This window comes from Mycobacterium gordonae, from assembly GCF_002101675.1.
GTDB lineage: Bacteria > Actinomycetota > Actinomycetes > Mycobacteriales > Mycobacteriaceae > Mycobacterium > Mycobacterium gordonae.
The window spans coordinates 1-57,671 of sequence record NZ_LQOY01000241.1 but is presented as its reverse complement, the minus strand read 5'-3'; the positions used below and the strand labels follow the sequence as shown (position 1 = coordinate 57,671).

Genomic DNA, 57,671 nt, shown 5'->3' with positions numbered 1-57,671 from the left:
GTCCGTCCTGAAACTCTGGCTCCGGCAGAGCTTTTCGGTCCAGCTTGCCCGAGGACGTCAGCGGGAACTCGTCGAGCACCACGATCTGCGCCGGCACCATGTACGCGGGCAGTCGCGCGCTCATCTGTTGGCGCACCACGCTGATCGTGCTGTTGGTCCGCGGCTCGTTGGCGTAGGTGGTGCGAGAGTGGGTCTGCCCGGCGGGGCGATAGACGTCGGTCAGGGGTGCGCGGTCGGTGAGGAAAATGGCGTCCACCGTGCCGGGTTGGGCACCCCAGGTGACCGCGACGCGGTATCCCGTCGCCGCGCCGAGGCGGTGCAATTGTTCGGGGGTGACGCTTTCGACCGAGGGCGCGGTCAGCGCGTCGGGCAGCGGGCGCCCGGCGGCCAGGGCGCGCTCGGCGTGGACGTCGCTGATCAGTCCGGCGCGCGGAATGGCGGTGACGCGAACGGCGGCAGGGCGATCGGACTTCAACCGGGCGCCCAGCCGCACCGCATCGCTCCACGACCACGTCGGCGTCGCAGCCAGTGACCGCACCGGTGCCGGAGTCTTGTGGACGACGACGTCGTAGCGGAACCGGTTGAGTTCGTTGTCGGCCGTCCCACGTTTCACCTGGACGTCGAGCCCGGCCACCTCGTCCTGGCTGGCCGCCCAGCCTACAAAAAAGTCTGGGGCCAAAAGCAATTCGGATTCGCTGACGATGGCGCGGCGGACCCGGCGGCGAACCTCGTCAGCATCGGATGCGGTATCCCAGAGCGCGACCGACGTCTGAAACGCCGCCTGCAGCGTGTAATTGCGGACGTCGCCGATGAACAGGGCGCCACCCGGCGCCAGCAGGTCCATTGCACTGTCGATGACGTCCGCCAGATATCCCGCGTTCGGGAAGTACTGAATGATCGAGTTGAGAATGATGGTGTCGAAGTGGTTGTGCGCCAGTCCCGACGTCACGTGGGCGGGTTGGGCCAGCACCCGGACGCGGTTACGCCAGGGGAACTGCCCCCGCTCCAGCGCGCGGGCCAGGTTGCCGATCGCGACCGCCGAAATGTCCGTGGCGACGTATTCTTCGCAGTGCGGTGCGATCTGGGACACCACCAGGCCCGAACCGGCGCCGATCTCCAGCACGCGTCGCGGCTGCAGGGCCAGGACCCGGTCCACCGTCGCCGATCGCCACTCCTGCATCTGCTCCACGGGAATCGGATCACCGGTGTAACTGCTGTTCCAGCCCCGGAAATCCATGCCGAAATCCGGCTGTGCGGCCTCGCTGCCGTACAAGTCGTCATAGAGGTGTTGCCACTGTTCGACGATGTCGGCGTCTTGCCCGGCGTCCCGATCGGCTCCCCGAGTGGGCGCCAGCGTGATGTAGGCAACCAGTTGCGTGCCCCCGGAGGCGTGCTGCCGGGTGGTGGCAAGGGCCTGCTCGACCTGCGGGCAGCCCAGCAATGCGTTCTGAATCTCACCGAGTTCGATGCGATAGCCGCGAACCTTGACCTGCTCGTCGGCCCGTCCCACATACCGAAGCTGACCCTCAGTGCCCCAGGAAACCAGGTCCCCGGTTCGGTACATCCGGGTCCCGGCGGGCCCGAACGGACACGCCACGAACCGCACCGCCGTCAGCGGCGCACGGCACCAATATCCAACTCCCACAGCGCTTCCGGCAACATATAACTCTCCCACCAGCCCTGGTGGCACCGGACGCAGCCAACCGTCCAGAACCAGAAAGGCCAGATGACTCAACGGCACACCGATGGGACTGACTGCCTTCTCGAGATCGGCGGCGACGATCTGCCGCACGGACGCGTGCACCGTCGTCTCGGTCGTGCCGTACAGATTCAGTAGGCGCGGTGAGACCGGGTGAGCCTTCAGCCAGGCCCGAAGACGCTGGGGTTCCAGCGCTTCCCCAGCGAACAGCACGGTCTCGAGCCGCGGTGACTGTCCGTGGCCGTCGACGGCCTGCAGCGCGTAGAACGCCGACGGGGTCTGACTCAGCACGCTGACCTGCTCGGCGATCAACAGCGCGTGGAATTCTTCGGGTGCGCGACTCACCGACTCGGGCACCACCACCAGGTGACCGCCGGACAACAGCGCACCGAAGATTTCGCACACCGAGACGTCGAAGGCCAGTGAATGCCACTGCGACCAAACCTGGCCCGCCGGCTCGAAGTGGTGATTCAGCGAAGCGAGCAGCTGGGTGACGTTGCGATGGCTTACGGCAACGCCTTTCGGAACCCCGGTAGTGCCCGATGTGTAGATCAGGTAAGCGATGTCATCCGCTGCCGCCGCGGGTGGCGCGGAGTATGGTCCGGCACTGGTGGACGCACTGACATCGATGACCGGCAGGTCACGCCCCTCGAGGCGGCCGGCCAGTGCAGTGGTGGTCACCGCCGCGACCGGGGCGGCGTCATCGAGCATGAACGCGATGCGCGCCTGCGGTAGTGCCGGGTCGATCGGTAGATAAGCCGCCCCGGTTTTCAGTGCGGCCAGAATGGCCGCGACGGCCTGCGCGGATCGCGGAAGCAGCAGTGCCACAAAAGTTCCCGGTCCCGCGCCTACGCCGGCCAACCGCTGCGCGAGCCGGTTGGCGGTGTCGTCGAGTTCCCGGTAGCTCATCGAGTCACCTTGGAAGCGCACCGCCACCGCATCGGTCGTGCGGGCAACCTGAGCAGCCCACAACACCGGGATCGACTCCGCCGCGCGCCCGGCCCGACTCAATACCGCCCGGTTACCCCACCGCTCGAGCCGCCGATGTTCGCCGACGTCCAGGAGATCCAGCGACGACAGCGGTGCTTCCGGGTCGGCGGTCATGCCCAGCAGAATTCGCTCGAGGCGCCCGATCAGCCCGTCGATGGCGGCCGTGTCGAACACGTCGCTGTCGAACTCGACGCGCAGACCCAGTTCAGGGCCCGGAAGGGCCTGGACGGTGAGCGGGTAGTGGTTGTAGTCGTGTCTGGACATCTCGGTGATGTCCAGCCCGCCCGAGCCCGACAGCGCGGCGATATCGATCGGAAAGTTCTGGTACACGAACAGCGTGTCAAAGAGTATGTCGTGCCCGGTGATTCGGTGGATCTCGCTGAGCGCCAGATGCTGATGCTCGAGGGTGTCGTGGTGGGTGCGGTGCAGCCGGCCGAGCAGCTCCGCGGTGGTGGTGGCCGGCGTGAGGGTGGCGCGCACCGGCACCGTGTTGATGAACAGCCCGACCATCGACTCGGCACCGGGCACCTCGGCCGGCCGCCCCGAGACGGTGGTGCCGAAGGCGACGTCGTGGTGACCGGTCAGGCACCTCAGCAGTTGCGAAAAAGCCGCCTGCAGAACGATGTTGACGGTGGTGTGGCAGGAACGCGCCAACTCGTTGAGAGCCCGCGTGGTGGTGCCGGATACCCGGAACAGAGTCGCGCGCCTGGGGCTGGGGCCCGAGTGGGCTGCCGTACCGACCAAGGTGGGGGTGTCGAAGCCCCGCAGTGCGTGCCGCCAGGCTTCCTGGGCGGCCACACGGTCTCGGTCAGCAAGCCAGGTTACAAACCGCCGATAGGGCGCGGCCGCGGGTAGCCGATGCCCCTGATAGGCGGCGAAGATCTCCCGCAACACGATCGGCATCGACCAGCCGTCGACGACGACGTGGTGGTTGGTCAACACGAGCCGGTGCCGGTGCTCGCCGGTGCGGATCAACGCCGCCCGGAAGGCCGGCGGAGTGGCCAAGTCGCACACCGCGATCCGTTCGGCGGCACATATCTGCTGGATCTGCTCCTCGGTGTCGAGTTGCAGGTATTGCCATGGCAACGTGGGATCAGCCGGGATGAGCTGCACCGGCTCGTGGTCGCAGAACCTGGCCGCCAGATTCGGGTGGCGGGTGAGAACGGTCCGCACGGCGGCATGCAGCCGCTGCGGGTCGAGAACACCGGCGATCGCGAAATCCAGTTGCACCGCGTATACGTCGCCTCCGGTGGCGGCGGCGTGAAAGAGCAGACCCTGCTGAATGGGTGTCAGCGGCAACACATCGGCGATGTTGTACCGCGACTGCAGTTCGTCGATCTGCTGCTGCGTCAACCGGGCCGGCACGATGTCCGACGGCGTCAACCCACCTCCGCCGCGGCGCACCTGGGCACAGATGCCGGCCAGTGCCTCAAACCACAACCGGCTCAACCGGTTTACCTGTCCCCCGTCGAGGACCGACGGCGCCCACGTCCAGTCCGCATGCAGCTGTGGGCCGGACTCGGTCTCGACGGTGACGGCGTTGACTTCGACGGTGTGCATCAGCGCCATCGGCAGCCCCGCGTTACTGTCGGCAATCCGGGGGCCGATGGACCAGGCCTGGCCGCCCGACTTAACGGGTGCACCCAGGCGGCCGAGGTAGTTGAAACCGATGACCGGCTCGGCGCCGGACAGCTCGACATCACTGTTGAGGTAACGCAACAGCCCGTAGGTCAGTGGATGTGGCACGCTGCGCAGTTGTTCTTTGAGGTCCTTGATCGCCGAACCGAGCGTCGCGTCACCCGCCACCACCTCCGACCAGTCCGGTCCCCCGACGCTCATGGCGACCGGGTATCGGGTGGTGAACCAGCCCACCGTGTGGGACAGGTCCACCCTGGGCGCAATGTCGTCGTGTCGCCCGTGCCCCTCGACGTCGATCAGAATCGGCGCACCGCCGGCGCCGAGGAACTCGGCCCACGCGAAGGCGAATCCGATCAACAGAATGTCTTGCACCCCAGCGTGAAACGCGGCGGGCACTGCCCCGAGCAACATTCGGGTGGTGTCGGCGTCCAGAGTTACCGAGAGCCGCCCGGCGGTACCCAGCGTGTCCGCCTCGGGTCGCACCGGCGGCAGCGGGTTGGCCGCGGTCAGCACCTGCCGCCATGCGGCGGCCGTGTCGATCACCGACCGAGCATGGGCGTGCTCGTTCAGCAACGACGACCACCGCTGAAACGAGGTGCCCGCTGCAGGCAGCGCCACCTGTCGGCCATCGCGCAGTTGGCCCCAAGCGGTGTTGATGTCGTGGAGCAGAATCCGCCACGACACCCCATCGACGGCCAGGTGGTGAATGACCAAGGCCAGCTGACCGGCTGGCGCGCACCACTGCGCGCACAGCATCCGGCCGGCCACTGGATCCAGTCGGGATCGAGCCTGCGCCAGCGTCTTTGGCGTCAATTCGGTCACCTCTTGCAGGCAGCCGGCGGCATCGGCACCCGCTTCTGGCACCCACCAGCGCTCACCGTCGCCCCGCAGGCGCAGCGTCGCGTGCCGGTCGATCAGGGCCTGCAGGATCACCCGGACGTCGGCTTCGGTGGTTCCGGCCGGCGCCTGCAGCACCATCGTCTGGTTGAACTGCTCCACCGCGCCGGTGTGACATTGCCACCAGCACATGATCGGGGTGGGCACCAGCTCTCCGGTGCCTTCGTCGATTGAATCGGCCTCACCGTCGGCCGCAGCGGCGACGCGGGCCACCCCGGCGACGGTCTGTTCGACGAAAACGTCTCGCGGGCGGCACATCACGCCCGCGGCCCGGGCCCGCGCCACCACCTGCATGGCCAGAATACTGTCGCCGCCGAGGTCGAAGAACGGTTCGTCGACACCGACGCGATCCAGTCCGAGGACCTCGGCGTAGATCACGGCCAGGGTCTCCTCGACGGCGCCCTCCGGTGGCCGGTAACGGTCCACTTCCTGGTATTCCGGTGCCGGCAGGGCACGGGTGTCGAGCTTGCCGTTGACCGTGAGCGGCAACGCATCCAGCGCGATTACGGCGGCCGGCACCATGTACGACGGCAGTCGCTGGGCCAGGATGGCACGGATGCCCGTCACATCGCCCGTTCCGGTGACATAACCCACTAACCGCTTGTCGCCGGGCCGGTCCTCGCGCGCGACCACCACCGCCTGTCCGACGCCGTCGATCGCGGCAAGTTCGGTCCGCACCTCACCCAACTCGATACGGTAGCCACGGATTTTGACCTGCTCGTCGGCGCGGCCGAGGTAGTCCAGCTGCCCATCATCACGCCAGCGCACCAGGTCCCCGGTGCGGTACATGCGTGATCCCGGTCCTCCGAACGGGCACGCCACGAAACGGGCCGCCGTCAAGCCGCTCCGACGCCAGTACCCGACCCCCAGTCCCCGGCCCGCGACGTACAGTTCGCCCACCACACCGGCCGGCACCTGGCGTAACCACCGGTCCAAGACGAACAGCGCCGCTCCCGACACGGGAGACCCGATCGGTGGCGCGCCCGAATCCGGCCGCAGCGGTGGGCTCATCGCCGCATACACGGTGGTCTCGGTGGGCCCGTAGGCGTTGATGACCACCCGGCCAGGCGCCCACCGATCCACCAGCTCAGGCGGGCAGGCTTCGCCGCCCACCACCAGCGCGGTCGATTCCAGCCCCGTAACGTCCAACATGCCCACCGCCGAGGGGGTCTGAGTGAGCACGTCGATGCGCTCGGCGGTCAACAGGTCGTGAAAATCGCTGGGCGAGGCCGCCACGTCCTCCGGCACGATGACCAACCGGCCGCCGCGCAGCAGTGCGCCCCAGATCTCCCACACCGAGACGTCGAACGAATAAGAATGCCACTGAGTCGCCGCGAATCTCGTTGCGGCCGAGAGATTCTGGTCGCCGCTACCGAAGAACCCGGTGATTCTCAGAAGTTGCGTGACGTTGTGATGGGTGATGGCCACGCCTTTGGGAACACCGGTAGTGCCCGAGGTGTAGATCAGGTAAGCGAGATGGTCGGGAGGCGGCATCGGCCGCGGCGTGGCCGGGCAGGCGTGAATGGCCGGGGCACCGACGTCAATCACCGGCACGCCGTGCACCTCGAGGCGGTCGATGAGTGCGCTAGTGGTGATCACGGCGACCGGCCCGGCGTCGGCGAGCATGAAACCGATCCGCGCTTGCGGTAACGCCGGATCCACCGGAAGGTAGCCGGCACTGGATTTGAGCACTGCCAGCATCGCGATGATTGCTTCGGCGGAACGCGAAAACACCAGCGCGACCAGTGTTCCGCTGTGAACACCGCGAGCGGACAGGTGATGTGCCAACCGGTTCGAGGCCTGGTCGAGTTCGCGGTACGTCCACGAGCGCGGTCCGCACGTCAGCGCCACTGCGGTCGGGGTGCGCGCCAATTGTGCCGCCCATGCTTCCGGAATCGATACGGCCGGTGGTGCGGGTTGGGTCAGGACTGCGCGGTTTCCCCACCTGTTCAGCAGGTACCGCTCCTCGCCCGCGACGAGATCTACCGACGACAACCGTCGTTTCGGGTGGGTGGTGACGGCGATCAGCACCGTCTGCAGCCATCCGGTCAGTGCCTTGATAGTCGCCGCGTCGAACACGTCGGTGCGATACTCCACCGTCCCGCTGATGCCCGCGGGCTCGCCACCGCCGGCGTACCGCTCGGCCAGCGAAAACGCCAGATCCATTCGCGCGGTGTCAGTTTCGACTGGTATGGGAGCGACGTCCAGATCGCCCAGAGCGAGGCTGGGGGCGATGTTGTTCTGCCAGGCCAGCATCACCTGGATCAGTGGATGATGGGTCAGTGAGCGGGCCGGGTTGAGACGCTCGACCAGTACCTCGAACGGCACGTCGCGGTTCTCGTAGGCGGCCAGGCTGCGCTCTCTCACCTGGGCCAGCAGGTCAGCGAAGGTCGGATTTCCGCTTAAGTCGACCCGCAGCACCAAGGTGTTGACGAAGAAACCCACCACCTTGTCCAGAGCCGGGTCACCGCGGCCCGCGATCGGAAATCCCACCGCCACATCACGACTGCCGCTGAGCTTGGATAGCAACACCGCGAGCGCGGCCTGCACCACCATGAAGCTGGTGGCGCCGTAGGCACCGGCGACATCGCGAACCCGACGTGCTACCGCCGCCGGCCATTCGAGGACGACTTTGCCACCACGGTGCTCGGCCACCGGCGGATACGGCCGATCAGTGGGCAACTGCACGTGCGGCGGCAGCCCCGCGAGCGCCTGTTCCCAATACCTCAGCTGCCCAGCCATCGGGCTGTCCGCATCGGCCAGATCACCCAGGGTCTGGCGTTGCCAGAGCGTGTAATCGACATATTGCAGCGGCAATGGTGCCCAGTTCGGAGCCTGTCCGGTCGACCGGGCCAGATATGCGGTGCCCAGGTCGGCCGACAGCACGCCCAATGACCATCCATCCCCGGCGATGTGGTGCACCACCACCACCAGGATGTGTTCCTGCTCTGAAAGCTTGAAAAGCGTGGCGCGCAGCGGAATTTCGGTCGCCAGGTCGAAGTGGTGGCACGCCGCAGCGGCGACCGCGTCGGCGAGCCGGTTCGCCGGCCACGCCGTCGCATCCACGGCCTGCCATCCGAAGTCCGCCCGCTGCAACGGAATTACCGTCTGGCTGGGCACTCCCCGCACCGGGGAGAACAGGGTGCGCAGGCTTTCGTGGCGGCCTACCACGTCGGTCAGGGCGACGCCCAGTGCCTCGACATGCAGCGGCCCACGCAACCGTAAGGCCGCGGGAATGTTGTAAATCGCGGACGGCCCTTGGAATTGGTCGATGATCCACAGCCGGTTCTGCGCGAACGACAACGGAATGACCGCGGGCCGCGGAACGGCCGCGAGCGGCGTCAACCGAGCGACGCCCACGCCGATACGAGGCGCCAGCTGGGCAACCGACGGTGCATCGAAGAGAGTGCGGACAGCAAGACCCGCATCCAGGGCACTGTTTATCGCCGCCACTACCCGCATGGCCAGCAGCGAGTCGCCACCAAGGTCGAAGAACGACTCGTCGACACCGACCCGCTCGAGGCCGAGCACATGGGCGAAGATGCCGGAGATGATCTCTTCGACCGGCGTCCCCGGAGCCCGGTAGTGATCGTCGTCGACATAGGTCGGCGCGGGCAAGGCCTTCGTATCGAGCTTGCCGTTGATGGTCAGTGGCAGCGCCTCGAGAGCGATTACCGCGGTGGGCACCATGTAGGACGGCAACCGCTCCGCCGCTGCCGCACGTACCCCGGGCAGGTCCAGGCTTCCGGCGACCGACTCGGTGACGTAACCCACCAGCCGTTTGTCGCCTGGACGATCCTCCCGGACCGTCACTACCGCCTGTTCCACCCCATCGACCTCGGCCAGCGCGGCGGCCACCTCACCACACTCGATGCGATAGCCGCGGATCTTGACCTGCTCGTCAGAACGCCCCACGTAGATCAGGTGGCCATCGGCGCCCCAGCGCACCAGGTCTCCGGTGCGGTACATGCGTGTTCCTGGCGCTCCCGTGCCGGCGAACGGACAGGCCACAAACCGCGACGCCGTCAACCGCATCCGGCCCACATAGCCGACCCCGACGCCGCGGCCGGCCACGTACAACTCGCCTACCACCCCGACGGCCACCGGACGCAACCACCGGTCCAGGACGAACAGGGCAATGTCGGCCAGCGGCAGCCCGATCGGGCTGACAATGCAGTCGGCGTCGGCCTCGAGTATCTCTCGCGCCGTGACATGCACGGTCGTCTCCGTGATCCCGTAGAGGTTCAGCAAGCGAGGTGACCTTGGGTGGTCGCGCAGCCAGGTCCGAAGGCGCTGCGGCTGCAGCGCTTCACCCCCGAAGATCACAGCCTGCAGCTCAAGCTGCTCTTTGACGTCGCGTTGCTGCGCGTCGACGGTCGCCAGTGCATAAAAGGCCGACGGAGTCTGACAGAGAACGTTTACCTGTTCGGCCACCAGCAGGGATCGGAAGTCGTGGGGTGAACGCAACACCTCATCGGGTACCACCACCAGCCGACCGCCGTGCAGCAGCGCACCCCAGATCTCCCAGACCGAGAAGTCGAAAACCAGGGAGTGGCACTGCGTCCACGCCTGTCCCGGCACCAGTTCCAGGTCCAACGACCCCATCAGCCGAGTGACGTTGTGGTGGGTGATGGCTACCCCTTTGGGTACACCGGTGGTTCCGGAGGTGTACATGAGGTAGGCGACGTCCCCGGGAACCGGTCCGGACCCGACCGGACCTGAAAAGGACTGCATCTCAACGGGATCAAGGTGGTCGACATCGATGGTCGGCAATCCGTGCCTGCTCAGTGTGAGGGCCGTCCCGGCGTCGGTGACGGCCGCACAAGGCGCGGCATCGTCAATCATGAAATCCAGCCGCGAGCCAGGCATCCCAGGGTCCAGCGGCAGGTAGGCAGCGCCGGTCTTGAGCACCGCCAGGATGGCCGTCACGGCCTGCGCGGAGCGTTCCATCAGCAACGCCACGACCGCGCCGGGAGCTGCCCCATAGCCGGTTAGCAGATGCGCCAACCGGTTCGATGTCTCGTCCACCTCACGATAGGTCCACGACCGGTCGCGGTAGGTCAGTGCGACCGCGTCGGGTGTGCGTGCCGCCTGTGCGGCCCACGCCGACGAAATCGACGTCGCGGCAGGCAATGGCCGCGTCAGCGCCGCGTAATTGCCCCACCTGGCCAGGCGCGCATGCTCACCGCGATCCATCAGGTCCAGCGCCGACAGCCGTCGTCCCGGGTGGGTGGTTACCGCCGCCAGCACGGTTTCCAGCCGCGCGATCAAGGTCTCGATCGTGGCCGCTTCGAACACATCGGTGCGAAACTCCACCCGTCCACCGATGCCGTCGAGTTCTCCGTCCTCCGCGACCCGGTCGATCAGGAAGAAGGCAAGATCCATTCGGGCGGTGTGGGTGTCGACCGGCACCGGGGTGATTTGCAGGTCACCCGCCACGAGACCGACGGTAGGGTCGTTGTTCTGCCAGTTCAGAATGACCTGGATCAGCGGGTGATGGGTCCGCGAGCGGGGCGGGTTGAGTCGATCCACCAGCACCTCGAACGGCACGTCCTGGTGTTCGTAGGCGGCCAGGCTGCGCTGGCGCGTTTGGGCAAGCAGCTCAGCGAAAGTCGGGTCGCCGTCGAGGTTGACCCGCAGCACCAGGGTGTTGACGAAGAACCCCACCAGCGCGTCGAGCGCGGGATCACCTCGGCCGGCAATCGGAAAGCCCACCGCGACATCGGAAGTGGAGCCCAGCCCGGATAGCAGCACGGCGAGAGCTGCCTGCACCACCATGAAACTGGTGGCGTTGTGCTCGCGGGCGAGCTCGTGTATCTGCCGCTGCAGAAAGGCCGGCCAGTCGACGCGGACCTGATCGCCCCGGTGGTCCGCGACGGGCGGATAGGGGCGATCGGTGGGCAGTTCCAGCCGGTGCGGCATCCCGGCCAGGGTTTCTTCCCAGAAGCCCACCTGAGCCGCCAGCGGGCTCTCCCGATCGGTCAGATCACCGAGATTGTCCCGCTGCCACAGCGTGTAATCGATGTACTGGACCGGCAATTCGGACCAGCCGGGGGGCTGCCCGGCACACCGGCTGATGTAGGCCGCGATCAGGTCGCTTGCCAGCACGCTGATCGACCAGCCGTCACCGGCGATGTGATGGACCACGACCACCACCACGTGATCCTGCTCGTCAACCCTGAAAAGCTTTGCCCACAGCGGAATTTCGGTGGCGAGATGGAAAGGGTGACGTGCCGTTTCCGTGATGGCCGCTTCGAGCCGGTCGGGCGGCCACCCGGTTGCGTCCACCACCTGCCATCCAGTGTCGGCACGCGCGGCCGGCACCACGACCTGTCTGGGTATACCGTCGACCGCCGGAAACACCGTACGCAGGGCTTCGTGCCGGCGCACCAGATCGCTCAAGCCGATGCCCAACGCCTGCTCGTCGAGCTGACCGCGCAGCCGCAACGCCACCGCCCGGTTGTATACGGGTGAGGCGCCCTGCAATTGGTCGATGAACCACAATCGGCTCTGCGCATACGACAGCGGCACCACCGCGGGTCGCGGGACGGCCCGCAAGGGTGTGAGGCGTCCCGAATCGCCGGCGATGCGCGAGGCGAGTTGAGCTATCGTCGGCGCGTCGAACAGCGCACCCACCCGCAGATCGGCGTTCAGGGCGGCGTTGACGGCGACGATTACCCGCATCGCCGAGAGCGAATCCCCACCGAGATCGAAGAACGATTCGTCGACGCCCACGCGCTCCACACCCAGCACCTGGCTGTAGATATCGATCAGAACCTGTTCGACCGAGGGGCCATCGGAATTGCTGCGCTGTAATTCGCCCTCGAGTGTCGTCATGCTGCCGCCAATTCCTTAGACGGCCGTTGAGTCAGCGGCCCGCGTCCTGCGCCAGCCGTTCGCGCAGGCTTTTCGGCCGGATGTCGGGCCAGTTCTGCTCGATGCACTCCAGGCTTGCGGCTCGGTCCGACGGCCCGTGCAGCACGCGCCAACCGGCGGGCACATCGGCGAATTCCGGCCAAAGGCTGTGCTGCTCCTCGTCGTTGACCAGTACGAAGAAGCGACCATTGTCGTCGTCGAATGGGTTGGCACTCACTCGTACTACTCCTCACTACCGAGCGCAAATGGATCACGGTCAAGACCGACAGCGTCGTCAACATAGCACCAGCAACCTTCATGTCGGGGCCAGACGGAGCTGCGATATTCCGCCCGGGACAGCTCCCCGTGCGGGTGCATCATGGGGCTTGCCTCCGAGTACTCAGGTCCGCGCCGGCAACGTCGGGTTGGCATCCGTGGCGCCGCTACCGATCCCGAGTTCGGCTCGCACGGGACGGACATCACTCATGGTGCGCCACAACGCTTGCCACAACATCGCGAAGTTCTTGCGGAATTCTTGTGCCGAAATCGGGTGACCGGTGAGCCGAATGGACGGTGTCGGTGCGTGGCGTCGGGCATGCGGAGGTAGCGTTCCAGCCGTGCATGTTGACGCGATGACCATTCCGCAGCCGCTTGCGCTGATCGGCGACACCGCCAAACGCACACAGGCAGCCGGATTCTCCGGTCTGTTATTCACCGAAACCGGACGCACCGCCTATTTGAACGCCGCCGTGGCGTCCCAGGCCGCCCCCGGTCTTGAGCTGTCGACCGGCGTAGCCGTCGCTTTCCCGCGCAGCCCGTTCGTCACTGCGGCGACGGCGTGGGAACTGCAGGAGGCGACCAACGGCAACTTCCGGCTCGGGCTCGGCACCCAGGTCCGCACGCACGTGGTGCGGCGCTACGGGATGCCGTTCGAACGGCCCGGACCGCGTCTGCGCGACTATGTGCGGGCCGTCAAAGCGTGCTTCAGCGCGTTTCGCACCGGAAGACTCGACCATCACGGCGAGTTCTACGAGCTCGATTTCATCACCCCGCAGTGGAGTGCCGGACCCATCGATGCGGCCGATCCCAAGGTCGACATTGCAGCGGTCAATCCCTGGATGCTGCGCATGGCCGGCGAAGTCGCCGACGGCGTCCACGTCCATCCGCTCGGCGAACCGGGGTATCTCGCGCGCCACGTCGCGCCCAACGTCGCCGCCGGGGCCCAGAAGTCAGGCCGCGACACGTCCGACATCGCGGTGATCGTGCCGGTGATGACGATCGTCGGCGACACCGACGAAGAGCGGCACAACGAGCGGGAACTCGTGCGAGCCAGTCTCAGCTTCTATGCCAGTACGCCCAACTACGCCTTCATCCTGGACGAAGCCGGATTCGAGGGCACTACGGCCCGCATCCGGGAAAAGCAGAAGGCCGGTGACTTCAAGGGAATGGCCGCCCAGATCACCGACGATCTCATCGCGGTGTTCGCCACCGAGTCGACATGGGACGGATTGGCCGAAGCGCTCGTCGGCAAATACGAAACAACCGCCACTCGCCTCGTTCTCTACAACGCATTGAGTGATCCCGAACGGTTCGAACGCTACGGAGAGATCGCGCAACGGATTTCGGCTCGCTGACATCGCGGCTCTGACCAGCGCGGAGGGCCACCTTGTCCGCACCGATAGGCTGAGGTCACAGATACCCCGCGTTCTTCGAGAGGTAGCGATATGCCCGCACCGTCAGCCGAGGTCTTCGACCGCCTACGTCAGCTTGCCGCGATCAAGGACGTCAACGAACGTCCGACCAAGACGATCGACGAAGTCTTCACCGGCAAGCCCCTGACCACCATCCCGGTCGGCACTGCCGAGGATGTCGCTGCCGCCTTCGCACAGGCCCGTGCGGCGCAGGTCGAGTGGGCCAAGCGGCCCGTCAGCGAGCGCATCGACATCATCCGCCGCTACCGCGACCTGGTGATCGAGAACCGCGAGTTCCTGATGGACCTGTTGCAGGCCGAAGCCGGCAAGGCCCGGTGGGCGGCCCAGGAGGAGATCGTCGACCTGATGGCGAACGCCAACTACTACGTGCGCGTCACCGCCAAGCTGCTCAAGCCGCAAAAGGTGCAGGCGCTGCTGCCCGCGATCGGCAAGACCACGGTCGGCTATCAGCCCAAAGGCGTGGTCGGGGTGATCTCACCGTGGAACTACCCGATGACCCTGACCGCGTCTGACTCGGTGCCCGCCCTTCTTGCCGGCAATGCCGTGGTGCTCAAGCCCGACAGCCAGACCCCGTATTGCGCGCTGGCCTGCGCGGAGTTGCTGTACCAGGCCGGCCTGCCGCGCGCGCTGTATGCGATCGTCCCTGGCCCCGGCTCCGTGGTGGGGACGGCTATCACCGAGAACTGTGACTATCTGATGTTCACCGGGTCGTCTCAGACCGGCAGCCATCTCGCCGAGCAGGCCGGGCGCCGGCTCATCGGGTTCTCCGCCGAGTTGGGCGGCAAGAACGCCATGATCGTCACCCGCGGCGCCAACCTGGACAAAGCGGCGAAGGCGGCGACCCGCGCGTGTTTCTCCAACGCGGGCCAGCTGTGCATCTCGATTGAGCGGATCTACGTCGAGAAGGACATCGCCGAGGAGTTCACCCGCAAGTTCGGCGACGCCGTCCGCAACATGAAGCTGGGGACCGCCTACGACTTCTCCGTCGACATGGGCAGCCTGATCTCCGAAGGCCAACTCAAGACCGTGTTAGACCACGTCGACGACGCAACGTCCAAGGGCGCCACCGTGATCGCGGGCGGCAAGGCCCGGCCCGACGTCGGTCCCCTGTTCTATGAGCCGACCGTGCTCACCGACGTCACACCGGAAATGGAATGCGCCGCCAACGAGACGTTTGGGCCGCTGGTGTCGATCTACCCGGTAGCCGACGTCGACGAGGCCGTCGAAAAGGCCAACGACACCGAGTACGGCCTGAACGCGAGCGTGTGGGCCCGTACGCCCGCCGAGGGGCAGCAGATCGCCGCCCGGTTGCGTTCGGGCACGGTGAACGTCGACGAGGGCTACGCATTCGCCTGGGGCAGCCTCAGTGCACCGATGGGCGGCATGGGACAGTCGGGCGTCGGTCGCCGGCACGGTCCCGAGGGGTTGCTCAAGTACACCGAGTCGCAGACCATCGCGACCGCGCGGGTCTTCAATCTCGATCCGCCCTTCGGTCTGCCCTCGACGCTCTGGCAGAAGTCCCTGCTGCCCATCGTGCGCACCGTGATGAAACTGCCCGGGCGCAACTGACCCCCGAGCGAGCTGAGAAAACGCCGACAACCTGGCGAAGAGTGCCACATCCGCCCCACACGACACTAGAGTGCTGTGGGTGGGCAAAGACGCCGAAGCGAAAGGCTGGGGCCGCTGGTTGGCAATCGCGGCCTCGCTGGTGCTCGCCGGGGGGATGATTTACGCCCAGGACACCAAACAGAACACACCCTGCTGCGCCGACAGCCCCTTGGTCGCGGCGCCGCCACCGTCCAGCCAGACGTCGGCGCCGTCGGTGGCCGCGCCACAAACCGCCAGTGCGGCCGAGGTGGCGATGTTGGCCGGCAACGCGCCGGTGATGGCCCAGGACTTCCAGATGGCGTTACCCGCGGGCATCGCCCCGGAGGGCGGACTGCAGGTCAAGACCATCTGGGCGGCCCGCGTCATCGAACTGCTGTTCCCGGAGATCAAGACCATCGGCGGCTTCCGTCAGGACGCCCTGCGGTGGCACCCGAGCGGCCTGGCGATCGACGTGATGATCCCCAACCACGACAGCCCCGAAGGCATCGCCCTGGGCAATCAGATCGCCGGATTGGCCCTGGCCAACGCCAAGCGCTGGGGCATCGACCACGTGATCTGGCGGCAGAAGATCTACCTGGGCCCCGCCTCCGGAAGCTGGACCGCGGACCTGGGCAACGAGACCGCCAATCACTACGACCACGTCCACATCGCCACCAACGGTGGTGGCTATCCCACCGGGCGCGAAACGTACTTCATCGGATCGATGGCACCCGCGCCGGCCAACTGATCGAGACCCGTTCCGGCACAACACCTTTCGCTCAGTTGTGGCCGTTGATGCTGGCCGAGAAGGAGTTGACCCCGGCGCCGACGCTGCCGCTCCACGGCTCGAAGCCGGCCTGAATGCTGGTCAGATACCACGAGTCGGTCACCGGCTCCCATGTCTGGGTGTTGTCGATGAAGCCCATCACGTCGAAACTGTTCCAAGTGGTGATCGGCGAGTTCGCCACGTAGGAGACCACGTTGTTCTGGCCATTGCTGCCCTTCCACACGGCGAAATTCTGCCCGTCGATGGTCGCGCTGCCCACCACCGAGCCAACCGGCTGGATGGGTCCGGTGTGGTTGAACCAGATCATCACCTCTTGCTGGTTGACGCCGGTGGTGATAGGGGTGGGATTGAGCCAGATGTCGTACGAGGCGTTGTAGATCCCGCTGGTGGGATAGGTGTAGCTGATGCTGCTGGTCGCGGTCTGAATCTGGCCGAGCTGTATCGGCAGGATGGTGCCCGTTGAACCCGTGCCGTAGTGCCAGCCCGTGTAGATCGACGGGTAACCCAGCGGGGCTCCGTTGGTGGGGGCGGAGCCGTTTTCGGTGGTGATGGTGAATCCGGTCTGGCTGACGGTGATGGCCTGTCCGCCGGGATTGTTCCAGGCGTTGTTCTGCACCACGTAGCCGTTGCCGAGGGTAGTGGTTCCGTACTGAGCGGAGATGACGGTGCCTCCGGTCGGCGGAGTGGTCGTCGGCGGGATGGTCGTCGGTGGGATGGTCGTCGGTGGCGGCGTCGGTGTGATGGACCCGCCGGTCACCGGTTGACCGTTGACCAGCAGATTGGTCGGCGCGCCGTAGGAACCAGTCTGCGAGGCCTGGAAGCCGACGTTCACCGAACCACCGGGTGCGATCGTGCCGTTGTAGCTCGCCGGAGTCACGGTGTAGTGCGATCCGGTCTGCGTGACTTGTCCGTTCCACAGATTGGTGATGGATTCGTTTGCCGGAAGGTCGAATTGGAGGTTCCAGTTGCTCAGCGGCGTGGTGCCCGTATTGGTGAGCGCGTAGTTGCCGGTGAATCCGCTGTTCCACTGCGACGTCGCCGTGTACACCGCACTCAGTCCCCCGGTGCTGACCGGCGGGGTGGTGACGGGCGGAGGGGTGACCGGCGGTGTCGTCACCGGCGGCGTCGTGACCGGTGGGGTGGTGACGGGCGGGGTCGTGACGGGCGGGGTACCGCCAATGACCGGCTGCCCGCTGATCGACACATTCGTCGGCGGTGAGTACGTCCCGGACTGCGCGCCCTGGAAGCCGACGGTGACCGAGTCACCGGGCGCGATGGTGGCGTTGTAGCTCTGCGGGGTGACGGTGTACTGCGTGCCGGACTGCGTGACATGTCCGTTCCACAGATTCGCAACGGATTCACCCGCCGGCAAATTGAATTGCAGCTGCCAGTTCGTCAACGGGGCCGTGCCGGTGTTGGTGATCTTGTAGTTGGCGACGAACCCGCTGTTCCACTGTGACGTCGTGGCGTAGGTGGCTGTCAGCCCCGTCCCGGACGCACTGCCGGCAGCGGGCGTCGCGGCCGATGTCGTCGCCAGTGTGGTGGGCGCGGTGGCGCTCGTAGCCGTCGCGGTCGCCGTCGTCTGTGCTGTCGTGGCACCGGTTGCTTCGGCGCTGGCGGCTGCCTGACCCGAACCACCGTTGCCCGGCAGCGGGCTGCCGAGGAATCGTTCGGCGATGTCGCGCAACAGCGAACCGTTGAGCAGCTCGGCGCCGGCATATCGCTGCGCGCCGGCCATCAGGGCATCCATGAACTGGGACTGAAATGACGCCGCTCGGGCGCTCAGAAGTTGATAGTCCGCGGCATGCGTGCCGAACAGGGAGGCGACGGCCGTCGAGATCTCATCGGCGCCAGCGGCCAGAATCTCGATGGTCGGCGCCGCCGCCGCGGCATTCGCGGCGTTGATGGAGGAGCCGATTCCGGCTATATCGGTCACCGCGGCAGCGAGTGCTTCCGGGGCGGTTATCACATAAGACATGCACAGTCCTCCGGTTGATCACGTACTTATTACGGTCACATAACTGTCTTATATCGGCCTTAGGCCGGGGCGGCACCTAGCTCTTATAACGATTGCATTACGGACAGCGACGCTGCCACACCGGCGCGAAAGTTTCAACAGCATGCGTGAATTAATACGTGAATTGCTGCACGGGACAGGCTCGGACTGGGTCGCGTGTCCCACTAATCGCCGGACGGACCAGGTTGACCTGGTTTTTCGCAAATTCTCCGAACGGGCTGTGCTCCGGCCGCGGCGGAGTTGATTAGGTAGTGCAACAATTTTTGGGACAGCCGTATGACTATTGGTTGGACAAACTCGGCATTATGTACTTACCGCATTACTGCGACAGTCGTTTGGCTCCGGCGGCTTCGTCCACCGTCTCGCTGATTTTCAGGGATCGCTGCCAGAAAGACGCGTCTACCAGGGATCTTCCCCGCCGATCCAGAAAGCGCCGCAGGTCACGTGGTCAGCGACTCACGGCTCCTTCGCTACCCTTGGCGTGAAATGACCGGATTGTTCAGATGGCGACGGAGAGCGTCGGTGTGCGTCGCCGCCTCGCTGGTTGCGGTTACCGCGGTCTGCGCAACCTCGGCGTCGCGGGGCATCGAATCCGTCCGCCGGACCGGGAAGTATGTCGCCCTCGGTGACTCGGCGGCAGCGGCGCCACTGGTACCCGACGCCGCCGGCCCGCCGGGGTGCTTCAAGTCGACGAACGACTATCCGGCGGTGTTGGCCCGCCGCATCGGCGCCGCCAGTTTCGTCGACGTCAGTTGTAGCGGTGCCACTGCTGCCGACATCACCGATCGAGAACAGGCGACCAGTGGCGGCAAAGTCCCCCGGCAGATCGACGCGGTCACTGCCGACACCGAGCTGATCACCATCACCATCGGCGGAAACGACGTCGGTCTGGCCAGCAGCGCGGCGCAGTGCCGCAGGAACTCGCTGGCGCAGCCGCCCTGCTTCGCCGACTTCGTCCCCGGCGGCACCGATCGGTTCAGCGCGGCGATCCGCAGGCAGATACCGTTGTGGGAAGCCATGATTGGCGCCGTGCGGGCCAAAGCCCCACAGGCACGGATCGTGCTGGTCGGCTACGCGACCTACATACGGCCCGGGGGATGCTTTGGACAGCAGCCCATCAACCCCAAAGATGCCGACTACTTCCAGGCCAAAGTCGACGAGATCGACGATCAGCAGCGCACATTGGCCGCGGCGTTGAAGATTGACTTCTTCGATACTCGACCGGTGTCGGTCGGACACGACATGTGCGCCGCCCCCGAGGACAGGTATATCGAAGGATTCGAGCTGTCACATCTCGCCGCACCCTTGCACCCCAACGCTTTAGGAGCCGGAGCGGTCGGTAGTGCACTCGCCGGCGAGCTGAATATCAGCGACGGGCCGGCGATCTCGGGGCGGTCCAGCTAGCCAGCGTGACCCCGCCGGGAAACGTCACCGGTGCAGCCGCCGGGAGCAGTCCGGAAATGGTTGTGCCGTCCGGGAAGAGTCGGCGACCGCCCCCTTGGACGAAGGGGTAGGTGAACAGCCGGTATTCGTCGACCAGTCCCGCGGCGATCAGGCTGTGGCACAAGGTGATACTGCCGGTGGCCACGATGTCACCGCCCGGTGCCGCCTTGAGCGTCCTGACCTGTTCCACGAAATTGCCGGACAAGATCGTCGAGTTGCTCCACTGCGGGTCGGTGATCGTCGAGGACACGACGTACTTGGCGACGCTGTTGATGTAGTCGGCGATGCCGGTGGGGTCATCGGTCTGATGAGGCCAGTACCTACGGAAATCACAGAATGTCTGCCTGCCCAGCAGCAAGGCATCGGCGGTTTCGTCCTGGCGGCACAGTTCGGCCGTCAGTTCGTCGTCGTGTGCCTCCGGGTTGAACCAGTCCCCCAGCATCTCGATCGAGCCGTCGAGGGTGATGTTCTGAGTGACGATCAGTGAGCGCATGTCACTACCGACCCCGGAAAGATCCGAGACTCATCGCCGACCCAGCAGGTCCTCCTCCAGAAATCGGCGGAAGATGGGCGCCAGCTGACGCGCGACCAACTCGTGGCGGTCACCCAGCCGGTCTCCGAGTTGAAAGACTTCGTTGATGATGGCCCGCCGCGGGACCTCGGCACGTACCTCCTCGCCGAACTCCCGGTACACCATTTCGCGGATGGTCTGTTCGATGCCGTTGCGGCTGTCAAAGCCGGACAAGACGACCCCGCACCACTTCAGCGGGTGGGTGCGCTGGATGCGCTCGACCCTGTTGCGGGCCTCGATGGCCTTCCGGACCGCGTCACCGGTCGGCGCGATCGGCGCGTACGCCACATCGGCCAGATGCATGGCGAGCGCCTCGAGCGAGCCGGTGCGGCCCCCGGTGTCTATCAGCAGAAGTTCATAGCGGTCGAACACCCCGGCCGCCGCGAAGATGCCGCGTAGCAGGCCGGTGTCCGAAACGCCCACCCCGGCCACCCGGGTCAACGATGCTCCGGCCGGCACCAGTTCGACGTTCGGCCACTTGGTATCGATGATCTCCTCGTCGAGCCGTTTGGCGGCGGTGCCGGGATCTCCCCAGAAGTTGATGCCGGCATCCTCGAGCACTGACCCCAACCCGGTCGAGTGCTGCGACACCCCGAAGTGATTGGACAGATTCCGCTCGGGATCCGCGTCGACCAGCAACGTCGAAATGCCCAACCGCGATGCCTCACCCGCCAGCATCATCTGCCACAACGTCTTGGCTGTTCCGCCCTTGCCCGATAGCACCACGGCCGACACGGCTGCCAACTACCTCGCCTCACCTTCGGGTATCTCTTCCGGGCAACGGACCACCCAACCATGCTGGTCGCCGGCCGTGGCCGGCGCTCAGCCAGCATAACGATGCCTGGGTGCCGGGCGGCCGGTCATCAGCATGCGAAGCGTCGAATTCGGCGCGGGACGTGGCGCCGGGTGCGCACCGCGATTCGTCGCCGAGGGCTGCCGGCCGATGGACAGGACGAAACATGCCCGGGTTGGTTGCCGAGCGATACCGAGTAGTGTGAGAACGACCGGCGACAACTCGCGCGTGGCTAGTCAAAGTCACGTCGTTGCCGGTTCGAAGAATCTGACCGGTCTCGCGGTCAAGACGGGAGCGTCGCAATGACGCTGAGAAATGCCCACACCGACACCGGCAGTCGACACACCCCACCCGAACGCACACCGCGTTTGCGCCTCAAACCCAAGGCGCCGCTCAGCGGGTACGTCGATGGCGCGTGGCAGCCGCGCACCGACACGCTCACAGCTGAACTCCCAGATCTGTTGTCTGTCTTGTCCGTTCGCCTCGGCCCGATCTCGCGGGTGATCTACCACGTCGACGAATGGACCAAGTCACCTGCGAAGTTCGCGACGGGCGGGCGGATGGTGCGGCTCGATGGATATCGTCGCCAGCCGGCCAACACCATCGAAGTCGTCGGACTCAATCGCGATAAAATCGTGCTATTGGTCGTTTCGGCGAATGCCGATCCGGACCAAGCGCACATCACCATGATGGCGGCAGCCGGCCCTAACAATGTGTCCACGGTCGAGAATCTCTTGATGGGTGAGGCCGAAGAGGCGGCAACCCTCGAATAGGGCAGCGCTCGCTCCCCAGGGGCGTTGCTCGATGAGCGACGAGTGCCGCGAGCAGGAAATCACTATGGGTGTCGCCCTTACACGGCGTCGCGAATTTTCGCGGAGTTTGCTGGGGTGAATTAAATTTGTCTTGTGCGATTCCGGGTGCTGCCATTTTGGAGTCCACGGCGTGCGGAGGCTGGTCTGGCAGCGCCGGTTTTCGCCGTCCGCTAAATCGCGGTGCACGAGGACACCCGTGGCGGCGTACACTCGGTTCACCGGGACCGACATAGGCCCCCAAAGCGAAGGGGTCGCGATGTCTGACAAATCTCCCCGACAGACCATGACCAAAAAATCCGGCAAATCTCTAAAGGAGAAGCGCGCCGACAAGCGCTCCAAAGTTGTCGAAGGTTCGCAAGCCGAGTCTTTGCTGCATTCCAAGAAGAAGCATTGATTGAACGATTCGGATCTACGCATTCGGTTGTGTGCAGGCGTACAGACTCGCGCAAGAGAAATTGATATGGCACAGGGTGCTGTCAAGTTTCCGCTCGCTTGACGACGATCAGCGAGTCGAGATCGAGATCAGCCAGGGCCTAGAGCGCCTAGGCAGTGCGGACACCGCGTCACGCGGTTCTGGTGGCCGGTACGGCCCGGGTTGGTCTTGACTGGCGGATGTGGCTCAGAAACTTCGTGCCGAACTAAGCCGAGCCGTTGCCGCCCGGCGCCCGAGCTCGCATCACGCTGAGATAGCCCTGGCCGACGGACCGTCCGGGCAACGGCTGGAATCCGCGATGCTTGCGCTGGCCGAACTGCGGGGCCCGGACAGCAGCACCTGCCCGTCGGACGCGGCTCGAGCGATCGGCGGCGAGAACTGGCGTGAGTTGATGGACGAGGCGCGCCGGATCGCGCGGGAGCTCGCCAAGTCCGGTCAGGTGGAAATCACCCAACGCGGTGAGGTGCTGGATCCGGACACCGCGTGGCGCGGTCCCGTTCGCATCCGGACTGCCAGGCATTGAGCACTCCTGCCGGCACGACAGACGTACGCTGGCGGGCATGGCCATCGAATCGACAATGCTCGAGCTCGGCACGCCCGCACCGCCGTTTGCTCTGCCCGAACCCGCGACCGGGGCGACCCTCAGCCTCGACGATCTGACCGGCCCCGCGCTGGTCGTCACCTTCATCTGCAATCACTGCCCCTACGTCCAGCACGTGGCTGCCGGTCTCGCCGAACTCGGCCGAGATCTGATCGACAAAGGGGTGCCGATGGTCGCCATCTCCAGCAATGACGTGACGACCTACCCACAGGACGGGCCCGATCAGATGGTCGCCGAGGCACAACGCCATGGCTGGACCTTCCCGTACCTGTATGACGAGACCCAGGACATCGCGCGCGCATTCTCGGCGGCCTGCACGCCCGACACTTTCGTCTTCGACGGCGACCGCCGGCTTGTCTATCGGGGCCAGCTCGACGACTCGCGGCCGAAGAACGACCTGCCGGTCACGGGCGCCGACGTACGGGCCGCGGTCGAAGCGGTGCTTGCCGGCCGGCCGGTAGACCCGAATCAGCGGCCGTCGATCGGTTGTGGCATCAAGTGGCGTTGAGCACCATCGTCAGTTCGGGTGCGCCACGATCACCGGCGCCCGCACCGCGTGCACCACGCCGTTGCTGACCGATCCCAACAGCATGCCGGTCAGACCACCTCGACCGTGGCTTCCGACGACGACAAGCTGTGCGGCTGCAGCCTCCTCGGTCAGGGCGCGGCCGGGGTGATCAAGCACGATCACCCGGTTGACCTTCACGTCGGGATACCGCTCCTGCCAGCCAGCCAGGTATTCGGCCAGGTTCCGCTCGGCTTCCGATCGCCACTCCAACCAGGGCAGCTGGTAGACGGCCATGTCGCTCCAGGCGTGCACGGCCGTGAGTTCGACCCCGCGACGTGAGGCTTCGTCGAAGGCGATGGCCAAGGCGAGTTCCGACGTCGGCGAGCAGTCGATACCCACGACCACCGGGGCGTTCTTGGACTGCGGCAGCCACGACGCTTCTTCGCGGACGATGGCGACCGGGCATTTCGAGCTGTGCACCAAACCCGAACTGACCGACCCCAGCAGGACCCGCTCGATCGCGCTTCGTCCGGTGGAACCCACGACGACCATGTCGGCGTCGCGAGACATGTCGACCAGCGTCGGCACCGGGGCCGACGCCTTGACCTCGCTGGTGATGGCAATCGTTCGATTCGCCGACAGGGCCTCCTCGGCGATCTTGACGGCTTGCTCGAGGACCTCATGACCATCGTCCTTCTGCCACAACGCAACTCCGGAAGGTGTCGGCAGCTGCGGGTAGGTCGGTACGACCGGGTTGTACATATGGACCAGGGTCAGCGCGACGTTGCGCATCTCCGCCTCGTGCGCGGCCCAGAAGACGGCGGCATTCGATGCGGCTGATCCGTCGACGCCTACGACGACGCCATAACGTGTCACGGTGGTAGACATGGTGTCCTCCTTCAATGCCTACCCATGACGCTATTGCCCCGGAGGCCTACGGTCACGGGCCTTAAGTCCTCGACCGCACAGTCCTGAGACCTTCGCTGTTGCGCGGCAAGCCCGCTCGCGGGACCAAAGCCGTGCGAGCAGGTGTCAAACGACCCTGCCGGCAGGCACCCTGGCCGAATAGCGTTGTGCACTATGGACCTCACAGAGTCCCCGACTTGGATTGTGGTGGGCATCGACGGGTCGGAAGCCGCGATCAACGCCGCCCGCTGGGCCGTTCCCGAAGCCCGCGCGCGTGATATCCCACTGCGTCTTGTCTATGCCGTCACGGCACCGCCCGCAGGCGCCCCGCCCGGCGATGCCGACCTGGATATCGAATACGGTGAGACGTCGTTGCGCGCCGCCTGCGCCGCGGTGCACGCGATGAAACAACCGGTGAAGATCGAAACCGATCTGGTGGTCGGGCCACCGAGCAGAGTGCTGATCAACGAATCTCGCAGCGCGACAATGGTTTGTGTGGGTTCGGTGGGCATCGGTTGGCTTGCTCGCCGGGTGCTGGGGTCGACCGCTGAGAATGTCGCCAGACGGGCGCAGTGCCCGGCGGCCGTCATCCGAACCAATCGCGGCGCCCAGAAGCCAGATTCGGGGTCGATCGCGGTCGTCGTCGACGACTCCGTGGAAAACGACCTGGTGCTCGAGCACGGCTTCCGCGAGGCAGAACTGCGGGATGCGCCGATCCTGGCGTTGGGTGTGTGGCGCTGGGGTTTTGGCGAGATCCCGTACCAACAATTAGAACACCGACTGGGCCGGTGGGTGGCGAAACACCCCCGCGTGCACGTTCGCCCGGCCGCCGCCAGGGACGGTGCGGCCGAATTCCTCAGCGACACACAGGAATCCGTTCAACTCGTGGTGGTCAGCCATGCCGACGCCGACAAAGTCGCCAAAATGATCGGCCCCCTCGATCCCCATTTCGGGCACACCGGACGATCGGTGCTGGTGGTGCGCTGATTCCCCGGAAATCAAGCCTCGGGTAACGGCACGGTCCAGAGCACCCGGGTGCCTTCTCCCGGCGCACTCGTGACTTCGCAGCTGCCGCCGAGTTGTTCGGCACGATGCTGCAGATTTGCCAAGCCACTGCGCCGGCGGTTGTCGACCGGTACGCCGTGGCCGTCATCGCTGACCATCAGGGTGAACATATCGGCGGCGCTGACCTCAACGGTCACTCTCGACGCACCGGAATGCCGGAGCACATTGCTGATCGCCTCTGTGGCAACGGCTTCGGCGTGTTCGGCAAGCTCACCCTCGACGGCGCTCATGGGTCCATCCATGTGCACGGTGGTGTAGATGGCACGGTTGTCGGTGAGGTCGGCGACGATTTGCTGCAAGCGGTGCCGGAAACCACTGTCGGCTCCCACGGGCAGCTTCAGTTGAAAGATCGTGGTGCGAATCTCCTCGATGATCTTCTGTAAGTCGTCGAGCGTGCGGTTGAGCCGGTCGGCGACCTCGGGCGAGCGGGCCCTGGCCAGGGTGCCCTGCAAGTCCATTCCGGCGGCGAAAAGCCGTTGGATCACGTGGTCATGCAGGTCGTGGGCGATCCGTTCGCGCTCCGCCAGAATTGTGAGCTGCCGCGCATTCTCCCGGCCCGAAGCCAGCATCAGCGCTATCGCCGCGTGCTTCGCGAACTGGCCGACCAGGTCGAGGTCGCTGGTTTCGAAAGGCGGCTGGTAGGCGTCACGGGCAATTGCCAGCACTCCCGCCGTCTGATCATGGGCACGCAGGGGCATCACAATCGCCGAGCGCTGTCCGACGTCGGTGAAGGCCGGGATGGGATAACTCAACGATTCCGTGATCACCGGTTCGCCGGAGCGAAAGACGGAGCCACTGGTAGAGCCGTCCACCGGAACCCGCTGCCCGATCACCTCGTCGGAATGCTTGCCGACGGCGGCGGACACCACCAGGGTGTCGGCCTCGTCGAGCGGCACGTCGGAATCGAAGGGGACCAGGACGATCGCCTGCTCGGAGGCAGTCAGCGTGCATGCCCGCTCGGCAATCAGTTGCAGGGGTAGTCGCGGCGCGTGGTCACCGGCCAACAGGGCGGTGGTGATTTCGCGGCTCGCCTCCATCCATTTGACCGAGGTGCGCTCGCGCTCGAAGACCTGCGCGTTGTCGATGGCCACCGCCGCGGCGAAGGCCAGCGCGCGTGCCGCGAATTCGTCGGATTCGGTGAACTCACGGCCGGGGTCGACGTGGGTCAGGTACAGGCTGCCGAAAACCGCGCCCCGGATCATGATCGGCACGCCCAGGAAGGCGCGCATCGGTGGATGATGCTCGGGGAAACCGACGGCTGCCGGATGCCGGGTCAGATTCTGCAGCCGGAGCGCGGGCGTCTCGACCAGTGAAACTCCGAGCACTCCCTTGCCGACCGGCAGGTGACCGATCTTGCTGGAGGTGACCTCATCGATCCCCGCGTGGACAAAGGAGAGCAGCGTTCCATCCGCGTCGCGGACCGCAAGTGCCCCATACGGCGCTGCGGTCAATTCCTTGGCCGCGAGGATTATCCGGCGCAGCGTGGCGTCAAGGTCGAGATCGGAACCGATTTCGACGATGACCCGAAGCAACCGCTCCATCTGATCGCGGGCTGCCATCAACTCGTCGAGCTGCTGATGCATCCTGGTTACCAGTCCCGGCTGACCGAGACCAGCGAAGGCTGAACCGTGCTCGTCTTTGCCCACCCGAGCTGTACCTCCAAGACGATGATCGGCTTCCGGCCCTGCCCGCCACGCCCGGACGCCGCTCATCAGCTTAATCACATCGGCCTCCGGCGGCCACTTCCCGACTGCACCGTCAGCCCACTGATTCGCCGAAATGCGACAGGTCAGAAGCCGCTCACGACGCGCGTGTCCGCAATATGAAGCCAGTAGACCAGAAAACGAAAAGCGCCCTACCGGGGCGGCGTTCGCGAACCGGATTCCGAGCCCAGCTTGGAGGCGAACACCGCTGCCTGCGTGCGTCGCTCCATACCCAGTTTGGACAGCAACCGGGATACGTAGTTCTTCACTGTCTTCTCGGCGAGAAACATCCGATCGGCAATCTGCCTGTTGGTCAGACCCTCACCCAGGAGGCCGAGCAGGGTGCGCTCCTGCTCGGTGAGCGCCGCGAGCGGATCTTTCTTCTCCTCGCCGCCACGCAGCTTCGCCATCAGGGCCGCGGCTGCCCGATTGTCGAGCAGCGACTTGCCCGCACCGACTTCCTTGATCGCCCGGGCGAGTTCGAGGCCCTTGATGTCTTTGACGACATAACCGCTGGCACCGGCCAAGATCGCCTCCAGCATCGCCTCATCGGAGGTGAATGAGGTCAACATCAGACACCGCAGATCCGGAACGGCGGACAGCAGGTCGCGACACAGTTCGATGCCGTTGCCGTCCGGAAGCCGCACATCCAGGACAGCGACATCGGGCCGCAACGCGGGAATCCTGGCCATCGCCTCCGAGACGGATCCCGCTTCACCGATCACTTCCAGCTCGGAGTCGCTGCCGAGCAGGTCGACCAGCCCGCGCCGGACGACCTCATGATCATCGACCAAGAAAACCTTCACCATTGCGAATCCTCCCGGGCTGACCCTCAGAGTCACGCCAAAAGCAGCAGGTCAGCTTCTCTCGTCATGGCTCACGCAAGGCCAGTCTAAAACTCGAGACCTGACGGCGGCTTCCGGCACGCTGGCGGTCAAGCGGCAGCCCCGGCACCGAGCGGGGGGAGGCGCTCAGTTGGCGGACGGTCGCCGGCGCGGTGCGTTGCCGAAAGCCGGGCGGGAGGACGTACCGATATGGACCATCACCCGGTCCAGGACCAGGTCGTAGGCGTCGCCGTCCTCGATTAGGTAGTCAAGCCCGCAGCGGTGCAGAAATCCCTCGAGACGTCGGTCCAGCGTCCAATCGATGTACGCGCTGTCGGCATAGGCCGACCTCAGGAACTCGCGCGCGAGTTCGTCGACTCTGGCCTCGGTCAGCCGAGACGGATCTCCAGTTCTGGCAGCCATTCCTACTCCCCTGCGGGCCCCGACACCCCTCGACAGCAACCGGCAACCTCATCATTTCGGTGATCGCGGCGTCCGCATAGGGTCCGAAGTCCCTCCTTGGCGCGGCGGGTGCGGTGCCCGATTCAGAGGTTCGGACGATCGACGATCAGCAGGGAACAGTCCGCGTTGTGCAGCACCGCGTTACCGGCCGGCCCCAGCAGTTGTCGCACCGCGTCCTGATTACGGTGCCCGACGACCACCATCCGCAGTTGCCGGCCGTGGCCGGCCAGATACTCCACCAGACTGCCCCTCGATTCCGTGGTCTGCAGGTCGACATCCGGGTAGCGTCGCCGCCACCGCTCGAGGCGGCGATCCGGGTAATCGCAGCCAACGCGCTGCCCATGGCTGATCGCGCGAAGCGGTAGACCGCGTAGCCGTGCTTCGTCCAAGGCTGTCTTCATCACGGCGTCGGAGTCGGCCGCAGCCTGCGGGTCCACGGCGAGCCAGTGTTCATCGCGTCCGGCTCGATCGCCATGACGGCGGATCACCGCTACCGGGCAATGTGCAGACTGGGCCACCGCCGCCGCCGTGGAGCCGGCCCGCTCGGCGCGGAAGTGGTGCAATCCCACGGCGCCGACGCACACCATTGCCGCCGATGCCGAAGCTCGTGTCAATGCGATGATGGGCGGTTGTTGAGCAATCTCGATCTCGATACGGACGGGCTTGCCCGCGGCCTCGGTGGTCACGCTCGCGTAGCGGACGGCGTTTTCGGCGATGGCCAATTTGCGAGCCGGCCGGTCTGGCGGGGTCTGCGCGAAATCCCCCGGTTCGATCGCGTACAGCAGGCGCAAGGGGATATCCCGTACCACCGCTTCATCGACAGCCCAGAGCGCGGCATCGATCGCCGCCCTTGAACCGTCGATCCCGACGACGATGCACGGGTGACTGGCCGGCACGGTCATGGTGTTACCCGCGGACGACGAGCACCGAGCAGTGGGGGTGTGCGAAAAGCGCGTGTCCCGACGGCCCCACCAGCTGCGTGAGCTGATCGGCCTCGTCGCTACCGATCACCGCCAGCTGGACGCGTTCGTCGTTGGCGCTCAGGAACTTCCCGATCCCGGACTGTGTGGTGATCGGATAGACGCGGACCTCGGGATTGATCTGCTGCCAAGCGTGTACCCGTTGTTCGAACTCACCGTCGGTGTGCTCGGACAGCTCCTCGGGGCGACCGCCGAGGGCAAGCAGAGGGGCCTTGCGAAGTTTCGCCTCCCAGGCCGCATACTCGACCACAGCGTCGTTGTCATGGGTCATTCTGACGATGATCCAATTGACCGGCGGCTGTTCGATATCGGTCCGCAGGACCGCGACCGGGCAGTAGGCCTTCTCCGCGAGATCGGCTGCGGTAGAACCCAACAACGCCCGGGCGTAGCGCCCGATACCCACCGAGCCGACACAGACCATCTCGGCATCGCGTGACGCCTCGATGAGAACCGTTGCCGCGGGCCCCCGTTGGATGTCGGTCGTGATCTCGACCGGTTTGGCGCCGGCCTCGATCGCCGATTGTGCTAGCTTGAGCGATGTTTCGGCGTGGCTGAGGTCGCGGGCGTAGTCGTCCGCCGATGGGTGAGTCTGTTTGATGACCGCGACGAGGTGCAGCGGCCGGCCGCGGCCGACCGCCTCGTCGACGCTCCACAGGGCGGCTGCGATCGCTGCCTGGGAGCCGTCAATTCCCACGATGATCGGTTTCATCTCATATCTCCCTGGACTCGACCGGTGTTGGAACAGGTTCGGGATTGGCGATCCGGTATACGTCGATCAGCCGCGCGACATCGCCTGTTGTGACGATGCCGACCACGTCGGCTCCCTCCATCACGAGGGCGCGGCTGCGGGGCCCGACCGGACTCATCCTCTGCAGCAACGCATTCAGTGGCTCTCCGGGTGCCGCAACGGGTACGTTCTGCAGCGTTAGAGCGATATCGCGCACCCTTGTCGTCGCGCGCAGGCCGGGCGCGACGCCGCGGAGCTGCTGCAGGGTCACCAGGCCAACGGTCGAACCGTCGCGTTCGGTGATCGGGTAGGCGGAGTGACGGTCACCCAGCACGTAACACTGAATGAAATCCTCGACGGAAATCCACCCGGGCGCGGTGTGCGGTTTCGGTGTCATCGCGTCGGCGACGCACATTCCACCGAACATCTGTTGATTGGTCGCCTGCACTTCTTCCTCGCGTGCGGCGGCGAGGATGAACCAGCCGATGAATGCCAGCCAGACACCGCTGATCAGACCGCCTGCCACAAACTCAGCGAGGCCCAGGGTGATCAGAACGATGGCCACGATCCGCCCGGCATGTGCCGCTCCCACGGCTGCCCGCACCCGGTCGCCGTGGCGGCGCCAGAGGAAGGCCCGCACCAGACGCCCACCGTCCAGCGGAGCTCCCGGTAGCAGGTTGAACAGGCCCAGCATGAGATTGACCGCGGACAGCCACCATGCGACGCTCACGGCGATCACCGCAATGTGCGCTGACTCGAACATGATCGCCAGTCCCGCGAAGGTCACGGACAGCACGAGGCTGGTCGCGGGACCGGCGGCCGCGATCCGGAAAGCCGCCTTGGGTGTCTGCGCCTCGCCCTGCAAGGACGTGACACCGCCGAACAGCCACAGCGTGACGGCGTCGGTCGCGACGCCCACTCGGCGGGCAACGACCGCGTGTGCCAATTCATGTGCGAGTAGCGAACCCAACAGCACCAGCGCGCCGCCCGCACCGGCTGCCCAATATGCACCGCGCGGGTACCCCGCCACATCGTGGGGCAGGGTGGTTGCCAGGCTCCAGGTGAACAACCACAGGATCACGATGACGCTCCAGTGGGCGTTCACCCGGAACCCGGCGATCCGTCCCAGCGGGATCGTGTCACGCACGGTAGAACCTCTCAAGAATCATTGCCGCTCAGGTCTTTTCAGAAGGCGAGACGGCCGCATTGACGGACGCTGCTGCGGTGCGTTCCGCGCGGTGCTTGGTGCCGAGCAACCATCCCCTGGTGCCCAGTGCGATTACCGGCCTGGCCAGTTCCATCGCAAAGATCTCACCCGGGTGACGTAACGCGATCCTCGCTCGGGCGAGCAATCGCACCCGGTCCTCCCAATGCGGCTGCACGTGGAACGACAACACCGCGTTCCAGCTCGGATGGGTTCGGTTGGCTTGGAAGACCACGTATTGCTCGGGAACGACTTCCTCGACCGTCAGGGTCACGCCATCGGCCAGGCCCATCCACCCCGCGGGCGTCAGGCGCAGCTCGTCGCCCACCGCGAGCTGTGGTCCCGACGGCTGTGGCGGGTCGGCGTCATCGCTGAAGCCGAACGGATTCTTCTGCAGTTGCGGCCAGACCGCCGATGCCGGGGCGTCGATGTAGACGGCCTCCGTCACCTGAATCACCGGATCCCCGACCAGGGCGTCGCCGGGCAACCGCATCTGAGTTTCCGCTTTCGTAGTGCCCCAATTGCGGTAGTAACGCCGCGCACAGTAGAGCGCGCCAACTAACGCGGTCGCCTCCGCGATGCGCCTGATTGTGGTCATGATGTCAGTCTGCGCCGCGTGGCTGCTGTTCACGAGGGTCATTGGTCCTCGCCGGGGCCGCCGAAATGCTCCGAGATCGTCCGGCGCCAGGCGTTTGGGACCAACGGCACTACCGAGCGTGCGTTGCGGCACGGATAGTGGTGCCGGGAGCGGACGTGGAGGTGCGCGCAAATGGATCGCCTGTCAACCGTGGAAGCCAGTTTCCTCGAAGCAGAAGATGCCGACCGGCACCTGAGTCTGGCGATCGGGGCGCTGGCCGTCATCGACGGCCCCAGCCCCGGGCGCGACGAACTCGTCGACACACTGTCGGACCGCCTGGGCAGGCTTCCCCGGTTGACCCAGCTTGTGCACCAGCACCCGTTACACGTTGCCGCACCGGAACTAGTCGCCGACAACAACTTTGACATCACCCACCATGTGCGCTGGGCGGTTGTGCCGCAGCCCGCTGACGAAGCGGCATTGTTTCGAACGGTCGCAGATCTCATGGAGCGCCGCCTGGATCGCGACCATCCGTTGTGGGAGTGCTGGATCATCGACGGCCTTCCGGAACGGCGATGGGCGGCACTGCTGAAGATTCACCATTGTCTGGCCGACGAGGTCGCCACGATCCGGATATTGACCAGTATCGCCGACGCGGGCGCCGACGACGAGGTTCGCGTCGCCGAGCCGGCGGCGTCGAACGAACCTACGGTCGGCCAGGGCAACCCGCTGACTTGGGCCAGAGAGATCTGGCGGGCGTCACTGGCCGGGACCGGTATGGCCGGCCAAACCGCCAGGGAGGCAGGTCAGTTCGTCTCCGGCCTGCTCAATCCGGCCGCGGGTACGCAGCACCAGGGGCCGGTGGCCGACACCCGCGGATACAGCGCGGTACGGGTACCGCTCAAAGATGTCGACACGGTATGTGAGGTCTTCGGCGTCACCCGCAATGACGTCACCCTCGCCGCCATCACCGACAGCTTTCGCGCGGTACTGCTGCGCCGCGGCCGGCAGCCGCGGCGCAATTCGCTGCGCACCCTCATCCCCGTCTCCGTCGGCTCACCAGAACCGATGGATCGCATCGATATTCGTGCCTCGGCGATGCTGCCCTACCTGCCTGTCGAACAGAAGGACCCGGTGAAGCGCTTGCGCCTGGTTCACGCCAGGCAGAGCCGGCCTTACCACCACGGTGCCCCACACACCTCGGACGGGCTGACAGACCACCTGCCGTTCATGCTGAGCGCGTGGAGCATTCGACTGCTGATGCGGCTGCCTCAGCGCAGTGTCGTGACACTCGCCGCGTACGTGCCCGGACCGCGTCAGCGCTTGCAGGTGCTGGGCCGGCCCGTGGAAATGCTGTTGCCGATACCGTCCACTCCGGGGCATCTGAGCACCGTCGTCAGCACCCTGAGCTACGTCGACGAACTGGTGCTGGGCATCACCGCCGACAATGACGGACCGCCGGACGCCGACGAGATCGCCGGCGGCATCGAACTCGGGGTCGCACGGCTGCTCGCGCGGGCCTTGGCACGGCGGCGGTCGCGGACGAAACGTGTGCGCCGACCCTCCCGTTCCGGCTCTCGGTCATCGGGCACGCGGCCGTGACATTCTTCAAAGTGGTCGCGCTGGATCTGGACGGCACCCTGACATCGGCCGGACGCCTGGCACCGGAAGCCCTGTCGGCGATCGAAGAGGCCCGGCGAAACGGGCTGGCGATCGTGCTCGTTTCGGGTCGCATCTACGCCGAACTGCGTCAGGAATTCCCGCAGTTGGCGGACTACGTGGACGCGATGTTGCTGGAAAACGGAGCGGTTACCGTCATCGACGGACACAGTCGCGCGCTGACCGCGCCGGTGGACGGCGGTCTCGCCCCGGCTCTGGCCGACCGGGGCATTCCGTACCGCCGCGGCGAAGTCATCCTCGCGATCGACGGTCAGCACACCCCGGTTGTCGTCGACCTGATCGGCGAACTGGGTCTGGACTACCAGATCATCCGAAACCGCTCCGCGCTCATGGTGCTGCCGGCGGGTGTCACCAAAGGCACCGGGCTTGCCGCCATGCTGGCAGCGATGAACCTGTCGCCCCACAACACCGTGGCGGTGGGAGACGCTGAAAACGATTTGGCACTTTTCGGTGTCGCCGAGATCGGCGTGGCGGTCAGCAACGCTGTGTCGTCGGTGCGCCGGTGCGCGGACCTCACCCTGGAAAAGCCGAACGGGACGGGTGTGGCCGAACTGCTCGCGGGTCCCTATCTCACTGGGGTACAACGATGGTGCCCGCCGCGGCGGTGGGTCGAGATCGGCACCTTCGACGACGCGACACCGACGCGGATTCCGGGAAGCCAGGGCCGTGTGGTCATCACCGGCCCCGCGGCATCCGGGAAGAGCCATCTGGTCGGGTTACTGGCCGAGCGCTGGATTCTGGCCAATTACTGTGTGCTGCTGCTCGATCCGGAAGGTGACCACATTCATCTGCAGGAACTCAGTCAGGTGCAGATGGTCGACGCCGGCCAGCACCTTCCCGAGCCGGCTGATCTGGTGAGCGCACTGCGCCCGCAGTCCAGCATCGTCGTGGATATGTCGGGACTTGCCGAGGCGAGTAAGAGTGATTACATGCACCGGTTGCGGCTGACGGCCGAGGCCTACCGGGAACAGCACGGATTCCCCCACTGGGTGATCTACGACGAGGCTCACCTGCTCGGCGCCGAGGAACACGCGCACTGGACTCGGCGCGGCGGCTACGTGTTGTCGTCGTTCGCCCCGGCGGCGTTGCCCGCCAAAGAGATTGACAACAGCGATGTGCTGCTGACCATAGTGCCACCGGCCACCCCCGCCGACATCGATTCCGGGCGGCGCGCCACCGCGCAGTTCGGCTCCGGCCCGGCCCGTCTGTTCACCATTGCCGACCGCCTGACCACCCATGTCCGACACGGGCACAAGTACGCCGATGTCAGCTTGCCCCGGGATCGACAGTTCTATTTCCACAGCCCCGCCGGCCTCCCGGTCCCCCCGGCAGCGACGTTACATGATTTCTGCACTGCCGTAACACATCTGGATCAGCGCGCGCTGGAATACCATCTGGAACGCGGTGACTTCTCGCGGTGGCTCGAGGGCACGATCACCGATAGGGATCTGGCGGGAAGAGTGGCCGCCTGGGAGGACGAGCTGGAGGCACACCGCGCCGCCGACCTGGAACGGATCCGCTACAAGCTCGTCCAAGCCGTCGAGGAGCGGTATCTGCCGGCGCCCGGACAGCATTGATGGCTTCCGCCCTAGCAAAGATGCCTGGGGTCGACACTCACCGGGAGCAGGTGCCCACGGCGGCTTCGAGTTCGGCCAGGCACGCGTCGGTCAGCGGTAGCAACGCCTCGATGTCGGGCATCACGTCAGCACCCGCGACGAAACCGAATCCGATCCGGTCGGCGTAGGAGCACGTCGTCACGTTGACGCCCTGACCGTCGTAAACCGTCGATACCGGATAGATCTCGTCGACATGGGCGCCGTTGAAGTACATCTCGGTGCGCGGTCCGGGCACATGCGAAATCGGCAGGTTGTATCCGGTACGGCTCTGCCGCGGTATCGGCAGCAGCGGCGGAATCACCGTCGCGGCAACGCTTCCCGCGTTGGTCAGCAGTGAGGCCGCCGATCCTCGACTGGCCACCCAACGTTTTCCGGCCGCCATGGAGCGGTGAATCAGCCGCAGTCGGGCGATCGGATCGTCCAGATCGGTGCCCAGCGGGCACAACCACAGGCCGAACAGGTTGCCGGCCAATTCTTTCGCCGAAGGACTGTCGCGGCGACGCACGGTGATGGGGCACGCTGCCACCAGGGACCGCTCAGGCAGCTCATCGCGCTCACTGAGCCATTGGCGCACAGCGCCGGCCAGCATCGCGGTGATGACCTCGTTGGCACTGACCCCGGCCGCCTCCTGGATGGCGTGGATGCGACTGCGCGGCCAACTGCCCGCGCTGACTACTCGCGCGGTTCCCAGCCGGCCGTTGAAGCGGGTGTAGGGAGCACCGAACGGCAGCGTGGTCACGCGCCCGAACAGGCTGCCGGTCACCGTCGCCACCTCCCCCGTCACCACGCGCTCGATCAACCTGACGCTGGACACTACCGCCGTGACCGCCCACCGCAGCGGTGCCGTCAGCTCGGGCAGCAGTGCGCCCGAGGCGCCGGACGGCTTGGGTACCGCACCCCGGTCGGCGTAGAACGGAGGCATCGAACGTCTGGCCGGGTCTGCGCTCAACGCGTCGGTGATCATGCCCAGGCCCGCGACCCCGTCGATGACGGTGTGATGCACTTTGACGTAGAAGGCGAAGCGGCCCTCCTCGAGTCCGTCGATCAGGTACGACATCCACATCGGACGTGACCGGTCCAAGCGCTGTGCGTCCAATTGGCCGATCAACTGCCACAAACCACCGGTGGCCGCAGACACCGTCCGGCGACGGCAATGGTGGTTCAGGTCGACGGAGTCGAGTTCGCGCCATACCCAGAGTCCCCCGGTGTCAACACCGCGGTGCGGAAACCGGCGAAGCCGCGCATCGATCGGTTGGTCACCCGCGAGCGCCGACGCATACAGACCGTCGAGGTAATCGGGACCGGCGTCCGGCGGCGGCGACAAAATCAGCACCACGCCCACATGCATGGGGCTGGACAGCAGTTCCGCGGTCATCATCGCCGCGTCCAGCGGGCTGAGCACGTTCATCTCGCCCCGGAATCTAGGCGGGACGGGCACGCAGCTTCGCAGGCCCGTCCAGCAGACCCGACTGCTGCAGCGCCTCCCACACGAACCGCTGCACCGGTTGGGAGCGGAAGAATCCGGTGTGACCGCCGGGATACCAGACGATTTCGGGCTTTCCCCAATGCTTCCAGAGCCGATTGACCTGCTCGCGGGGATGCACGAGGCGGTCGGCGACGCCCGCATAGATGAAACGGCCCTGCATCGGCACCCGCGGCGTCAGCGACAGCGGCGACACCATCCGGCCGATGGGTTCGGCCAGTCGCATGGTGTCTCGACGGGGATCGTCATGACCAAGACCCGAGTGCCGGCCCAGCACGTCGACCAGGTCAGCGACCGGGACGCCGAGTATCGCGCAGGTGAGGCCGTCTTCCAGGCTCGCGACCAGCGAGGCGATGTAACCGCCCAGCGACAGACTGTTCAAGCCGATCCGGGAATCGGGCTCCTGCAACCGAATCCAGGACAGCAGGCGGCGGATATCCCATACCGCCTGGGCTGTCGCATGGACGTCGTCAAGCACGTCCTCGCCGGGAAACACGGCGCCCTTGGGCAGGCCGCGCGCACGGGGCCCGTGCATGGGCAGAACGGGCATCACCACATTGAGGCCGAGCTCGTCGTGCAATTTCCAGGCCCGGAACAAGGCGAGATCGAGTGCGGCGCGGCCCATCTCGGTGCCGTGTACACACACCAGCCAGGGCCGTGGTTGCGTGTGCCGCAGCAGCAGTGCATACTCACGGTCGTTTGCGCTATAGCTCTGCCACCGCTGGACACCGGGTTCACCTGGATGCGGCGTGTACCCACTGGTGAAGAAGATGCGATAGAAGGACCGCCTGCGGCCCTTCACCTTTCGGACAGTGACGTCGGAGGCCGCCGGCGGCTTGACGAAGAACCCCTCCGGCTTGTCCAACCATCCCCGGTCGCCGTAGAACTCGAGTCCGGCCAGCACCTCGCGCGTGATGCGGTCGAACACGTCAGGCCGACTGACTGGACGGCGGGCCTTCAGACCCATCAGGACGACTTCGTCGCGGAAGGCTTGGGCCGCCAGTGCCATGGTCGGCCGCGCGATCGGAAGCTCATCGGACGGTTGACCGAGATAGTCCCGCCAGGATTGGGCCAGGTACTGCCCGGTGTGCATGAACGGCGCAGCGGCGCCGACCAACCCGCTGACGGCCGGTGCGCTCCACACGGAAGCTCCTGGGCGCCGGGGCTCGCTACTGGTGGGCATCGTCATGGCGGCACGCTAACACCTCACCACGGCGCTGCGTAGGGACCTAGGACCCACCCGAGGTAACGAAAGTCCTTGACTCGCAATGGGCGTCTCCGTGGGAGCAATGGGGACGGATGACCAAGCGTTAAGGGACTTAAGTCACTCGTGTGGCCGGTGTCCGGGTCGTAACGTCGGATGACTGTATTCGGCCCGGAAAGCACGGATGAGCGCCATGAACACACCGCTAGCCTCAATGGAGAGGCCGGACCTCAGCAAGATCGAGCATCGCGCCCCCTCGGTGGCGCACCTGTTTCGCAGTCGCGTCGCGGCCACACCGCACGCGGAAGCGTTTCGCTACCCTCGCGGCGACGGCTGGGAGAGCGTGACGTGGCAACAGGTCGACGAGCGCGTGCAGAACATCGCCGCCGGGCTGATCACCTTGGGAATTGCGCCGGAGGACCGGGTCGCGCTCGCGTCTTCGACACGCTACGAGTGGGTGCTTGTCGACTTCGCCGTGATGTGCGCGGGAGCCGCGACCACGACCGTCTATCCGACCACCAATGCCACCGACGTGGCGTACATCGTCGCAAACTCGGGAAGCCGGGTGGTGGTCGCCGAAAATCAGGCCCAGGTCGACAAACTGCTCGAACATCGCAACGAACTGAACGACGTGAGCAAGGTCGTGATCATCGACGGCGGTGGTGACGGTGACTGGGTACTGACCCTCGACGAACTCGAGCAACGGGGCCGGCAATTGCTGATCGACTCTCCCGGCGCCGTCGATGCCAGGATCGCAGATGTCGGCCCGCACCGGCTCGCCAGCCTCATCTACACCTCCGGGACCACCGGACGGCCCAAGGGCGTGCGGCTGACTCACGAGTCCTGGACCTATACCGCGGCGGCCATTGACGCACTCAATGTCCTTGGGCCTGATGACCTTAACTTCCTGTGGTTGCCGCTGGCCCACTCGTTCGGCAAGGTGATGCTGGCGCTGCCACTGCAGATCGGATTTCCCACCGCCATCGACGGCCGAGTCGAACGCATCGTCGACAACCTGGCGGCCGTGCGCCCCACCGTCATGGGCGCGGCACCGCGCATCTTCGAGAAGGCGCACGCCCGCATCGTCAGCATGGTCGGCGAGCAGGGCGGGGTGAAGAAGAAGATCTTCGATTGGGCCATCGCGGTCGGGCTGAAAGTGTCGGAAGCCCGGCAAGCAGGACAGAAACCGTCGTTAGCGTCATCGGTGGCCTACCGGCTGGCGGATCGGCTGGTGTTCTCCACCATCCGGGAGCGCTTCGGTGGACGGGTCCGGTTTTTCGTCTCCGCCGCTGCCAAACTGGACCGAAACGTCGCCCAGTGGTTCGACGCGGTCGGCATCGTGGTGCTCGAAGGCTACGGACTGACCGAGACGGCGGCAGCGTCATTCATCAACCGTCCCAACGCTTATCGATTCGGCACGGTCGGTTGGCCCTTCCCGGCCACCGAGGTCAGAATCGCCGGCGACGGCGAAATCCTGCTGCGCGGGCCGGGTGTGATGACCTCCTACCACGACCTGCCGGACGCGACCGCCGAGGCGCTCGACGAGGACGGCTGGTTCCGCACCGGCGACATCGGTGAGATTGACTCCGACGGCTTCCTGCGCATCACCGACCGCAAGAAAGACATGTTCAAAACCTCGCAAGGCAAGTATGTGGCACCGTCGGCGATCGAGGTGAGATTCAAAGGTCTCTGTCCGTATGCGGGCGAACTCATCGTGATCGGCGAGTCCAAGCCGTACTGCGTGGCGCTGGTCACGCTGGACAGTGAGGCCATCACCGACTGGGCCGGGAAGCACGGCCTGTCCGGCAGATCTTTCGCCGAAATCGCCCGTGACGAGCGGACCCGCGAGTTGATAGCGGGCTACATCGACGCGCTGAACTCGGAGTTGAACCGCTGGGAGCAGATCAAGAAATTCGCGATCCTCGACCGGGAACTGTCGATCGAAGCCGGCGACCTGACGCCGAGCATGAAGCTGCGCCGCAAGGTGGTCATCGACAAAGTCGCAGACCGCCTCGCCGAACTCTACGAGCCAGTGCCGGCAGGGACTTAAGACCCCTATCCGAGGGCTTACGACTCTGCCACCGCCGGTTGGCCTTTCCTACCGTTGGCGAGGGAAGACATCGCTTCGCCGCACTAGCAGAAGAGGATCTCATGCACTCGGAACACCTCAGGTGGTTGACCAGAGCAGTAGGCCCGTTTGCCTCGGTCTATTTCGACGACTCCCATGACGCGGCCGATTCGGCCGGACAACTCGACGCCAAGTGGCGCGACATCCGTGCGCAGCTCGCGGATCTGGGCGCCGGCACCGGCATTCTCGACCGGCTGCAGGAAGCGATCCTGCACCACCAGCCCGCCGTGGGACGACGCGGCCGAGCGGTGATCGTCACTGGCGATCAGGTGCTCATCAACGAGCAACTGATCAACCCGCCCCCGGCTCCGGTCATTCGCCTGTCGGACTACCCGTATGTGCTGCCGCTGCTCGAGCAGGAGATGCGACGGCCGACATACGTGTTCGCCGCGGTGGACCACACCGGAGCCGATGTGACCCTGTACCGGGGCCGCACCACGAGTTCAACGATTGTCGAGGGCGTCGGCTACCCGGTGCACAAGCCGGCTACCGCAGGATGGAACGGCTACGGCGACTTGCAGCACACCACCGCGGAAGCGATCCGGATGAACTCCCGGGCGATCGCCGACCACCTGACCCATCTGGTGGACCAAGCGGACCCAGAGGTGGTGTTCCTGAGCGGCGAGGTCCGTTCCCGCGCCGATGTGCTCGCCGAACTGCCGAAGCGGGTGACGCAGCGCGTGTCGCAATTACATGCCGAGGGACACCGCGGCGATGTCAATTACGCGGACATCTTCCGGCTGACCGCCCCGGAGTTCGCCCGGCGCCACGAGCTGGAAATGTCCGAGATCGCCGATCGGCTCGACGCCGAAATCGGTCGGGGCTCCGGGCTGGCGGCCGACGGGCTCGCCGCGGTCTGCGCGGCGCTGCGCGAGGGCGATGTGGAAACGCTGATCGTCGGCCAGATCGGTGATGCGACGGTAGTCACCGGCGCGGAGTTGACGACGGTGGCACCCGACGCCGATGTGCTGTCCGAGTACGGCGAACCGGTAGCCCGGGTTGCCAGGGCCGACGAGGCGCTGCCCTTCGCCGCTATCGCGGTGGGCGGCAGAGTGGTTCGGGCCGACCACCGACTCACACCCACCGACGGTGTTGCCGCGCTGCTGCGTTACGTCGCAAGCGACCGGCTTGCCGGCACCACCAACTCGCGACAGTGAATATCACGACGCCGCCGCGGCGTGGCGCGTGGTGCGATTCACGCTCGGCCGCTGCTTAATCAGGGGGACTCGACTCATGAAGCAGGACGAAGAGATCCTAGTGCCCGTCGGGCGCGTTTCGGTGGCGGGCCACCTGAGCATCCCCCAGCAGCCCAAGGGCGTCGTGGTGTTCGCGCACGGCAGCGGAAGCAGCCGACACAGCCCGCGCAACCAGTACGTGTCCCGGGTTCTCAACGAGGCCGGCTTTGCCACTGTGCTTTTCGACCTGCTGACACCCGAGGAGGAACGCGACCGCGCCAACGTCTTCGACATTTCCCTGCTGGCTTCCCGACTGGTCAACATCACCGGCTGGCTCGCCGGTCAGCCCGACACGGCTGCGCTGCCCGTTGGCTACTTCGGAGCCAGTACCGGCGCCGGAGCGGCGTTGGCCGCTGCCGCACATCCCGGGGTCAAAGTGGCGGCCGTCGTGTCACGCGGCGGACGTCCCGATCTGGCCGGCGAGGCACTGCACCACGTGCAATCACCGACGTTGCTGATCGTCGGTGGACTCGACGAGATGGTCCTGGGGCTCAACCGCCAGGCACGTGCGGCAATCCCCGTCGAATGCAAGATCGCCATCGTTCCCGGCGCCACCCACCTGTTCGAGGAGCCCGGCACCCTCGAACAAGTCGCCATGCTCGCGCGGGGCTGGTTCATCCGCCACCTCAGCGCTTAAGAAGGCTCGACCGAAACCCCGGTGACGCGGACGATTTCGGCAGCCACCCGGGCGACCAGATCCCGTAGCGCGAGTTCGACCGGGGAGGTGAGACCGGCACCGTGCCCGGTGTCGGTGACGTCCACGGCATAGATCCTCAGCGCCTCGGGTATCCGGTCGAGTTCCTTGCCGAGCGCATAGGTGCGGCCGACGTCGATACTGTGCGAGCTCAACGGATCCGCGGAGCTGACCACGTCGGCGAGATCAAGACAACGGATACGACCGACAGTCGAAGCGGTCGCGATCGCGGCGTCGATGACGATGGCCAGCCGAGCCTGCGACCACACGTCAAGCAGTGCCAGCGGATCCACGATGTCGGTGGTCACCTCGACGCCGGGCAGCGCGAGTTCGCCAAGCGCCGTGGCGGCGGCGATACCTACCGCGTCGTCGTGCCGGTAGCGATTCCCCAGGCCGATCACGGCAACTTTACCGCTCACGTGCGCCGAACCGTCACCGTGAGGAAGTGCGTCGAGCACGAGATGCAGGGGTCGTAGTTGCGAATCACCCGCTCACACAACGCTGTAAGGGCGGCGTCTTCGAGATTCAGGTGGTCAGAGATGACCTTGTGCAGATCCGCTTCGATGGCCGCCTGGTTCTGCGAGGTGGGTGGGATGATCGTGGCTGCCGTGACCTGACCCTCCGCACCGATGTGGTAGCGGTGATAGAGCAGGCCGCGGGGAGCTTCGCTGACGCCGTGCCCCACACCGGCGCGGGCCGGAACGTCGATGAACGGGCGCGACGGGCGTTGATACTCGTCGATGAGCCGCAGCGCCTCCTCGATCGCGTAGACCACCTCTACGGCCCGGACGATGATGCTGCGAAAGGGGTTTCGGCACTGCGCTGACAACCCGGCCCGCCGGGCAGCCTGTGCGGCGACCGGCGAGAGCGACGAAGAATTCAACGAATACCGCGCCAGCGGTCCGGTCAGATGGCGACCGCCATCGAGTGTGGCGTGCAGCGCTGTGGAGTGTGGCACCTGCGACTCCACGACGTGCTGCATGAAATCGGCCACCGGGAACGGCGGGCCGGAACTTCGCGCGATAGTGCCGTTTTCGATCGCGTACTGATCGGAGGCGCTGAGCGCCAACAGCTCGTGGTCCAGTTCGAGGTCCGGAAACTCGAAACCGGAGACCCACTCGACGGTGGCCAGGGCATGGTCGAGCGCCCTACGCAATTCCTCCGCGATGGGTTCGAGCTCGAAACGGGTTGGCACCGAATAAAACCCACCGAGGCGCAGGTTGATCGGATGGATCGCCCGGCCGCCGACGAACTCCATCAGGCGGTTACCCGCCTTCTTCAGCTCCAGGCCCCGCTCGACGACTGCCCGGTGCTCACGGGCCATGCTGACGATGTCCGGATAGCCCAGAAAGTCGGGGGCGTGCAGCAGGTAGATGTGCAAGACATGGCTGTGGATCCATTCGCCGCAGTACAGCAGCCGCCGGAGCGCGACGATCTCGTCGTCGATCTGGACACCGCACGCGTCTTCGATCGCATTGCAAGCGCTGAGCTGGTAGGCCACCGGGCAGATGCCGCAGATGCGCGCAGTCAGGTCCGGTGGCTCAGTGTGCGCTCTGCCCCGCAGAAATGCCTCGAAAAAGCGGGGCGGCTCATAGATATTGAGCTCCACCGATTCCAGGGCACCGTCTTTGAGGGTGACGTTCAGCGCCCCTTCGCCTTCCACGCGAGTCAGCGTGCCGACCCGCAGGGTGCGGTCAGCCGACGTCACTGCCGGCTCCGTTCCGCCGCGAACCGAGCCACGTTGAACGTGGAGAACACCCGGTCCACGTCAGTGTCCGACAGTCCGTCGCGACGCAGCAGCGGAATCAGTGTCGCGGTTTGCGGCGCGGCAGAAGGACCGAAGCAGCCGAAGCAGCCGCGGTGGTGCCGGGGACACAGCGCCCCGCAGCCGGCGTGGGTGACCGGGCCCAGACACGGAATACCGTCGGCCACCACGACGCAGGTCACCCCGCGCAGCTTGCACTCCGTGCACACCGTCTTCGCCGGCAACCTCGGCTTGCGGCCGACCAGCAGGGCCGCCAGGGTGTCCAGCAGCTGACCGCGGTCAATCGGGCAGCCCTGCAGCTGATAGTCGACTTTCACATGTGCGGATGCGGGCGTGGAAGTCGCCAGCGTGTCAATGTATTCCGGTTTGGCGTAGACGACCGATGCGAACTCCGCCACGTCGGCGAAGTTGCGCAAGGCCTGGACTCCCCCGGACGTTGCGCAGGCGCCGATGGTGACCAATATCTTGGACTGCTGCCGGATCTCACGGATGCGAAGTTCGTCGTGCGGTGTCGTGACAGAGCCCTCGACCAGCGAAACATCGTACGGCCCGGCCGTTGTCGCGCTGGAAGCCTCGGCGAAGTTGGCGATCTCGACCTGGTCGGCCAAGGCCAGTAGTTCATCTTCGCAATCCAGCAGGGTCAGCTGGCAGCCATCACAGGACGCAAATTTCCATACCGCCAATTTGACTCGGCTCATCTACAGCTCCTTCACCCGCATCAGCGGCTCCGCCACGTCATAGCTGACGACCGGCCCGTCCCGGCACAACAGCAGCGGACCGAGCTGACAGTGACCGCACCAGCCGACTCCACATTGCATATTGCGTTCCAAGGACACCCGGATATCGCGAGCAGCAACCCCTTTGGCCATCAGCTCGGCCGCCCCGAACCGCATCATCGGTTCCGGACCGCAGAGGAAGGCGCTGGTGCGCTCGGCGTCCAGCGTCAACCGACGCAACGGTTCGGTCACCAGGCCGACGTCCCCCTCCCAGCCCTGCGTGGGTGCGTCGACGATCAGATGCAACTCGATGCGTGGATCGTCGGCCCACGCCTTGAGTTGGTCGACGAAGACAAAGTCGGTTCGCGAACGGGCGCCGACGATCAACATCACCTTGCCGTAGCGCTCGCGGTGCGCCAACGCACCCAGAATCGCTGGGCGCAGCGGACATAGACCCACGCCGCCGGCCACCATGACCAGATCGCGCCCCTCGGACTCGGCCAGTCCCCAGCTGGTGCCGAAAGGGCCACGGACCCCGACGACGGTGCCGGGCTCGGCGTCGTGCAAGGCCCGGCTGACCGCACCGACAGCGCGGACCGTGTGAGTGATTGACCCGTCCTTGACCGTGGGATCGCCGCTGATCGAGATCGCGGCCTCACCCACGCCGAATGCGTAGAGCATCATGAACTCCCCCGGCTCCGGGGAACGCACCGCCCGGTCAACGGGCACCAGGCACAGCGTGGCCGAATCCGGGCTTTCCACAACGCGGCTGCGGACCCGGTACGGCAATGGATCCATCGCCGAAACCAACGGCGTCGTCGTCCAGTCACTCATCGCCGGCGATCTTGTTCATCTCGGCGGTGATGTCGATTCCGGTGGGACACCAGGCGATACAACGTCCACAGCCGACGCAGCCGGACATACCGAACTGGTCGTGCCAGGTGGCCAGCTTGTGCGTCATCCAGTGCCGGTAGCGCGACGCACCCGATTGCCGGACACTGCCTCCGCCGTGAATGAAGGTGAAATCGAACTCGAAGCAGGACGCCCACTGCCGCCACCGTTCGGCGTGGTCACCGGTCAGGTCGGTGATGTCTTCGGTGCTGGTGCAGAAGCAGGTCGGACACACCATGGTGCAATTGCCACACGTCAGGCAGCGGCTGGCAACCTCATCCCACCGCGGCGACTCCCGCGCGTCGATGAGCAGATTGCGCAGATCACCCTCAGGCATCTGCCGGCCCATCTTGTGCGCAGCGTTCGCGACATCGGCTTGAGCGCAACGTGTCTCGTCGTCGGTTGCCGCTCGGTGCGGCAGCGCCGCCAGCACGTCGGCACCCTCGGGGGTACCTACCTCGACGACATAGGAGGCTTCGCCGTCACCGCCGGCGCGTTCGGTGAGCACCAGGTCGTATCCCGGCCCCGCCGCCGGTCCGGTACCCATCGATGCGCAGAAGCACAGTCCACCGGGTTCAGTGCAGTTCACCGCGACAACGAAGATCTGGCGGCGGCGGGAGACGAACGAATTATCAGGGTAGTCACCGCGACCCAGCACCCGGTCGAGCGTCGCAATGGCGGCGAGGTCACAGCCACGCACCCCCAGGAACGCGTACCGCGGCGGCTCCTCGGGCTCACTGACCGCGCTGCCGTCGCGGGTGCCGGCCCACATTCGTTGCCGGGGCGGGTGCAGGAACTGCTTCCAGGATTGCGGCCCGGCCGAGTGCCCGAACGCCGCGTCGTCGTCGCGTCGGCGCAACCGGTAGTGTCCGGGAGCCACCTCGACACCCCAACCGCGAGGCAGTTCGCTCGCTGACTGTAGTTCGGCCAGCACGATCGCGTTGTCGCGCAGTGTCGGACCGATCACGCGATACCCGCGTTCTCTCAGCACGTCGACAAGGCCGTGCAGTCCAGCGGTATCCAGAAGTCCAGCGCCGACGTCTCCCCCGTCTCCGGTCATCAAGCCATCATCCGTCCACTTCGGCGGGGCGTGTCAACCATTGAACGCCAGAATTCGCTGCCACCTACTGAACTTCCGCCTCTGCCAGCCACTCCACCGACTCGGAGAGAGCACGCCGCGGCGTTGCCGGCAAGGGATCGGCATTGATGGGGGCCCAGCCGATTCGGAACAGCATCTGCGGGTAGTTCTTGTTACCGAATACGTGGGAACGGACCGCGTCGCGGGTGTCGGCGATCTCCAGTGGTTCGGTGACCGGGCAACTCGCCAAGCCCATCGCCGTCGCGGTCAGCAAGACGATGCTGGTGGCCTCACCGGCTCGCAGTTGCGCCAGGCGGTCGTCGTTGCGGGTGCCGAGTGCAAGGACCACGCCGTTGTCGTCTTCGGCGCAGACATCGGGGGGCATGGCCAGTGCAGCGCCCGCGAATCGACGGCTGGGTATCGCCGCCGCCGGATCCGGTGCCGGGGCATTGCGCGCCGGTACACCCGCGTTAGACGCGTGCCGCCCGCTCCACGCGTGGAGTTCGGCCAGATAGTCCGGATCCGCGGCGTGGGCTGACACCGACTGCGAAACAACGGCATTCAACATCGCCATCGATTCGACCCGATGCAGCGCCACCCCCATGCGAGCCGCCCGCGCGGCCATCAGCGCAACATCCCCGACGGGCACCGGCCAGAAGCTGTAGTGCCGCCGGTCGGTTCGCCGCCGGGGCATTGCGGCGGCGAGCACGATGTCGAGCTGATCGGGCGCCTGCGGTATCACCTCGATGGCGGCGAGGTGAGTCGGGTCGGACGGGTTGGGCAGCCGGGACACTTTGGCCTGCCACCCGATTGCCGCCAAGGCGACGACGCAGTGATTCAGCGCGGCGCCACAACTGAGGATCAGATCACGGCCGTCCGGGTCGGTGTGCGGCAGCTGCCGGCTCGTGTCCGAGTAGAGATGAAGACTCGACGTGCCCACGCGCCACCGCCACGGCTGGGTGTTGTGCACTGACGGTGCCCGAGACGCCAGTGTGAGAACTGTCCGGATTGTGCCTTCATCCGGGAAGCGTGCGCTCATCCCTTGCGTTCCTTTCCAGCTAGGTCCTGTTTCAACCAAAGCCTGCTCAACACGCCGATACGAGGGCATGGCGTCCTCATTCGGCGGGACTTTGTGCCTTTGGTGCTCAGGCGGCGGCGAGAGTGACCTCGACGGAAAGGTGCTCGCCGACGGCGTAGACGGCCGGCCAATCGCCGGCCTGCGCCGCCCGCGCCAGATCGTCGACCAACGGGCTCTCGACGCCCAACTCGGCCAGCCACGACGCGACCGTTTCCGCGATCTGGTGACCCGGCACGTCGGCCGTGCGACCGTCATGTAACCGGTCGGTGACGTGGTACATGCACAGGGTCGATATCGTCGGCCGGCTCCACCAGCCCATCGTCAAGTGTTCGGTAGCCACTAACCAGAACTTCGTCATCGCGGCCTCCTCGATCAGCCTGAATCCATCTGACCAGCAGGCGCATCAAGGCCAATAGGGCCCAACGAAACCGTCACGCAGTGCTTCGGTCTTCGTCTCGACAGGCGGAAGTCCCGGGCGCAAAGGCCCTTGGTCATGGCTACCGGAAGGCCCAATGACCCTAACCCGGCACCTCGTGTTTGCGCGCCGTCAATCGAGCCGCGATCGACGTGCCACCGATCGTGATCAGGGCGCCGAGAATCAGCGCAGCGGCTTCACCTGCCGCGAACAGGTTGCGCTCGGTTCCGATGGTCACCGCGGCGACCGGCACCCCGAGTTGGGCCGCAGAGAGCACCGCAAGTGGCAGCGGCTGACCCAACACTCTTGCCGCACAATGCGCCAACACCGCCCCCACCCCGAGACCGGCTCCTAGGGCTATAAATTTTGGGTTCGCGACAAGCTCGCCCACCTGCAGCGAGGCACCCAGCCACACGAAGAACAAGGGACTGAAGAACCCCTCGGTAATCCCGAACAACTGTCGCGCCAAGCGCCGCGGCTCGCCGACGGCCGCGACTGCAAGGCCTAGGGCGAACCCGGCCAACATGATCGAGACACGGGTCGCGACCGCTACTGCCGCAAGAGCGAACAGCAACAACAGGCTGGTGCGCAACTCCAGTGCGAGACGGTCCTTCTTGGAATGGGTGTGCACGCGCCGCAGCAGGCCTCGGCGATCGAATTCGCGGAGAAGTGCGAAAATCACCAGCGCGCAGCCCGCGATCGAGAGCGCACTCAGCGCCGCTACCAACGCCCGATCCGGCTCAATCGCCAACGGCAACAGGAGAATGCACGCAGCGTCGGCGAACGCGATCTGTGCGGCCACCAGAAGCACATCCGATCCCCGCAGTCGCAGCGACTGGATCACGGGCAGTGCCAGCGCCGCTGACGAGGAGGACATCAGGACCGCATACAGTGCCGCATAGCCCCGGTGGAATTCGAAGGCCAGTACGAGGCCGAGACCCGCCGCGGTCGTTCCCACCAGCGCTGCGCGGGCAGCGGCCAGCGGCAGCGCTGAGCGCAACCGGAGGCCGCGAACCGGAATCTGAGTACCGACAACGAACATCACCAGGGCAAAGCCGATGTTGGCGAGGAACTGCAGCGTGCTGTTGCCTACATCGATGATTCCGAATCCAGAATTGCCGACCACGAGCCCGGCGAACAATTCACCGACTACCACCGGAATGCGTAGCCGGGGAATCGCAGCCAGCAACGGACCGACGAAACCGATGGCGGTCACTAATGCCAGCGTTGCGAAGCCGAACCCGTGCACGTCACCTGCCCCTCAGCGCGCCCCGCTTCACCAGGTTATTTTGCACACTTCCAAACCGGGCACGGCCCTGGGCGGCCGGATGATCACCTGAGCGCCTCGGCTGAAAGCGAAATCAACGGCCAACTTCCGATTGAGCGGTGTAGCGTACTGCCCTGACTGGGCGGCCGAGTTTCCATGTCGGCCGGTCTTTACGGAGGTGTTTATGCACGCCGAGTTGTCCGACCCGGCGCCCTCCCCCACCTGCACGGGCCGGCCGGAGGCAACCGACTATATCGACGGTATGGAGCGGCTGTTGAGGGCCGTTCAGGAACTGTCGCTGGCGCGCAGCCTGGGCGACATCCAGCGCATCGTCCGGACCTCGGCGCGGGAGCTGACTGGCTGCGACGGCGCGACATTCGTGTTGCGCGAGAACGATAAGTGCTTTTACGCCGACGAAGAAGCGATCGCACCGCTGTGGAAGGGCAACCGCTTCCCCCTCGAGGCCTGCATCAGCGGGTGGGCCATGCTCAACCGGGATGCGGCCGTGATCCCCGACATCTACATCGATCCCCGCATACCGCAAGGGATCTACCGGCCCACCTTCGTCAAGAGCCTGGTGATGGTTCCGATCCGCAGGCTGGATCCGATCGGGGCGATCGGCAACTATTGGGCAGACCATCATCAGCCGTCCGATCAGGAAGTTCGCCTGCTACAGGCCCTGGCCGATTCCACCTCGATCGCGATGGAAAACGTGCAGGTCTCCGCCGAGCTGGAGCAACGGGTACGCGACCGCACCGCCGACCTGGAGAAGGCCAACGAGGAGATCCGGCGACTTTCGGTCACCGACGAACTGACCGGGCTGAACAATCGCCGCGGCTTCTATCTGCTCGCCGAGCAGGCTCTGCGCGCGGCCCGCCGCCATCGCCGCAACTGCATGCTGGCCTTTCTCGACCTCGATGGGCTCAAACGCGTCAACGACGAACAGGGCCATGACGTCGGCGACATGCTGATCTCCGATCTGGCCCAAGTGCTGCGGAGCACCCTGCGTGAGTCGGACATCATCGCGCGCATCGGCGGGGACGAGTTCCTGGTGCTGACCACCGAAAGCGAGGGCGATCCCGGCCGGCTGAAGGAACGGCTCGTCGAGGCGCTCCGCGGTTTCAACCAGGGCAGCGAGAGGCCTTACCGGTTGTCGGCCAGTATCGGCCTGGTTCAAGCTCCGGCGTCCGACGTGGCTTCGGTCGACGAACTGCTGGCTCGCGCCGACGAACTGATGTACGCGGAAAAGAAGGCCGGCATCAACGCCCGGCTCGCGGGAATGATCGGACCCGAGGGCAGCTCTGCCCTGGCCACCCGAATGTAAGCGGGCAAACCCGAATCGATGGTTGAACCGGTCAGTACGATCATTTGATGATGAAACTCTTGTTCGCGGCGCTGGCGGCGGTCGGTTCCTTCGCCCTCGCACCAGCGCCGGCCGCGCACGCTGACGTGTGCGGTGATGTCGGGGGTCGGCACGTCTCAGTCGGCGGGTGTACCGACCCGGCGGCAACAGTGGCGACGGCCGGCGACGTTGAGGCTGCCAGCCAAGCCGCCAATGGCCAGCCGCCGTGCTACACGGCCGAAGGCGTGCCGTACTACACGCCTAACGGTGACCCCTGCTAGCAAGCTCCCATCCCGTGCGCGGCCGGCGCATCTGAACGCTTCTCGCAACGAAGGGTGACGGCATTCTGCCGCTCGCCCCCGAAAGGACGCGCCCTGAGCGGTCGGGTCAGTTCACCGACATCGACTCCCAATCCGTGGGCCTAACCCGCGAAGCGCGTGTTCTGTTGGTTGAAGAAGTCTGCCCACGACATGACCTCGGGGTGCTCCTTGAGCAGCGCCCGGCGCCGCCGTTCGGTGAGGCCACCCCAGACGCCGTACTCAACCTTATTGTCGAGCGCGTCTGCACCACATTCCCGCTTCACCGGGCAGTTCCGGCAAATGGTTGCGGCTTTACGCTGCGCTGCACCGCGCACAAAGAGTTCGTCGGGATCTGTGTCTCGGCACAGCGCGTTACTCACCCAGGCACGATCTTCGGACGTCATTGCGCGCGGATTCGTGTGCGCGGCCGCCAACCCTAATTGCCGGGGCGCCGATCGGGTGTTCGACAACAATTGTGTGCCCTTTCCTCTAGCCGCAATGTGCATCCGCCAACTTCGCCTCGACGAAGCTTTTCGAGTTCCACCAATTCTTTGGTTCACGACCGCCGGCTGTGCTGTACAGCAAACTAAGGCCGACTGGGCGCGCGCACATCGTGACCGGGCGCCAATGAGGCAAAGCCCCGTTGTGCTGGCGCCACGAAACGGTGCCGAAACCATCCACCGCCCGCTTCCCGATCACGTTTTGATCTATCGCGATCGGCGCGGCAATTGTTAACACGAAGCACTGCCCGCGTTTGACAAGCCTGTCGTCGGGTGTGACGGGTTAGTGCGGTGTGCCCGCCGACACCAGGTGCGCCTCGCGCGCCGGCGACGTGGTTCCGCCCGACCTCCGTGGACCACGCGTCGCGAGCCGCACGCAGCGAGGACGGGCCTTCAAGGGTTTTCGGTTGTCACCGGGTTGGGGGTTACCGGATTGGTGACGGCAGGGAGGTGTCCGGGCCACCCCGGCAGCTCCAGATTGGGCTCCGAAATGGGCGCTACCTCGAGGGGAACGCATTTCTTCGGGGTAAGCCCGTTCTTCCATGCACCCGGTGGATTCGGTGCGGCCGATAGTGAGCCGTCCGGGCAGCGGAATGAGCACGAGCCCTCCAGCGCGCCCAGCGGAGTGATGACCTGGGCTGTGAGGAAGAAAATATTGACGCCACCTACACCCTGTACGGCGCCGCCGCCGTACTCGCAGTGCCAGCGACTGCCGTTTTCCTCGACTGGAAAGTCGCACCAATAGTGATAGGCGCCCATCTCCATGCCGGACCCCCCGACACCGGGATAGTCACACAATCCGGGTCCGGGTACGTTTCCCCCGATGTCCGCTTGCGCCGCAGGGACGCTCATACTTAGCCACGCAGTTGCCGTAATGCCGAAAATGGCGAATTTCTTCACTCATTCACCTCACCAGACGCGAACCGCCGCGTGATGGGCAATCGCCTCTTGAAGCCAATTGACCATGACGCCCTGAGTCATAACGCCCCCCAGTGTGTCGCTTGGAAACTCATCCTGTTGCCATTACCGGGAAGAATCCTCGAGCGCTGGCGCGGCACCGTCGGTATGTGCCCGCGGTTTGTGCTCACGGCGCGAATTGACGGCCAGGAATCCCACCTCATCCGGGGAGCAACCAGACGGTCGCGCTCTGGATGAATGTGATTGCGGCAGGGTGGTATTCGTCCGGCGCCGATGGACAGATCGCCCAGGGAGGCGCCGTTTGCCGTAAATCTGGGACGATGTAGACCTAGCCGCGCGAACGGTTCGCGGGGCACACGTCCGTTGACGTCAGGATAGAAAGAATCGCGTCATGCCCTCCGAGCCCGCACATCCACCGGCCACGCCGCCCAAACGGCCACGGGTGCACGTCACTGCTGAGGAGTTGGAGCGGTTCGGCGACGAGGATCAGGTGCGCTCGGCGTGGGACGAGGGTCGGCTCCGCGACGAGCAACCGCCACATCACCGCTAGCCGACCACGCCAGATGATGGCGCAACTCCCGCCGGCGGCTACTGCAGGCTACGCCGAAAACGGCGCATGCCGGCGATCCACCGGTCGTAGTCGGCGCCCTTCTGCCGGTACATGCCCAGCACCTCGGGATGCGGAAGCACCAAGAACTTTCCGTCGATGATGGCCTGGACCGCGAGGGCGGCCACCGTCTCCGGGGCGACCACCGAACCGGCACTGGTGACGGCGGCGCCGGCCATCCGCATCTCCGCCTCCGGCGAGTCGGACATCCCGCGCAGCATGGCAGTGTCCACACCCATCGGGCACACGCAACTCACACCGATTCCCTTGTCGCCGTAGGCGATTGCCAACCATTCGGCGAACCCGACGGCGGCGTGCTTGGTGACGCTGTAGGGCGCCGCACCGAGTTGAGTCAGCAGGCCGGCGGCGGACGCGACGGCGACGAAATGTCCGCTGGCACGCTCAAGCCATTCCGGCACAACAGCTTTGGCTGCGCGGATGTGGGCGCGCAGGTTGATGTCGATGATCCGGTCCCAGGCGGCTTCGTCGTCACCGAGGCCAAGTTGACCCGTGATACCGGCGTTGGCCACGTAGATGTCCACCGGGCCGAACGCCTGGCGGGCAGTGTCGAGCAGGGTCGCGATCCCGTCCGTGCTGGCGGCATCCGCGGTGACTGCGACGCCACCGATCGTCGCGGCGGTGTCTGTCGCCGCAGCGGCGTCGATGTCGCCGACCACCACCGAGGCGCCGGCTGATGCCAGTGCCGCCGCAATGGACCTGCCGATGCCCGAGCCCGCTCCGGTCACCACCGCCACCGATCCCTCGATCTTCACGGGCACATGTCTACCGCATCAGTCAGCGAGTTTGGCTGAATCAGAATTCGCTGAAGCAGTCCCGGTCGTCCTGTGGCGATGACGATGCCGGGATGGTCGCGTTAGCGGTGGAGAACGTGGCTTCCAGGCCGGCATCGGTGACTTTGACGGTGTCGGCGTGGATGCCCAACGGATAATTCTGGGTCGCTTTGGAGGTGAGGCTGTCCAGATTCTTCTGCACGGTGTCCGTCGACAACTTCGAGCCCAATGCGGTCAGGTTGATTACCTGCAGCGACAACCCGTTGTTGACGATTTGGGGCTTGACGGTGACGCCGTCGAGCATGCCCTTCAATTCGATGGTTCCAGCGCCCGGATCGGTGGTGACCTTGCTGGTCACAAAGCTGCCCAGCACCGGGATGGCGTCCTGGACCGATTGCTTGATGCCGTCGGACGACCAGGTGATGGTGCCGTTCAACGCGCCAATGGTGCCCTTGGAGCCTCCGGCGTCGCTCAGCCGGAGGTCCTTGATATCGATGCTGACCTTCATGCCCTTGGCGCTGCGCACCTGGTTTCCGGCTGTCCGTACGGAGATCTCCGGGAAATCGCCGCTGAGGTACTGCCACAGCATCGGCGGCATGGCGGCAAATGACACCGTGGCGCTGTCCTCCACCTCGCATGCGACCGCGCTTGCCACCTTGTTGCCGGCCACGTTACGGACTATCAGTTCAGCGCCGATCAGCAAGGCCAGGATGACCGCCACCACGATGGCGAGGATCAGGGGTTTCTTGCGCCGTCGGCGTGGTGATTGCGTTGAGGTTTCGGTAGGTGGTGGCGCAGTGGGCAGGCGAGTCGTGGCCTGCTCCGTCGGCGCGGACTGATCCTGCCCGGGAGCGGGTGGGCGGACAGGCGGATACGGGCGAGCGGGCGGGGGCTGCTGAAACGGCGTCGGCGGGCGACGTGGGGGTTGGTTCTGCGGCGGCGGCGGTGGATACGGCCGGCCGCCCCGAGGGATCCGCTGAGTGGGTGACCCCGACGGCGGCGGGGCCGGTGGCGGCGGTCCCGGCCTCCTGCCGGGGCCAGGCTCAGTGGGGCGATTCCATTCCGGCGGGTTCCCGCGGGACGGCCCTTGCGGAGTTGTCACCAACCCCATGCTGCCCTATCAAGCTGAACCTGTCTGCGGCGTGCGTGTCAGCTTTCAGCCCTTCGTGGACACCGAGACGTAGTCGACGAGCATCGGTTGCCCGGAAAGCGTTGCGGCGGTGGGGCCACCGCCGAACGCGGCCGGGAAGCCTCCGCCCATCGCCACGTTGAGGATGACGAAGAACCCGTGGTGGGTGGCGTTGTTCCAGTCAGTCGCGGGGACCTGGTTGGCATTGACGGTGAAATAGTTGTTGCCGTCGAGGTACCAGCGCAACTGTTCGACGCTGGTGCTGCGGTCCAGTTCGATGGCGTAGTTGTGGAAACTGGTCTGGGCATTCGCCACTGGGCGTTCGCCGGAACCGATTCCGTTGAACTCGTTGAACGGCCCGCCGGGAGCGGTGCCGCCGTGCACAGTGCCGAACACCGAGCTGCGGCCGTTGATGCTCTCCATGATGTCCAGCTCGCCGATGCTCGGCCAGTTGGTGGCGCCGACGGGCCGCGCCGCGTCACCGAGCGCCCAGAAGGCCGGCCAGTAGCCCTTCCCGTTGGTGGTGTCGACATTGGGTTGCTGAATCGACGCCTCGATGCGCAGCACCCCGCCGGTGGGTGCCGCAAAGTCGGTGCGCTGTGTCTCGATCCGGCCTGACGTCCAGTTGCCGGCGGCGTCTCTGATCGGCTTGATGGCGAGGTGGCCGTTGCCGTCGAGGTAGACGTTGTTGGTGCTGTCGGTCATCGACTCGATTTCGCCGGTGCCCCAGTTCGGCGCTCCGCCGGGATAGCCGTGGCCGAGATCGTATAGCCAGTTGGAGGCGTCGACCCGGGAACCGGCGGCGCCCGTGAAGTCGTCACGAAAGATTGTGGTGAAGCCGCCGCCGCCTCCGCCGCTACCAGAAGCGCCGGTGGCGCCGGTGGCACCGGTGGCGCCCGCCTGACCGGCAGTGCCGAACACTCCGGCCGCGCCACCCGCGCCTCCAAGGCCACCGGCACCGCCGGACCCGCCGGCACCCACCACGCCGGCCGCATTGACCGGTCCTCCGGTCCCACCAGTGCCCCCGACGCCGCCCGCACCGCCGGCACCGCCATTGCCCCAGAGAAGCCCGCCGTGACCTCCGATCCCGCCGGCTCCACCGGTGCCGCCGATACCGCCGACCTGCCCCGCGGCCCCGGGCTTGCCGGTCACGCCCAGTCCACCGGCCCCGCCGACTCCGCCGTTACCGAACAGTCCCGCCGCCCCGCCGGCGCCGCCGGTCTGCCCGGTCGCCCCGGATCCTCCGTCGCCGCCGTTACCCCACAGCAGCCCGCCTGGCCCGCCGGCCTGACCGGTTCCCGGAGCCCCGTTGGTGCCGTTGCCGATCAGCGGCCGCCCCAGTAAGGCGTTGGTGGGGGCGTTGATCACGTCCAGCGCGCTCTGCACGACGGTCTGCATCAGCGAGGCATTGGTCGCCTCCGCTGCCGCATAGGCGCCCGCCCCCGCGTTCAGAGCCTGCACAAACTGCTGATGGAACCTCGCGGCCTGCGCGCTGAAAACCTGGTAGGCCTGTCCATGCTCGCCGAACAACGCCGCAACCGCCGTCGACACCTCGTCCTCAGCGGCCGCCAAGAGTTGGGTCGTTGACGCCTGCGCCGTGGCGTTGGCCGCGCCGATCATCGACCCGAGCCTGACCAAATCCCCTGCCGCTAAACCGATCCGCTGCGGCCCCACCACTATGTACGCCATAAGACAGCTCTCCTGATCTCGTCCTACCGGTATAGCAACGCGTCAATTTCTGAGGTCGAACGACAATTGAGTCGGCGGCTGTGAGTTGCCGAGGATGACCACCGAACTCTGGCTGTTCACGTCGTCGTAGGGGAAGCCGTAGGCGAGTTGGTTGATGCTGTTGGTGTGGAAGAACTGCGCCCAATTGTTCCACCGCCCGCCCGTCGGGTAGTAGGCGGCGACGTTGGCCCATTGGCTCGGTGAGGTCGCCACACCGCGGTTGAACGCGGCGTCGAGTTCGGCGAGGAACGCACCCTGTTGGCCGGTGCCGACGAATGGGCCATTGGCGGCGAAGGTCTGCGCCGTCGTGGGCTTGGCCATCGTGTAGGTGGTGGTGCTGCCCCCGGTGGTGGTGACGCTGTAGACGAAACGGTCGCCCGCATCGACGCTGCCATGCACCGTGTAACCGGGGCCCTGGTAGTTGAACTGATTGGTGTGATAAGTCGTCCAGAAGTCGTTGATCGATGGATCGAGCCAGGTGGACAGTGCTCCGGGCTGGATGGTTCTCGGCGCCACGATCCGCAAGGGATTGCCGCCGGCATCGTGGAGGACCAGTCTTTGGAACTCTGGCGGGACCGTGGTGGCGAACTGCTGGAAGACCTGATCTCGCGACAGAGTCATGCCGGCGGTGGCCGAAAAACCGGTGGAGTCCTGCGTCACCGTGAATGAGAACGGGAACCCGAACTGGTCCACCTGAGTTGTGTTGCCGCCGAACGGAACTGCACCGTTCTTGAAAGTCATCTCATACCAGTCGTAGACCGTGGAGTAGTTCGGATCGGCAGGATTGGTCGGGTTGGGACCTGCCCAGCCCGAATTGTCGGAACTGATGCCGATATAGAGCGGCTCCTTCATCGACAGGAATATCCGGCCGCCCTGAAATTCCGACGGCATCGAGAGGTTGCCCGCCTGGGCCAGCGTGAACGACATATTGGCGTAATTCACACCGTTTTTCGTGAGATGGCCGGTCGCGTTGGCGGCGTTGTGGTCGATCGCGTGCGCCACGCCGTTCTGGTCGATCCACGACCAGTGGCCGGGTGTCGTCTGGCCGATTTGGGTCACGTAGATCTCGTTGGCACTCAGACCGGTGTTGTTGACGAAGATTTCGCGGAAACTCCCGGGAAGGCCGCCGCCTCCGCCGCCGCCAGTGCCGGTCGCGCCGGTGGCGCCGGTGGCGCCGAGGTGGCCGTTGAGGCCCCCCTGACCGGCAGTGCCGAATACTCCGGGCGCTCCACCCGCACCCCCGAGTCCACCGGTGCCGCCCGGTCCGCCGGAACCGATGACCCCCGCAGGATTGGCCGGACCCCCGATACCACCCG

45 protein-coding genes and 1 pseudogene (1 of these 46 running past the window's edge) are annotated in these 57,671 nt (G+C 65.8%); 17 read left to right on the top strand and 29 right to left on the bottom strand.

The window, feature by feature from the left end; translation table 11 throughout:
• Nucleotides 1–12,061, bottom strand: partial view of a non-ribosomal peptide synthetase gene (locus AWC08_RS30735; protein ID WP_069432864.1) — the 5' portion only. Its footprint begins 9,257 nt before the window's first position; 12,061 of the gene's 21,318 nt are visible here — the first part of the coding sequence; it begins with the start codon at nt 12,059–12,061; its stop codon lies off the left edge, out of view.
• A gap of 31 nt (nt 12,062–12,092) precedes the next feature.
• Nucleotides 12,093–12,317, bottom strand: coding sequence for an MbtH family protein (locus AWC08_RS30730; RefSeq protein WP_065134747.1), 225 nt, complete (start codon nt 12,315–12,317; stop codon nt 12,093–12,095).
• A gap of 379 nt (nt 12,318–12,696) precedes the next feature.
• Here AWC08_RS30730 and AWC08_RS30725 point away from each other — a divergent pair, with 379 nt between their 5' ends.
• The 3 genes from AWC08_RS30725 to AWC08_RS30715 all read left to right on the top strand — a co-directional run bounded on the left by AWC08_RS30725 (nt 12,697) and on the right by AWC08_RS30715 (nt 16,126).
• Complete coding sequence (locus AWC08_RS30725) at nt 12,697–13,713, top strand: TIGR03617 family F420-dependent LLM class oxidoreductase (protein WP_069432863.1); 1,017 nt, start codon at nt 12,697–12,699, stop codon at nt 13,711–13,713.
• A 90-nt stretch (nt 13,714–13,803) separates the two neighbouring features.
• Nucleotides 13,804–15,360: a succinic semialdehyde dehydrogenase gene (locus AWC08_RS30720; RefSeq protein ID WP_069432862.1), complete on the top strand. Its 1,557-nt coding sequence runs from the start codon at nt 13,804–13,806 to the stop codon at nt 15,358–15,360.
• Nucleotides 15,361–15,430: 70 nt separating this feature from the next.
• Nucleotides 15,431–16,126 (top strand): VldE C-terminal domain-containing protein, encoded by a 696-nt coding sequence (locus tag AWC08_RS30715; protein WP_065134744.1) that lies wholly within the window; start codon nt 15,431–15,433, stop codon nt 16,124–16,126.
• A 31-nt stretch (nt 16,127–16,157) separates the two neighbouring features.
• On the opposite strand, the gene AWC08_RS39795 is transcribed toward AWC08_RS30715, so the two are convergent.
• On the bottom strand, nt 16,158–18,143 hold the full coding sequence (locus tag AWC08_RS39795; RefSeq protein WP_069432861.1) for a cellulose binding domain-containing protein: 1,986 nt from the start codon (nt 18,141–18,143) through the stop codon (nt 16,158–16,160).
• A gap of 561 nt (nt 18,144–18,704) precedes the next feature.
• Between AWC08_RS39795 and AWC08_RS30705 the strand changes: the two genes are divergently transcribed.
• Entirely contained in the window at nt 18,705–19,586 is an 882-nt protein-coding gene (locus AWC08_RS30705) for an SGNH/GDSL hydrolase family protein (RefSeq protein WP_159460040.1), read from the top strand.
• On the opposite strand, the gene AWC08_RS30700 is transcribed toward AWC08_RS30705, so the two are convergent.
• Together AWC08_RS30700 and AWC08_RS30695 are read right to left on the bottom strand one after the other, a co-directional pair.
• Nucleotides 19,549–20,118, bottom strand: a complete 570-nt coding sequence (locus AWC08_RS30700; RefSeq protein WP_069432860.1) for a dihydrofolate reductase family protein — start codon at nt 20,116–20,118, stop codon at nt 19,549–19,551. The two genes, AWC08_RS30705 and AWC08_RS30700, sit on opposite strands and share 38 nt — an antisense overlap.
• 30 nt (nt 20,119–20,148) lie before the next feature.
• Nucleotides 20,149–20,931 carry a ParA family protein gene (locus AWC08_RS30695; RefSeq protein ID WP_232007749.1) on the bottom strand — a complete coding sequence of 261 codons (783 nt, stop codon included), beginning with the start codon at nt 20,929–20,931 and terminating at the stop codon, nt 20,149–20,151.
• 360 nt (nt 20,932–21,291) lie between these two features.
• Between AWC08_RS30695 and AWC08_RS30690 the strand changes: the two genes are divergently transcribed.
• From AWC08_RS30690 to AWC08_RS30670, 4 genes are all read left to right on the top strand, one after another.
• Nucleotides 21,292–21,762, top strand: a complete 471-nt coding sequence (locus tag AWC08_RS30690; RefSeq protein ID WP_069432858.1) for a DUF5994 family protein — start codon at nt 21,292–21,294, stop codon at nt 21,760–21,762.
• Between the two features lie 295 nt (nt 21,763–22,057).
• Nucleotides 22,058–22,195, top strand: coding sequence for a hypothetical protein (locus AWC08_RS37240; RefSeq protein ID WP_167545005.1), 138 nt, complete (start codon nt 22,058–22,060; stop codon nt 22,193–22,195).
• Nucleotides 22,196–22,415: 220 nt separating this feature from the next.
• Nucleotides 22,416–22,757, top strand: a complete 342-nt coding sequence (locus AWC08_RS30675; protein ID WP_083271021.1) for a DUF3253 domain-containing protein — start codon at nt 22,416–22,418, stop codon at nt 22,755–22,757.
• Nucleotides 22,758–22,794: 37 nt separating this feature from the next.
• Nucleotides 22,795–23,343 carry a thioredoxin family protein gene (locus AWC08_RS30670; protein WP_065134737.1) on the top strand — a complete coding sequence of 183 codons (549 nt, stop codon included), beginning with the start codon at nt 22,795–22,797 and terminating at the stop codon, nt 23,341–23,343.
• 9 nt (nt 23,344–23,352) lie between these two features.
• Here the strand turns inward: AWC08_RS30670 and AWC08_RS30665 are convergent, their stop codons facing one another.
• The gene (locus tag AWC08_RS30665; RefSeq protein ID WP_065134736.1) at nt 23,353–24,231 is read right to left on the bottom strand and encodes a universal stress protein; all 879 of its coding nucleotides are present in this window, start codon (nt 24,229–24,231) and stop codon (nt 23,353–23,355) included.
• 192 nt (nt 24,232–24,423) lie between these two features.
• On the opposite strand from AWC08_RS30665, the gene AWC08_RS30660 reads away from it, so the two are divergent.
• Nucleotides 24,424–25,236 carry a universal stress protein gene (locus AWC08_RS30660; RefSeq protein ID WP_069432856.1) on the top strand — a complete coding sequence of 271 codons (813 nt, stop codon included), beginning with the start codon at nt 24,424–24,426 and terminating at the stop codon, nt 25,234–25,236.
• An 11-nt stretch (nt 25,237–25,247) separates the two neighbouring features.
• Here the strand turns inward: AWC08_RS30660 and AWC08_RS30655 are convergent, their stop codons facing one another.
• From AWC08_RS30655 to AWC08_RS30625, 7 genes are all read right to left on the bottom strand, one after another.
• Nucleotides 25,248–26,897: a sensor histidine kinase gene (locus tag AWC08_RS30655; RefSeq protein ID WP_172835173.1), complete on the bottom strand. Its 1,650-nt coding sequence runs from the start codon at nt 26,895–26,897 to the stop codon at nt 25,248–25,250.
• A gap of 272 nt (nt 26,898–27,169) precedes the next feature.
• Entirely contained in the window at nt 27,170–27,826 is a 657-nt protein-coding gene (gene dosR / locus AWC08_RS30650) for a hypoxia response regulator transcription factor DosR/DevR (protein ID WP_065134733.1), read from the bottom strand.
• Nucleotides 27,827–27,988: 162 nt separating this feature from the next.
• Nucleotides 27,989–28,264, bottom strand: coding sequence for a hypothetical protein (locus AWC08_RS30645; protein ID WP_065134732.1), 276 nt, complete (start codon nt 28,262–28,264; stop codon nt 27,989–27,991).
• Nucleotides 28,265–28,386: 122 nt separating this feature from the next.
• Nucleotides 28,387–29,205: a universal stress protein gene (locus tag AWC08_RS30640; RefSeq protein ID WP_069432855.1), complete on the bottom strand. Its 819-nt coding sequence runs from the start codon at nt 29,203–29,205 to the stop codon at nt 28,387–28,389.
• Nucleotides 29,206–29,209: 4 nt separating this feature from the next.
• Nucleotides 29,210–29,992: a universal stress protein gene (locus AWC08_RS30635; protein WP_065134730.1), complete on the bottom strand. Its 783-nt coding sequence runs from the start codon at nt 29,990–29,992 to the stop codon at nt 29,210–29,212.
• Between the two features lies 1 nt (nt 29,993).
• On the bottom strand, nt 29,994–31,157 hold the full coding sequence (locus AWC08_RS30630) for a site-2 protease family protein (protein ID WP_065134729.1): 1,164 nt from the start codon (nt 31,155–31,157) through the stop codon (nt 29,994–29,996).
• A 28-nt stretch (nt 31,158–31,185) separates the two neighbouring features.
• On the bottom strand, nt 31,186–31,815 hold the full coding sequence (locus AWC08_RS30625) for an SRPBCC family protein (RefSeq protein ID WP_069432873.1): 630 nt from the start codon (nt 31,813–31,815) through the stop codon (nt 31,186–31,188).
• Nucleotides 31,816–31,983: 168 nt separating this feature from the next.
• Between AWC08_RS30625 and AWC08_RS30620 the strand changes: the two genes are divergently transcribed.
• Nucleotides 31,984–33,393: a wax ester/triacylglycerol synthase family O-acyltransferase gene (locus AWC08_RS30620; RefSeq protein ID WP_065134728.1), complete on the top strand. Its 1,410-nt coding sequence runs from the start codon at nt 31,984–31,986 to the stop codon at nt 33,391–33,393.
• Entirely contained in the window at nt 33,390–35,048 is a 1,659-nt protein-coding gene (locus AWC08_RS30615; protein ID WP_069432854.1) for an HAD hydrolase family protein, read from the top strand. Before AWC08_RS30620 ends, AWC08_RS30615 begins: the two co-directional genes overlap by 4 nt.
• A 37-nt stretch (nt 35,049–35,085) precedes the next feature.
• Here the strand turns inward: AWC08_RS30615 and AWC08_RS30610 are convergent, their stop codons facing one another.
• Together AWC08_RS30610 and AWC08_RS30605 are read right to left on the bottom strand one after the other, a co-directional pair.
• Nucleotides 35,086–36,495: a wax ester/triacylglycerol synthase family O-acyltransferase gene (locus AWC08_RS30610; protein WP_065134726.1), complete on the bottom strand. Its 1,410-nt coding sequence runs from the start codon at nt 36,493–36,495 to the stop codon at nt 35,086–35,088.
• Nucleotides 36,496–36,508: 13 nt separating this feature from the next.
• Nucleotides 36,509–37,759, bottom strand: coding sequence for an alpha/beta hydrolase family protein (locus AWC08_RS30605; RefSeq protein ID WP_082986427.1), 1,251 nt, complete (start codon nt 37,757–37,759; stop codon nt 36,509–36,511).
• Nucleotides 37,760–37,967: 208 nt separating this feature from the next.
• Between AWC08_RS30605 and AWC08_RS30600 the strand changes: the two genes are divergently transcribed.
• The 3 genes and pseudogenes from AWC08_RS30600 to AWC08_RS30590 all read left to right on the top strand — a co-directional run.
• A complete protein-coding gene (locus tag AWC08_RS30600) occupies nt 37,968–39,824 on the top strand; it encodes an AMP-dependent synthetase/ligase (RefSeq protein WP_372513480.1) in 1,857 nt (618 codons plus the stop codon).
• Between the two features lie 101 nt (nt 39,825–39,925).
• Nucleotides 39,926–41,059, top strand: a complete 1,134-nt coding sequence (locus AWC08_RS30595; protein WP_069432853.1) for an Rv2629 family ribosome hibernation factor — start codon at nt 39,926–39,928, stop codon at nt 41,057–41,059.
• A gap of 82 nt (nt 41,060–41,141) precedes the next feature.
• Nucleotides 41,142–41,774: pseudogene (locus AWC08_RS30590) on the top strand (dienelactone hydrolase family protein); the annotation flags it as partial.
• Here the strand turns inward: AWC08_RS30590 and AWC08_RS30585 are convergent.
• From AWC08_RS30585 to AWC08_RS30550, 8 genes are all read right to left on the bottom strand, one after another.
• The gene (locus AWC08_RS30585) at nt 41,771–42,250 is read right to left on the bottom strand and encodes a hydrogenase maturation protease (protein ID WP_065134721.1); all 480 of its coding nucleotides are present in this window, start codon (nt 42,248–42,250) and stop codon (nt 41,771–41,773) included. The pseudogene AWC08_RS30590 and the gene AWC08_RS30585 overlap by 4 nt on opposite strands.
• Nucleotides 42,247–43,539: a Ni/Fe hydrogenase subunit alpha gene (locus AWC08_RS30580; RefSeq protein ID WP_069432852.1), complete on the bottom strand. Its 1,293-nt coding sequence runs from the start codon at nt 43,537–43,539 to the stop codon at nt 42,247–42,249. The genes AWC08_RS30585 and AWC08_RS30580 overlap by 4 nt, the downstream gene beginning before the upstream one ends.
• Nucleotides 43,536–44,294 carry an NADH-quinone oxidoreductase subunit B family protein gene (locus tag AWC08_RS30575; protein ID WP_065134719.1) on the bottom strand — a complete coding sequence of 253 codons (759 nt, stop codon included), beginning with the start codon at nt 44,292–44,294 and terminating at the stop codon, nt 43,536–43,538. Before AWC08_RS30575 ends, AWC08_RS30580 begins: the two co-directional genes overlap by 4 nt.
• Nucleotides 44,295–45,146 carry an FAD/NAD(P)-binding protein gene (locus AWC08_RS30570; protein ID WP_065134718.1) on the bottom strand — a complete coding sequence of 284 codons (852 nt, stop codon included), beginning with the start codon at nt 45,144–45,146 and terminating at the stop codon, nt 44,295–44,297.
• The gene (locus AWC08_RS30565; protein WP_069432851.1) at nt 45,139–46,263 is read right to left on the bottom strand and encodes a 4Fe-4S dicluster domain-containing protein; all 1,125 of its coding nucleotides are present in this window, start codon (nt 46,261–46,263) and stop codon (nt 45,139–45,141) included. The genes AWC08_RS30570 and AWC08_RS30565 overlap by 8 nt, the downstream gene beginning before the upstream one ends.
• Nucleotides 46,264–46,327: 64 nt before the next feature.
• On the bottom strand, nt 46,328–47,320 hold the full coding sequence (locus AWC08_RS30560; RefSeq protein ID WP_069432850.1) for an Acg family FMN-binding oxidoreductase: 993 nt from the start codon (nt 47,318–47,320) through the stop codon (nt 46,328–46,330).
• Between the two features lie 106 nt (nt 47,321–47,426).
• Nucleotides 47,427–47,717 carry a hypothetical protein gene (locus AWC08_RS30555; RefSeq protein WP_372511503.1) on the bottom strand — a complete coding sequence of 97 codons (291 nt, stop codon included), beginning with the start codon at nt 47,715–47,717 and terminating at the stop codon, nt 47,427–47,429.
• Between the two features lie 160 nt (nt 47,718–47,877).
• A complete protein-coding gene (locus tag AWC08_RS30550) occupies nt 47,878–49,023 on the bottom strand; it encodes a cation:proton antiporter (protein ID WP_065136297.1) in 1,146 nt (381 codons plus the stop codon).
• Between the two features lie 202 nt (nt 49,024–49,225).
• On the opposite strand from AWC08_RS30550, the gene AWC08_RS30545 reads away from it, so the two are divergent.
• Both AWC08_RS30545 and AWC08_RS30540 read left to right on the top strand, forming a co-directional pair.
• Nucleotides 49,226–50,365 (top strand): GGDEF domain-containing protein, encoded by a 1,140-nt coding sequence (locus tag AWC08_RS30545; protein WP_065136296.1) that lies wholly within the window; start codon nt 49,226–49,228, stop codon nt 50,363–50,365.
• A 47-nt stretch (nt 50,366–50,412) separates the two neighbouring features.
• On the top strand, nt 50,413–50,664 hold the full coding sequence (locus tag AWC08_RS30540; protein ID WP_232007747.1) for a hypothetical protein: 252 nt from the start codon (nt 50,413–50,415) through the stop codon (nt 50,662–50,664).
• Nucleotides 50,665–50,804: 140 nt separating this feature from the next.
• Here the strand turns inward: AWC08_RS30540 and AWC08_RS30535 are convergent, their stop codons facing one another.
• The gene (locus tag AWC08_RS30535) at nt 50,805–51,152 is read right to left on the bottom strand and encodes a WhiB family transcriptional regulator (RefSeq protein ID WP_065136300.1); all 348 of its coding nucleotides are present in this window, start codon (nt 51,150–51,152) and stop codon (nt 50,805–50,807) included.
• A gap of 423 nt (nt 51,153–51,575) precedes the next feature.
• Nucleotides 51,576–52,034 (bottom strand): hypothetical protein, encoded by a 459-nt coding sequence (locus AWC08_RS35995; RefSeq protein WP_142283921.1) that lies wholly within the window; start codon nt 52,032–52,034, stop codon nt 51,576–51,578.
• 457 nt (nt 52,035–52,491) lie between these two features.
• On the opposite strand from AWC08_RS35995, the gene AWC08_RS37235 reads away from it, so the two are divergent.
• Entirely contained in the window at nt 52,492–52,650 is a 159-nt protein-coding gene (locus tag AWC08_RS37235) for a hypothetical protein (protein ID WP_167545003.1), read from the top strand.
• 38 nt (nt 52,651–52,688) lie between these two features.
• Here the strand turns inward: AWC08_RS37235 and AWC08_RS30530 are convergent, their stop codons facing one another.
• The 4 genes from AWC08_RS30530 to AWC08_RS30515 all read right to left on the bottom strand — a co-directional run.
• Nucleotides 52,689–53,480: an SDR family oxidoreductase gene (locus AWC08_RS30530; protein WP_065136295.1), complete on the bottom strand. Its 792-nt coding sequence runs from the start codon at nt 53,478–53,480 to the stop codon at nt 52,689–52,691.
• A 40-nt stretch (nt 53,481–53,520) separates the two neighbouring features.
• On the bottom strand, nt 53,521–54,222 hold the full coding sequence (locus tag AWC08_RS38795; RefSeq protein ID WP_232007746.1) for an LmeA family phospholipid-binding protein: 702 nt from the start codon (nt 54,220–54,222) through the stop codon (nt 53,521–53,523).
• A 432-nt stretch (nt 54,223–54,654) separates the two neighbouring features.
• Nucleotides 54,655–56,316 (bottom strand): PE domain-containing protein, encoded by a 1,662-nt coding sequence (locus tag AWC08_RS30520; RefSeq protein ID WP_082986643.1) that lies wholly within the window; start codon nt 56,314–56,316, stop codon nt 54,655–54,657.
• Between the two features lie 42 nt (nt 56,317–56,358).
• Nucleotides 56,359–57,671 (bottom strand): glycoside hydrolase family 64 protein (locus AWC08_RS30515; protein ID WP_142283920.1); only part of this gene is annotated, 1,313 nt, incomplete at its 5' end.

Bases quoted from the DNA above. Each gene is read 5' to 3' on its own strand.
- AWC08_RS30720 (WP_069432862.1), top strand. From the start codon at position 13,804: ATGCCCGCACCGTCAGCCGAGGTCTTCGACCGCCTACGTCAGCTTGCC.
- AWC08_RS39795 (WP_069432861.1), bottom strand. From the start codon at position 18,143: ATGTCTTATGTGATAACCGCCCCGGAAGCACTCGCTGCCGCGGTGACC.
- AWC08_RS30700 (WP_069432860.1), bottom strand. From the start codon at position 20,118: ATGCGCTCACTGATCGTCACTCAGAACATCACCCTCGACGGCTCGATC.
- AWC08_RS30690 (WP_069432858.1), top strand. From the start codon at position 21,292: ATGACGCTGAGAAATGCCCACACCGACACCGGCAGTCGACACACCCCA.
- AWC08_RS37240 (WP_167545005.1), top strand. From the start codon at position 22,058: ATGTCTGACAAATCTCCCCGACAGACCATGACCAAAAAATCCGGCAAA.
- AWC08_RS30670 (WP_065134737.1), top strand. From the start codon at position 22,795: ATGGCCATCGAATCGACAATGCTCGAGCTCGGCACGCCCGCACCGCCG.
- AWC08_RS30665 (WP_065134736.1), bottom strand. From the start codon at position 24,231: ATGTCTACCACCGTGACACGTTATGGCGTCGTCGTAGGCGTCGACGGA.
- AWC08_RS30660 (WP_069432856.1), top strand. From the start codon at position 24,424: ATGGACCTCACAGAGTCCCCGACTTGGATTGTGGTGGGCATCGACGGG.
- AWC08_RS30655 (WP_172835173.1), bottom strand. From the start codon at position 26,897: ATGCATCAGCAGCTCGACGAGTTGATGGCAGCCCGCGATCAGATGGAG.
- dosR (WP_065134733.1), bottom strand. From the start codon at position 27,826: ATGGTGAAGGTTTTCTTGGTCGATGATCATGAGGTCGTCCGGCGCGGG.
- AWC08_RS30645 (WP_065134732.1), bottom strand. From the start codon at position 28,264: ATGGCTGCCAGAACTGGAGATCCGTCTCGGCTGACCGAGGCCAGAGTC.
- AWC08_RS30640 (WP_069432855.1), bottom strand. From the start codon at position 29,205: ATGACCGTGCCGGCCAGTCACCCGTGCATCGTCGTCGGGATCGACGGT.
- AWC08_RS30635 (WP_065134730.1), bottom strand. From the start codon at position 29,992: ATGAAACCGATCATCGTGGGAATTGACGGCTCCCAGGCAGCGATCGCA.
- AWC08_RS30620 (WP_065134728.1), top strand. From the start codon at position 31,984: ATGGATCGCCTGTCAACCGTGGAAGCCAGTTTCCTCGAAGCAGAAGAT.
- AWC08_RS30610 (WP_065134726.1), bottom strand. From the start codon at position 36,495: ATGAACGTGCTCAGCCCGCTGGACGCGGCGATGATGACCGCGGAACTG.
- AWC08_RS30605 (WP_082986427.1), bottom strand. From the start codon at position 37,759: ATGACGATGCCCACCAGTAGCGAGCCCCGGCGCCCAGGAGCTTCCGTG.
- AWC08_RS30600 (WP_372513480.1), top strand. From the start codon at position 37,968: ATGAACACACCGCTAGCCTCAATGGAGAGGCCGGACCTCAGCAAGATC.
- AWC08_RS30595 (WP_069432853.1), top strand. From the start codon at position 39,926: ATGCACTCGGAACACCTCAGGTGGTTGACCAGAGCAGTAGGCCCGTTT.
- AWC08_RS30575 (WP_065134719.1), bottom strand. From the start codon at position 44,294: ATGAGCCGAGTCAAATTGGCGGTATGGAAATTTGCGTCCTGTGATGGC.
- AWC08_RS30570 (WP_065134718.1), bottom strand. From the start codon at position 45,146: ATGAGTGACTGGACGACGACGCCGTTGGTTTCGGCGATGGATCCATTG.
- AWC08_RS30565 (WP_069432851.1), bottom strand. From the start codon at position 46,263: ATGACCGGAGACGGGGGAGACGTCGGCGCTGGACTTCTGGATACCGCT.
- AWC08_RS30560 (WP_069432850.1), bottom strand. From the start codon at position 47,320: ATGAGCGCACGCTTCCCGGATGAAGGCACAATCCGGACAGTTCTCACA.
- AWC08_RS30555 (WP_372511503.1), bottom strand. From the start codon at position 47,717: ATGACGAAGTTCTGGTTAGTGGCTACCGAACACTTGACGATGGGCTGG.
- AWC08_RS30545 (WP_065136296.1), top strand. From the start codon at position 49,226: ATGCACGCCGAGTTGTCCGACCCGGCGCCCTCCCCCACCTGCACGGGC.
- AWC08_RS30540 (WP_232007747.1), top strand. From the start codon at position 50,413: ATGATGAAACTCTTGTTCGCGGCGCTGGCGGCGGTCGGTTCCTTCGCC.
- AWC08_RS35995 (WP_142283921.1), bottom strand. From the start codon at position 52,034: ATGAGCGTCCCTGCGGCGCAAGCGGACATCGGGGGAAACGTACCCGGA.
- AWC08_RS37235 (WP_167545003.1), top strand. From the start codon at position 52,492: ATGCCCTCCGAGCCCGCACATCCACCGGCCACGCCGCCCAAACGGCCA.
- AWC08_RS30520 (WP_082986643.1), bottom strand. From the start codon at position 56,316: ATGGCGTACATAGTGGTGGGGCCGCAGCGGATCGGTTTAGCGGCAGGG.